At 71.9% G+C, this 57451-nt stretch carries 50 protein-coding genes, 2 tRNA genes and 3 pseudogenes (1 of these 55 cut by a window edge); 48 read left to right on the top strand and 7 right to left on the bottom strand.

The genetic code is table 11. From position 1 onward, the window contains the following. The 4 genes and pseudogenes from leuS to holA form a co-directional block, all read left to right on the top strand. Positions 1-872 carry the 3' end of a leucine--tRNA ligase gene (leuS, locus tag ITJ55_RS02825; RefSeq protein WP_194594718.1) on the top strand. Its footprint begins 1675 nt before the window's first position, so the window shows 872 of its 2547 coding nt (coding positions 1676-2547); the start codon falls outside the window, past its left edge; its stop codon occupies positions 870-872. A gap of 107 nt (positions 873-979) precedes the next feature. Further along, entirely contained in the window at positions 980-1681 is a 702-nt protein-coding gene (locus ITJ55_RS02820; protein WP_194593983.1) for a ComEA family DNA-binding protein, read from the top strand. Next, positions 1678-3477: pseudogene (locus ITJ55_RS16440) on the top strand (ComEC/Rec2 family competence protein); the annotation flags it as partial. The gene ITJ55_RS02820 and the pseudogene ITJ55_RS16440, both read left to right, overlap by 4 nt. A gap of 666 nt (positions 3478-4143) precedes the next feature. Next, complete coding sequence (gene holA / locus ITJ55_RS15865) at positions 4144-5178, top strand: DNA polymerase III subunit delta (protein WP_228497700.1); 1035 nt, start codon at positions 4144-4146, stop codon at positions 5176-5178. A 137-nt stretch (positions 5179-5315) separates the two neighbouring features. Here holA and rpsT read toward each other — a convergent pair whose 3' ends face one another. After that, positions 5316-5576 (bottom strand): 30S ribosomal protein S20, encoded by a 261-nt coding sequence (rpsT, locus tag ITJ55_RS02810; protein WP_043596189.1) that lies wholly within the window; start codon positions 5574-5576, stop codon positions 5316-5318. Between the two features lie 243 nt (positions 5577-5819). On the opposite strand from rpsT, the gene ITJ55_RS02805 reads away from it, so the two are divergent. The 5 genes from ITJ55_RS02805 to hemW all read left to right on the top strand — a co-directional run bounded on the left by ITJ55_RS02805 (position 5820) and on the right by hemW (position 11472). Beyond that, the gene (locus tag ITJ55_RS02805; RefSeq protein WP_194593981.1) at positions 5820-6971 is read left to right on the top strand and encodes a pyridoxal phosphate-dependent aminotransferase; all 1152 of its coding nucleotides are present in this window, start codon (positions 5820-5822) and stop codon (positions 6969-6971) included. A gap of 54 nt (positions 6972-7025) precedes the next feature. Continuing rightward, positions 7026-7334 (top strand): DUF4190 domain-containing protein, encoded by a 309-nt coding sequence (locus ITJ55_RS02800; RefSeq protein WP_194593980.1) that lies wholly within the window; start codon positions 7026-7028, stop codon positions 7332-7334. 280 nt (positions 7335-7614) lie between these two features. Next, complete coding sequence (gene lepA, locus ITJ55_RS02795; protein WP_056256824.1) at positions 7615-9465, top strand: translation elongation factor 4; 1851 nt, start codon at positions 7615-7617, stop codon at positions 9463-9465. Between the two features lie 4 nt (positions 9466-9469). After that, complete coding sequence (locus ITJ55_RS02790; RefSeq protein WP_194593979.1) at positions 9470-10243, top strand: DUF1990 family protein; 774 nt, start codon at positions 9470-9472, stop codon at positions 10241-10243. A 2-nt stretch (positions 10244-10245) separates the two neighbouring features. Further along, entirely contained in the window at positions 10246-11472 is a 1227-nt protein-coding gene (gene hemW, locus ITJ55_RS02785) for a radical SAM family heme chaperone HemW (RefSeq protein WP_194593978.1), read from the top strand. A 144-nt stretch (positions 11473-11616) separates the two neighbouring features. Here the strand turns inward: hemW and ITJ55_RS02780 are convergent, their stop codons facing one another. After that, positions 11617-12087, bottom strand: coding sequence for a DUF4870 domain-containing protein (locus tag ITJ55_RS02780; RefSeq protein ID WP_228497549.1), 471 nt, complete (start codon positions 12085-12087; stop codon positions 11617-11619). A 182-nt stretch (positions 12088-12269) separates the two neighbouring features. Here ITJ55_RS02780 and hrcA point away from each other — a divergent pair, with 182 nt between their 5' ends. The 13 genes from hrcA (at position 12270) to leuA (ending at position 27704) form a co-directional block, all read left to right on the top strand. Then, positions 12270-13292, top strand: coding sequence for a heat-inducible transcriptional repressor HrcA (gene hrcA / locus ITJ55_RS02775; RefSeq protein WP_194593977.1), 1023 nt, complete (start codon positions 12270-12272; stop codon positions 13290-13292). 106 nt (positions 13293-13398) lie between these two features. Then, positions 13399-14511: a molecular chaperone DnaJ gene (gene dnaJ / locus ITJ55_RS02770; protein ID WP_194593976.1), complete on the top strand. Its 1113-nt coding sequence runs from the start codon at positions 13399-13401 to the stop codon at positions 14509-14511. A gap of 2 nt (positions 14512-14513) precedes the next feature. Then, complete coding sequence (locus ITJ55_RS02765) at positions 14514-15257, top strand: 16S rRNA (uracil(1498)-N(3))-methyltransferase (RefSeq protein ID WP_194593975.1); 744 nt, start codon at positions 14514-14516, stop codon at positions 15255-15257. A 74-nt stretch (positions 15258-15331) separates the two neighbouring features. Continuing rightward, positions 15332-15709 (top strand): histidine triad nucleotide-binding protein, encoded by a 378-nt coding sequence (locus ITJ55_RS02760; RefSeq protein WP_194593974.1) that lies wholly within the window; start codon positions 15332-15334, stop codon positions 15707-15709. Further along, positions 15699-16817, top strand: a complete 1119-nt coding sequence (locus ITJ55_RS02755; RefSeq protein WP_370543983.1) for a PhoH family protein — start codon at positions 15699-15701, stop codon at positions 16815-16817. The genes ITJ55_RS02760 and ITJ55_RS02755 overlap by 11 nt, the downstream gene beginning before the upstream one ends. Then, entirely contained in the window at positions 16814-17275 is a 462-nt protein-coding gene (ybeY, locus tag ITJ55_RS02750) for an rRNA maturation RNase YbeY (protein WP_194593973.1), read from the top strand. Before ITJ55_RS02755 ends, ybeY begins: the two co-directional genes overlap by 4 nt. A 7-nt stretch (positions 17276-17282) precedes the next feature. Beyond that, positions 17283-18581, top strand: a complete 1299-nt coding sequence (locus ITJ55_RS02745; protein WP_194594715.1) for a hemolysin family protein — start codon at positions 17283-17285, stop codon at positions 18579-18581. Between the two features lie 57 nt (positions 18582-18638). Then, positions 18639-19577, top strand: a complete 939-nt coding sequence (era, locus tag ITJ55_RS02740) for a GTPase Era (protein WP_194593972.1) — start codon at positions 18639-18641, stop codon at positions 19575-19577. A gap of 127 nt (positions 19578-19704) precedes the next feature. Beyond that, entirely contained in the window at positions 19705-20967 is a 1263-nt protein-coding gene (locus tag ITJ55_RS02735) for a histidine kinase (RefSeq protein ID WP_194593971.1), read from the top strand. Continuing rightward, positions 20964-21656 (top strand): response regulator, encoded by a 693-nt coding sequence (locus tag ITJ55_RS02730; RefSeq protein ID WP_369814026.1) that lies wholly within the window; start codon positions 20964-20966, stop codon positions 21654-21656. Before ITJ55_RS02735 ends, ITJ55_RS02730 begins: the two co-directional genes overlap by 4 nt. A gap of 212 nt (positions 21657-21868) precedes the next feature. Beyond that, entirely contained in the window at positions 21869-23203 is a 1335-nt protein-coding gene (locus tag ITJ55_RS02725) for an esterase family protein (RefSeq protein WP_194593970.1), read from the top strand. Beyond that, a complete protein-coding gene (locus ITJ55_RS16435) occupies positions 23200-25737 on the top strand; it encodes a DUF2156 domain-containing protein (RefSeq protein ID WP_194593969.1) in 2538 nt (845 codons plus the stop codon). Before ITJ55_RS02725 ends, ITJ55_RS16435 begins: the two co-directional genes overlap by 4 nt. A gap of 206 nt (positions 25738-25943) precedes the next feature. Next, positions 25944-27704, top strand: coding sequence for a 2-isopropylmalate synthase (leuA, locus tag ITJ55_RS02715; protein WP_194593968.1), 1761 nt, complete (start codon positions 25944-25946; stop codon positions 27702-27704). 397 nt (positions 27705-28101) lie between these two features. On the opposite strand, the gene ITJ55_RS02710 is transcribed toward leuA, so the two are convergent. Next, complete coding sequence (locus ITJ55_RS02710; protein ID WP_370543982.1) at positions 28102-28764, bottom strand: trimeric intracellular cation channel family protein; 663 nt, start codon at positions 28762-28764, stop codon at positions 28102-28104. A gap of 34 nt (positions 28765-28798) precedes the next feature. On the opposite strand from ITJ55_RS02710, the gene recO reads away from it, so the two are divergent. Both recO and ITJ55_RS02700 read left to right on the top strand, forming a co-directional pair. Further along, positions 28799-29542, top strand: a complete 744-nt coding sequence (gene recO / locus ITJ55_RS02705; protein WP_194593967.1) for a DNA repair protein RecO — start codon at positions 28799-28801, stop codon at positions 29540-29542. After that, the gene (locus ITJ55_RS02700; RefSeq protein ID WP_370543981.1) at positions 29539-30336 is read left to right on the top strand and encodes an isoprenyl transferase; all 798 of its coding nucleotides are present in this window, start codon (positions 29539-29541) and stop codon (positions 30334-30336) included. Before recO ends, ITJ55_RS02700 begins: the two co-directional genes overlap by 4 nt. 96 nt (positions 30337-30432) lie before the next feature. On the opposite strand, the gene ITJ55_RS02695 is transcribed toward ITJ55_RS02700, so the two are convergent. Together ITJ55_RS02695 and ITJ55_RS02690 are read right to left on the bottom strand one after the other, a co-directional pair. Continuing rightward, positions 30433-31113 carry a hypothetical protein gene (locus tag ITJ55_RS02695; RefSeq protein ID WP_194593966.1) on the bottom strand — a complete coding sequence of 227 codons (681 nt, stop codon included), beginning with the start codon at positions 31111-31113 and terminating at the stop codon, positions 30433-30435. 32 nt (positions 31114-31145) lie between these two features. Then, complete coding sequence (locus ITJ55_RS02690) at positions 31146-32102, bottom strand: LysR family transcriptional regulator (RefSeq protein ID WP_194593965.1); 957 nt, start codon at positions 32100-32102, stop codon at positions 31146-31148. An 82-nt stretch (positions 32103-32184) separates the two neighbouring features. Here ITJ55_RS02690 and ITJ55_RS02685 point away from each other — a divergent pair, with 82 nt between their 5' ends. From ITJ55_RS02685 to ITJ55_RS15855, 5 genes are all read left to right on the top strand, one after another. Further along, positions 32185-33225: an aminotransferase class V-fold PLP-dependent enzyme gene (locus ITJ55_RS02685; protein WP_194593964.1), complete on the top strand. Its 1041-nt coding sequence runs from the start codon at positions 32185-32187 to the stop codon at positions 33223-33225. 78 nt (positions 33226-33303) lie between these two features. Next, positions 33304-34689 (top strand): glycine--tRNA ligase, encoded by a 1386-nt coding sequence (locus ITJ55_RS02680; protein WP_056256776.1) that lies wholly within the window; start codon positions 33304-33306, stop codon positions 34687-34689. A 363-nt stretch (positions 34690-35052) separates the two neighbouring features. Next, positions 35053-36069, top strand: coding sequence for a glycyl-tRNA synthetase (locus ITJ55_RS02675; RefSeq protein ID WP_194593963.1), 1017 nt, complete (start codon positions 35053-35055; stop codon positions 36067-36069). Positions 36070-36270: 201 nt separating this feature from the next. Continuing rightward, a complete protein-coding gene (locus ITJ55_RS02670; protein ID WP_194593962.1) occupies positions 36271-36939 on the top strand; it encodes a DsbA family oxidoreductase in 669 nt (222 codons plus the stop codon). Continuing rightward, positions 36936-37127, top strand: a complete 192-nt coding sequence (locus ITJ55_RS15855) for a hypothetical protein (RefSeq protein ID WP_228497547.1) — start codon at positions 36936-36938, stop codon at positions 37125-37127. The genes ITJ55_RS02670 and ITJ55_RS15855 overlap by 4 nt, the downstream gene beginning before the upstream one ends. Here ITJ55_RS15855 and ITJ55_RS02665 read toward each other — a convergent pair. Then, positions 37117-37665 carry an aminoacyl-tRNA deacylase gene (locus ITJ55_RS02665; protein ID WP_194593961.1) on the bottom strand — a complete coding sequence of 183 codons (549 nt, stop codon included), beginning with the start codon at positions 37663-37665 and terminating at the stop codon, positions 37117-37119. The two genes, ITJ55_RS15855 and ITJ55_RS02665, sit on opposite strands and share 11 nt — an antisense overlap. A 15-nt stretch (positions 37666-37680) precedes the next feature. On the opposite strand from ITJ55_RS02665, the gene dusB reads away from it, so the two are divergent. The 11 genes and pseudogenes from dusB (at position 37681) to ITJ55_RS02615 (ending at position 50243) form a co-directional block, all read left to right on the top strand. Further along, entirely contained in the window at positions 37681-38838 is a 1158-nt protein-coding gene (dusB, locus tag ITJ55_RS02660; protein WP_194593960.1) for a tRNA dihydrouridine synthase DusB, read from the top strand. 47 nt (positions 38839-38885) lie between these two features. Next, entirely contained in the window at positions 38886-40157 is a 1272-nt protein-coding gene (locus tag ITJ55_RS02655; RefSeq protein WP_194593959.1) for a deoxyguanosinetriphosphate triphosphohydrolase, read from the top strand. A 111-nt stretch (positions 40158-40268) separates the two neighbouring features. Then, a complete protein-coding gene (dnaG, locus tag ITJ55_RS02650) occupies positions 40269-42176 on the top strand; it encodes a DNA primase (RefSeq protein ID WP_194593958.1) in 1908 nt (635 codons plus the stop codon). Between the two features lie 274 nt (positions 42177-42450). Beyond that, positions 42451-44073 carry an ABC transporter substrate-binding protein gene (locus ITJ55_RS02645; protein WP_194593957.1) on the top strand — a complete coding sequence of 541 codons (1623 nt, stop codon included), beginning with the start codon at positions 42451-42453 and terminating at the stop codon, positions 44071-44073. A 158-nt stretch (positions 44074-44231) separates the two neighbouring features. Then, positions 44232-44525, top strand: a pseudogene (locus ITJ55_RS16430) (ABC transporter permease); the annotation flags it as partial. 114 nt (positions 44526-44639) lie between these two features. Continuing rightward, positions 44640-45326, top strand: coding sequence for an ABC transporter permease (locus tag ITJ55_RS16425; protein ID WP_370544063.1), 687 nt, complete (start codon positions 44640-44642; stop codon positions 45324-45326). A gap of 2 nt (positions 45327-45328) precedes the next feature. After that, positions 45329-46342, top strand: a complete 1014-nt coding sequence (locus ITJ55_RS02635) for an ABC transporter permease (RefSeq protein ID WP_194593955.1) — start codon at positions 45329-45331, stop codon at positions 46340-46342. Further along, the gene (locus ITJ55_RS02630; RefSeq protein ID WP_194593954.1) at positions 46339-48093 is read left to right on the top strand and encodes an ABC transporter ATP-binding protein; all 1755 of its coding nucleotides are present in this window, start codon (positions 46339-46341) and stop codon (positions 48091-48093) included. The genes ITJ55_RS02635 and ITJ55_RS02630 overlap by 4 nt, the downstream gene beginning before the upstream one ends. A gap of 2 nt (positions 48094-48095) precedes the next feature. Continuing rightward, a complete protein-coding gene (locus tag ITJ55_RS02625) occupies positions 48096-49004 on the top strand; it encodes a dipeptide/oligopeptide/nickel ABC transporter ATP-binding protein (protein ID WP_370543980.1) in 909 nt (302 codons plus the stop codon). Continuing rightward, complete coding sequence (locus ITJ55_RS16420) at positions 49001-50056, top strand: NAD(P)-dependent oxidoreductase (protein ID WP_370543979.1); 1056 nt, start codon at positions 49001-49003, stop codon at positions 50054-50056. Before ITJ55_RS02625 ends, ITJ55_RS16420 begins: the two co-directional genes overlap by 4 nt. A 114-nt stretch (positions 50057-50170) precedes the next feature. Beyond that, a tRNA-Asn gene (locus ITJ55_RS02615) sits at positions 50171-50243 on the top strand. 147 nt (positions 50244-50390) lie between these two features. On the opposite strand, the gene def is transcribed toward ITJ55_RS02615, so the two are convergent. Next, positions 50391-50957, bottom strand: coding sequence for a peptide deformylase (gene def / locus ITJ55_RS02610; protein ID WP_194593953.1), 567 nt, complete (start codon positions 50955-50957; stop codon positions 50391-50393). 41 nt (positions 50958-50998) lie between these two features. Between def and ITJ55_RS02605 the strand changes: the two genes are divergently transcribed. The 8 genes and pseudogenes from ITJ55_RS02605 to ITJ55_RS02570 form a co-directional block, all read left to right on the top strand. After that, positions 50999-51913 (top strand): DMT family transporter, encoded by a 915-nt coding sequence (locus ITJ55_RS02605; protein WP_194593952.1) that lies wholly within the window; start codon positions 50999-51001, stop codon positions 51911-51913. Between the two features lie 95 nt (positions 51914-52008). Beyond that, on the top strand, positions 52009-53292 hold the full coding sequence (locus tag ITJ55_RS02600) for a glycosyltransferase (RefSeq protein WP_370543978.1): 1284 nt from the start codon (positions 52009-52011) through the stop codon (positions 53290-53292). Positions 53293-53349: 57 nt separating this feature from the next. Then, a tRNA-Ile gene (locus ITJ55_RS02595) sits at positions 53350-53423 on the top strand. A gap of 196 nt (positions 53424-53619) precedes the next feature. Further along, complete coding sequence (locus tag ITJ55_RS02590) at positions 53620-53961, top strand: hypothetical protein (RefSeq protein WP_194593951.1); 342 nt, start codon at positions 53620-53622, stop codon at positions 53959-53961. Between the two features lie 315 nt (positions 53962-54276). After that, positions 54277-55410: an LLM class flavin-dependent oxidoreductase gene (locus ITJ55_RS02585; RefSeq protein WP_194593950.1), complete on the top strand. Its 1134-nt coding sequence runs from the start codon at positions 54277-54279 to the stop codon at positions 55408-55410. 19 nt (positions 55411-55429) lie between these two features. Next, on the top strand, positions 55430-56071 hold the full coding sequence (locus tag ITJ55_RS02580; protein ID WP_194593949.1) for an FMN reductase: 642 nt from the start codon (positions 55430-55432) through the stop codon (positions 56069-56071). 118 nt (positions 56072-56189) lie between these two features. Beyond that, positions 56190-57068: a DUF1684 domain-containing protein gene (locus ITJ55_RS02575; RefSeq protein WP_194593948.1), complete on the top strand. Its 879-nt coding sequence runs from the start codon at positions 56190-56192 to the stop codon at positions 57066-57068. A gap of 118 nt (positions 57069-57186) precedes the next feature. After that, a pseudogene (locus ITJ55_RS02570) lies at positions 57187-57451 on the top strand (bifunctional 3'-5' exonuclease/DNA polymerase); the annotation flags it as partial.

Genomic DNA, 57451 nt, shown 5'->3' with positions numbered 1-57451 from the left:
CGCCGGTCGACCAGTACGTCGGCGGCGTCGAGCACGCGATCCTGCACCTGCTCTACGCACGCTTCATCACGAAGGTGCTCTTCGACCTCGGCCACGTCGACTTCACCGAGCCGTTCAGCGCGCTGCTGAACCAGGGCATGGTGTTGCAGGACGGCGCGAAGATGAGCAAGAGCAAGGGCAACGTCGTCAGCCTCTCCGACGAGATCGACAAGCACGGCGTCGACGCCATCCGCCTGACGATGGCCTTCGCCGGCCCGCCCGAAGACGACATCGACTGGGCCGACGTCTCGCCGGCCGGTTCGGCCAAGTTCCTCGCCCGGGCGTTCCGTCTCGCGACCGACGTCGACAGCTCGCCCGACGTGGTCTGGGCCGACGGCGACCAGGCCCTGCGCCGGGTCACGCACCGGTTCCTGGCCGAGGCCCCGGGGCTCAGCGAGGCGTTCAAGTACAACGTCGTCGTCGCCCGCCTGATGGAGCTCACCAACGCCGTCCGCAAGGCCATCGACTCCGGGCCCGGTGCCTCCGACCCGGCCGTGCGCGAGGCGACCGAGACCGTCGCGCTGGGGCTCTCGCTCTTCGCTCCCTACACGGCGTCCGAGATGTGGGAGAAGCTCGGCTACGACGGCGGCGGCATCGCCACGTACGGCTGGCGGAAGGCCGACCCGACCCTGCTGGTCGAGACGAGCGTCACGGCCGTGGTGCAGGTCAACGGCAAGGTGCGCGACCGGCTCGAGGTCTCACCGAAGATCGGCTCGGACGAGCTCGAGGCCCTCGCTCGTGACTCGGCCGCCGTCCAGCGGGCGATCGGCGACAAGCAGATCGTCAACGTCATCGTGCGGGCTCCCCGTCTGGTGAACATCGCGGTGAAGTAGGCCACGCCGGGGGCGTCTCGTCCCCACCCGCCGACGGCCGTCCTGGTTCCCCCAGGGCGGCCGTCGTCGCGTGTGGGAGCGGACGCCCGCTCGTACCGTGACGGGTCATGACCGTCAGCTTCCGCACCGCCGTCGACCCGTCAGAGCCGGGTGGTCCGCGGTGGCGCGTCGGCCTGGGGGCGGTCGTCGTGCTCCTGCTGGTCGTCCTGGCCGTGAGCGTCGGCGTGTCGGCGTTCGCCACCCGAGGAGGCGCGGGTGACGACCTCGTGACCGTCGAGCCGGGCACCGGGGCGGGGCCGTCCGCAGGGCCCGGCACCGCGCCTCCCGGAGTTGCCTCGGTCGTCTTCGTCCACGTGCTCGGCCAGGTGGCGTCGCCCGGCCTCTTCGAGCTGCCCGAGGGCTCGCGCGTCGTGGACGTCGTGGCGGCCGCCGGCGGCTTCACCGCCGAGGCGGACCAGGCGGCCGTCAACCTGGCACGGCCGCTCGTCGACGGAGAACAGCTGCGGGTGCCGGCCGTGGGCGAGGTGGTCGACGGTTCGCCGGCGGGCGGCGGGCTCGGGGCCGGGGCCGGGGCCGGGGGCGTTGGCGGGGGTGCTGCCGGCGGGGCGGGCGTCGACGGCGTGGTCGACCTGAACCTTGCCGACGACGCCGCCCTGCAGACCCTGCCCGGGGTCGGTCCGGCGACGGCGGCGGCGATCCTGGCCTGGCGTGACGAGAACGGGCGCTTCCGCAGCGTCGACGACCTGCTCGGCGTGCCGGGCATCGGGCCGAAGACGCTCGAGAAGCTGCGCGACCGGGTGCGGGTGTGACGCCCGGGCGGGTGCTCGACCTGCGGCTCGGCGTGCCCGTGGGGGTGGCGTGGGCCGGGCTCGCGATCGGGGTGACCCGGCCGGGGCTGCTGGCGCTCGTCGCCACGGTCGCACTCGTCGTCGGGGTGGTCGCGCTGGGGGCGGCCGTGGTCACCCGACAGACGGCGGGGGCGTCGCGGGCGGCGGGGGCCGTGCTGCTGGTGGTGGCCCTGGGGGCCGGGCTCTGTGCCGGGCTGACGGGTCAGGCGGCGACGCGTGACGGGGTCCGTCACCCGGGGGTGCTCGTGGCGGCCACCGGCCATGCGGTGACGGTCGAGGGCCGGGCGCTCGACCGGGTCGAGGGACGGTCCGACGTGCTGACCCTGTCGGTCGACCGGGTCGACGTCGGACCGGGGGTGGTGTCGCTCCGGTCGGCCGTGGCCGTCCGGCTGTTCGGAGCGCGGGCCGGCGTCGCCCGCCCGGTCGAGATCGGCTCGCGCGTGTCGGCCCGACTCGTGCTGGGCCCCGTGAGGTACGGCGAGTCGGTCGCGTTCGAGGGTGGTGCGGTCGGGCCGCTCGGCGTCCTGGCCGCGCCCCGGGGGGCGTCGGCCTGGTCGAACGGGCTGCGCGCGTCCTTCCGCACCGTGGCCGCGCGCCTGCCGGGTGACGGCGGGGCCCTGCTGCCCGGTCTCGCGATCGGCGACACCGCAGGCGTGCCCGACGACCTCGACGCCGACATGAGAGCAGCGTCGCTCAGCCACCTCACGGCGGTGTCGGGCTCGAACTGCGCCGTGCTCGTCACACTCGTGATGCTCGGGGGAGCCCTGCTGCGGGTGCCCCGGCTCGTGCGGTCGGCGCTGGCCGCCGCCGTGCTCGCCGCCTTCGTCGTGCTCGTCACCCCCGAGCCGAGCATCGTCCGGGCCACCGTCATGGCCGTCCTGGTGCTCGTCCACCTCGCCGTCGCCCGGCCGATCGCGGGCGTGCCCGTCGTCGCCCTGGCCGTGGCCGTCCTGCTCGTCGTCGACCCGTGGCTGGCGCGCGACCTCGCCTTCGTCCTGTCGGTCCTCGCCACCGCCGGTCTGGTCGTGCTGGGTGGACCGCTGACCGCCCTGCTCGCCCGGCTCGTGCCCGAGCCCGTGGCGGCGGCCTTCGCCGTGCCGGCCGCGGCGCAACTCGCGTGTCAGCCGGTCCTGCTCGCCCTCGAACCGAGCATCGCGCTGCACGGCGTGCCCGCGAACGTGCTCGCCGGCCCCGCGGCCCCGGTGGCGACCGTCGGGGGCCTGGCGGTCTGCGTGCTGGCCCCGTGGGCTCCCGGGGTGGCCGACGTCGTCGCCGGGGTCTCGTGGCTGCCCGCGTCGTGGGTCGCCGCCGTGGCGCGCGCGGCGGCGACCTGGCCGGTGACCCGCGTCGACTGGAGCCCGTCGGGGCTCGGCGTGGCCGCGCTGGTCGGCCTGACCGCCCTGGTCGTCGTCGCCGTCGTGGCCCGGGCCGGGGGCCGCACGCGGGCCGTCACGACGGCGCTGCTCGTCGCCGTCGTGACCGTGACCGCAGGTGTCGTGACCGGGCGCACCCTCGTGACCCGCGCCTCCGTGCCCGACGACTGGGTGGTGGCCCAGTGCGACGTGGGGCAGGGCGACGCCGTGCTGGTGCGCAGCGGCCCGGCCGTCGCGCTGATCGACGTGGGCGACGACGAGGCCGCCCTCGACCGGTGCCTGTCGACCTTCGGCGTCGGGAGCGTCGACCTGCTCGTGCTGACCCACTTCGACCGTGACCACGTGGGGGCGGTCGACGCGGTCGCCGGTCGCGTCGGGACGGCGCTGGTCGGCCCGACCGGCCGGTCGGTCGACGCGGCCGTCGTGTCGGCGTTGGCCGACGCGGGTGCCGACGTGCAGGAGGCGCGGGCCGGCACCCGAGGGCGTCTCGGCGACCTCACGTGGCGGTTGCTCTGGCCGCCGCCCGAGGCCCCGGCGGGCAACGACGCCAGCCTGGTGCTGCGGGTCGACTCCGGCCCCGGGTGCACGACGGGGTGCCTGTCGCTGCTCGACCTGGGCGATCTCGGCGAGACCGCCCAGCGGCGCCTGGTCGCGTCGGCCGAGGCCGAGGACGCGGACGCGCTCGCCCGGGTGGACGTCGTCAAGGTGTCGCACCACGGTTCGGCCGACCAACTCGCCGAGCTCTACGAGCGGATGGCGGCTCGTGTCGGGCTCATCGGGGTCGGGGCGGACAACTCGTACGGGCACCCGACCGACACCGCCCTCGACGCGGTCCGCGCGGCCGGGGGAGTCGTCGTCCGCAGCGACCAGGCGGGCGAGGCCGCGGTCGTGACCGTCGTCGGGGCCGACGGCGTGGCCGGCCTCCGCGTGTGGAGCGAGCACGCGTCTCCTCGTGTCGACGACCCGTCGTCGGCGGCGTCGGTGGGGTCCTCTAGCATCGGAGGAGGCGCGGCGGGCCCCGCGCCCGTGGGACGACGTCCGAGAGGCAGCATGGCAGCGCGAGCGAGCGGCAAGACCGCCAAGAAGTCGACGGTCGCGATCGACCAGGTCGGGTGGGACCGCATCCGTCCCGCCGCGGTCGTGCTGGTCAGCGGGCCCGAGCAGTTCCTCGCCGACCGGGCCACGCGTCAACTACGCGACCAGCTCGCCGCCGAAGACCCGAGCCTCGAGGTGCACGACCTCGAGGCCGACCACTACCAGCCCGGCGAGCTCGTCACCCTGGCCAGCCCGTCGCTCTTCGCCGAGCCGCGCCTCATCCGGGTCTCGAACGTCGAGAAGTGCACCGACGCGTTCCTCACCGAGACGCTCCGTTACCTCGAGACCCCGGCCGACGACACCACCCTCGTGCTGCGCCACGGTGGGGGCGTCCGGGGCAAGAAGCTGCTGGACGCGATCCGCGGCGGCACGGGCGGCGGCCTCGAGGTCGTCTGCGCCGAACTGAAGAAAGACACCGACAAGCTCGAGTTCGCCGCCGCCGAGTTCTCCGCCGAACGACGGCGCATCTCGCAGGGTGCCCTGCGGGCGCTCGTCACGGCCTTCAACGACGACCTGGCCGAACTCGCCAGCGCCTGCCAACAGTTGATCAGCGACGCCGCGGCCGAGATCACCGAGGCCACCGTCGAGAAGTACTACTCGGGGAGGGTCGAGACGAACGCCTTCAAGGTGGCCGATGCGGCCATCGCCGGTCAGCAGGGCCAAGCGCTCGTCCTGTTGCGCCACGCGCTCTCGACCGGCGCGGACCCCGTGCCGGTCGTGGCGGCGTTCGCGATGAAGATCCGCACGATGGCGAAGCTCCAGGGGTCGCACGGCGGTTCGGGGCAGCTCGCGTCGCGCTTCGGGCTCGCCCCGTGGCAGGTCGAGCGGGCACAACGCGACCTGCGCGGCTGGTCCGAAGAAGGGCTGGGCCGGTGCATCGAGGTGCTCGCCGAGACCGACGCCGCGGTCAAGGGGGCCGAGCGCGACCCGGTCTACGCACTCGAGCGCATGGTGACCATGATCTCGACGCGGGGCTCCCTGCTGTCGTGAGCCGCGCCTCCTGACCCGCCGGACCGACGGGGCCACGGCCCCGGCTACCCGCGCTTCCGGCCTCGCGGGACGACGAAAGCCCCGTCTCGATCGAGACGGGGCTTTCGTCGTCGAGCCCGAGGGCTCGGGGGAGGGGCCTAGAGGGCGCCGACCTGCTTCGCGATGGACGACTTGCGGTTGGCGGCCTGGTTCTGGTGGATGACACCCTTGCTGGCAGCCTTGTCGAGCTTCTTCGAGGCGAGGAGCAGGGCCGAGGTGGCCTTGTCCTTATCGCCGGCGGCGATGGCCTCGCGGGTGGCGCGGACGGCGGTCTTGAGCTCGCTCTTGACGGCGCGGTTGCGGTCCTGGGCCTTCTTGTTGGTGCCGATGCGCTTGATCTGCGACTTGATGTTTGCCACGTGAACTACTTTCTGGATTCGTGTCTCGGACGGATGTGCGCCAGCCGAGCGTCCGACCGACGTGAATCGATCGACCCGGTGCTGCCGCCGGTGATGGCCACCGGAGCGGCTCTCGGCTGCGATCGCGTTCCGCCACTGCAGACGTAACGCGCAAGCCAGCAGGCAACGTTACCAGCAGCAGGCCGCACTCTCAACGAGCGGCGCTCCGACGGCGTGCCGTGTCGCCCGTAGTACCGTGCCGTCATGCCCCATCTCGCGCCCCACATGACCACCGTGCCCGCGTCGGGCATCCGTCGCGTCTTCGAGATCGCGGCCCAGCTGGACGACGTCGACATGCTCGTGGTGGGCGAGCCCGACGTCCCCGTCGCCCGTCACATCGCCGACGCCGCCCGTCGCGCCTGGGCCGACGACCGCACCGACTACACGCCGAACGGCGGCATCCCGGCGTTGCGCGAGGCGCTCGTGGCGAAGCTCGCCCGCGAGAACGACGTGCACGTCGACCTCGAACAGGTCTGGGTCACCGTGGGCGGCACCCAGGCCCTGCACCAGACCATGGGGCTGCTGCTCGCGTCGGGAGACGAGGTCCTCGTGCCCGACCCCGGCTACACGACGTTCACGATGAACGCTCACATGCTCGACGCGGTGCCCGTGCCCTACGCGTTGACGCCGGCCCAGGGGTTCCACCCCGACCTCGACGAGCTCGAGCGCCTCGTCGGTGATCGCACGCGCGCCCTCGTCGTCAACAGCCCGTCGAACCCGCTGGGCGTCGTCTACCCCGAAGAGACGTTGCGCCGGTTGCTCGACTTCGCGCGCCGCCACGACCTCTGGGTGATCAGCGACGAGGTCTACGAGTACTTCACCTACGGGCCGAAGCACGTCAGCCTCGCCTCGCTCGACGACGACGACCGGGTGTTCAGCGTCTTCTCGCTGAGCAAGACCTACGCCATGACCGGCGTGCGGGTCGGCTACCTCGTGACCCCGAAGGGGCTCTCCGAGACGATGCGCACCGTCCAGGAGGCCGCGATCAGCTGCGTCGCCGAGCCCGACCAGCACGCCGCCCTGGCTGCGATCGTCGGTGACCACCAGCCCGTGGCCGACGCCCGCGAGCACTATCGTCGCAACCTCGAGCTCGCCACGGCCCTGCTCGACGAGCGCGGCATCCGCTACCTCGAGCCCACGGGCGCCTTCTACCTCTGGATCGACATGGGCCACGCCACCCAGGGCGACGTCGCCGGGTGGGCCGAGCGGTTCCTGCTCTCGCAGCGGGTCGCGGTCGCACCGGGCAGCGCCTTCGGCCGCAGCGGCGAGGGGTGGATCCGGGTCTGCCTCGCCTCGTCGCCCGAGGTGATCACCCGGGGCCTCGGCAAGCTGCCGGCTCCGGGCGACCCCCGCTGAGATCCGGGGGTCAGCCCCCTGGGCCGCCCGTCGGGCCGTTCGTAGGCTCGACACATGACGAACCAGCCCGTACAGACCACCGCCCCGACCCCGACCAGTGGCGTCCGCTCGCCCCTCGCCGTCTGGAGCCTCGTGCTCGGCCTCGCCTCGATCGGCTTCGGCTTCACCTTCGTCGTGCCGATCGCCGGCCTCGTCCTCGGCATCCTGTCCCGACGTCGCGAGCCCGAGGGACGCACCATGGCCCTGGTCGGCATCATCTCGTCCGTCGTCATGCTCGCCGGCACGCTCATCGCCCTCGCGATCGGCGTCGCCGTCGTCGGTGGCGCAGGCCTGCTCGCGCTGATCCCCGGCACCGCCGGCTGACGCGCGACGCCGCGCCGCGCCTCCCACCCGCCCCGCGCCTCCCGCCCGCGCCGCGCCTCCCGCCTGCGCCGCGCCTCCCGACCTCGCCGATGCGGCACACGGTGCGTCGGCAATTCCCCCTCGGCGTCACGACGCGCGCGTGAGATCCAGGAGGCGCGGTGCCGGTGGTGACACCCGCCAGGAGTTGCCGATGCCCCACCCCGCGCGGCGCGACGTCCGATCCCGCGCCCCGGCGTGGGAGAATCGAGCGGTACCCCCGCCCACCACCCCAGAGGATCGTGTGAGTCCCCAAGCAACCCGCGCACTCGAGCCGGCGTCGACCGAGCCCGAGTCCCTCCGCAACTTCTGCATCATCGCGCACATCGACCACGGCAAGTCGACCCTCGCCGACCGCATGCTCGGCATCACCGGCGTCGTCGAGTCGCGGGCGATGCGGGCGCAGTACCTCGACCGCATGGACATCGAGCGCGAGCGCGGCATCACGATCAAGAGCCAGGCCGTCCGCATGCCGTGGGAGCGCAACGGCGAGACGTTCGCCCTCAACATGATCGACACCCCCGGTCACGTCGACTTCAGCTACGAGGTCTCCCGCTCGCTCGCCGCGTGCGAGGGGGCGATCCTCCTGGTCGACGCGGCCCAGGGCATCGAGGCCCAGACGCTCGCGAACCTCTACCTGGCGCTCGAGAACGACCTCGAGATCATCCCGGTGCTCAACAAGATCGACCTGCCCGCGGCCGACCCCGACAAGTACGCCGCCGAGCTGGCCGGCCTGATCGGCGGCGACCCCGCCGACGTGCTGCGGGTCAGCGGCAAGACCGGCATGGGCGTCGAAGAACTCCTCGACCGGGTGGTCGACCGCATCCCGTCGCCCGTCGGCGTCAAGGACGCTCCGCCCCGCGCGATGATCTTCGACTCGGTCTACGACAGCTACCGCGGCGTCGTGACGTACATCCGCATGATCGACGGCACCCTGCACCCCCGCGAGAAGGTGCAGATGATGTCGACCAAGTCGACGCACGACATCCTCGAGATCGGCGTCTCGTCGCCCGAGCCCGTCCCCAGCCAGGGCCTCTCGGTCGGTGAGGTCGGCTACCTGATCACCGGCGTCAAAGACGTGCGCCTGTCGAAGGTCGGCGACACCGTCACGACGTCGGCCAAGCCGGCGACCGAGGCCCTCAGCGGCTACACCGAGCCCCTGCCGATGGTCTTCTCGGGTCTGTACCCGATCGACGGCAGCGACTACCCCGACCTGCGAGAGGCCCTCGACAAGCTCAAGCTCTCCGACGCCGCGCTGGTCTACGAGCCCGAGACGTCGGTCGCCCTGGGCTTCGGGTTCCGTTGCGGGTTCCTCGGCCTGCTGCACCTCGAGATCGTCACCGAGCGACTCGAGCGCGAGTTCGGCCTCGACCTCATCACGACGGCGCCGAGCGTCATCTACGAGGTCACGACCGAAGACAAGAAGACCGTCACGGTCACCAACCCGAGCGAGTTCCCGGGCGGCAAGATCGCCAGCGTCAGCGAACCCATGGTCAAGGCGGGCATCCTCGCGCCGAAGGACTACGTCGGCGTGATCATGGAGCTCTGCCAGCAGCGCCGCGGCACCCTGCTCGGCATGGAGTACCTCGGCGAGGACCGGGTCGAGATCCGCTACGCCATGCCGCTCGGCGAGATCGTCTTCGACTTCTTCGACAGCCTCAAGTCGAAGACCGCGGGCTACGCCAGCCTCGACTACGAGCCCATCGGCGACCAGGAGGCCGACCTGGTGAAGGTCGACATCCTGTTGCAGGGCGAGCAGGTCGACGCGTTCAGTGCGATCGTGCACCGCGACAAGGCCTACGCCTACGGGGTCCTCATGACCGGCCGACTGCGCGAGCTCATCCCGAGGCAACAGTTCGAGGTGCCGATCCAGGCGGCCATCGGCGCGCGCATCATCGCCCGCGAGAGCATCCGCGCCATGCGGAAGGACGTCCTCGCGAAGTGCTACGGCGGCGACATCTCGCGCAAGCGCAAGCTGCTCGAGAAGCAGAAAGAGGGCAAGAAGCGCATGAAGACCATCGGCCGGGTCGACGTGCCCCAAGAGGCCTTCATCGCCGCGTTGAGCGGTGACGTCGAGAAGAAAGACAAGAAGTAGGGTCATGCGCCGAGCCACCCACACCGAGACCCGCACGACCTACGGCGAGGTCGGAGCCACCCAGGCCCCCGACCTCATGCAGTACCCGCCGAAGGGCTTCACGCCGGCCGAGTACCGGGCGCGCGTCGGGCACGGCGACGCCCGGTTCGCCGCGGCGTGGATCGCGACCATGACCTGGCAGATCCAGGAGCGCAGCGGCATCAGCGTGCGGGTCGACAGCGTGCCGCCGGCCGACGAGAGCGAGTACACGCCCGTCCAGTTCGACGAGCACGGCCAGCCGGTCGACGCGGCCGAGTGGGCGGCCGCCCGCGACGAGTCGCGCTACGCCCCGGACGGCACGGCCTTCCTCACGGCGGGCACGACGGCGACCCTCAGCATCGAGGCCTACGGGCGCACGGTCGAGGCCCCGGTGCGCGTCGTCTACGTGATCGACGAACCGAAGCGCAAGGGCTTCGCGTACGGCACGCTCGACGGCCACCCCGAGAGCGGCGAGGAGTCCTGGATCGTCGACCAGACCGACGACGGCTCGGTCTGGCTGTCGATCAGGTCGTTCTCCAAGCCGTCGAGCGCGAAGTGGCGGCTCGTCGCACCCCTCCTCCGTCGCACCCAGGCGCAGTACACCAAGCGGTACCTCCGGGCGCTCAGCTTGAACGAGAAGGGCGAGCAGACCGACGAGGTCGTCGTGGTCGAAGACACCGAGGCCGGCGTCGGCGACCCGCGCGGCGACGAGCGGCCCCCGACCGGGCCGCGCGGCGACGTCGCCGGGACCGGCGCCTGACGGTGCCCGGAGCCCTTCCCCTCGGCGACCCCGCGCCCGTCGACGGCCGCCTGCCCGAGAGCGTCGCCCTCGGTGCCGACTCCCGCCACTTCGGCGTGTACCTGCACGTCCCGTTCTGCCGCGTGCGGTGCGGCTACTGCGACTTCAACACCTACACCGGCGACGAGCTGCGGGGCGCCCGCCGTGACGACTACGCCGGGCAGGCCGTCGCCGAGATCGAACTCGGGGGCCGGGTGCTGCGCGAGGCGGGGCTGCCGCCTCGCCGCGCCTCCTCGGTGTTCTTCGGCGGGGGCACCCCGACGATGCTGCCCTCGGGCGACCTCACGTCGATGCTGCACGCGATGGTCGACACCTGGGGGCTCGAACCGGGCGCCGAGGTGACGACCGAGGCGAACCCCGACTCGGTCGACGCCGCGTACCTGCAGCAGCTCGCCGACGCCGGGTTCACGCGCGTCAGCTTCGGCATGCAGTCGGCGGTCCCGAGCGTGCTGGCGACCCTCGAGCGCACGCACGACCCCGAGCGCATCCCGTTCGTCGTCCGCTGGGCGCGGGACGCCGGGCTCGACGTGAGCCTCGACCTCATCTACGGCACGCCGGGCGAGACCCTCGACGACTGGCGCCGCTCGCTCGACGTCGCCCTCGAGCAGCAGCCCGACCACCTGTCCGCCTACTCGCTGATCGTCGAGGAGGGCACCAAGCTCGCCCGCCAGATCAAGCGCGGCGAGGTGGCGACGCCCGACGACGACACCGCGGCCGACATGTACGAGGTGGCCGACGCCCGCCTCGCCGAGGCAGGGTACGACTGGTACGAGGTGAGCAACTGGTCGCGGGGTGCCGAACACCGGTCCCGCCACAACCTGGCCTACTGGCAGGGGCACGACTGGTGGGGCGTCGGCCCGGGGGCGCACAGCCACGTCGGCGGCGTGCGGTGGTGGAACGTCAAGCACCCGGCCGCCTACCAGCAGCGCATGGCCGCGGGCGAGTCGCCGGCCGCGGGACGCGAGACCCTCGACGACGAGACCCGCCGGGTCGAGCGCGTCCTGCTCGGGGTGCGCATCCGCGAGGGGCTGCCGACCGCCGAGCTCGACGACGAGGGTCGTCGGGCCGTCGCGGGTCTCATCGCCGACGGCTGGGTCGAGGGCCGGCCGGCCCTGCAGGGTCGCGTGGTGCTGACCCGCGAGGGTCGTCTCATGGCCGACGCCGTCGTGCGGCGGTTGCTGCCCGACTGACGGCACGCCGCGTCGGGACGCCGCCTGCCCCGAGGCGCACGCAGGGGGAGTCGCGAGCCCAGGAGGCGCGGGCCCAGGACGCAGGAGGCGCGGCTCCCGGGGGAGTCGCGCCTCGCGTCGTGCCCGTCCGGGCCGATCGACCGGCTACTTGACGAACTCGATGGTCAGCGGGTACTTGTACCACTGGCCCTTGTTCGCGGCGACGGCCGCGATGATCGAGAAGACGATGATCAGGACGTAGATGATCGCGCCGAGCAAGCCCCCGATGACGATCACGGTCAGGATCGCCGACACGACGTAGCCGATCGCCATCGTGATCTGGAAGTTCAGCGCCGTCCTGGTGTGCTCACGGATGAAGGGTCCGCGGTCCTTCAGGACGAGGTAGCCGACGAGCGCCGGGACGAAGACGAAGAGGATGCCGCCGAGGTGGATGAGGGTCGCCCAGAGCTTCTCGTCCTCAGGGCGCATCGGCTGGACGGGCTGCGGCTGCTGGCCGTGGCCCGGCTGCTGGCCGCCCTGCTGGCCGTAGCCGCCCTGCTGGCCGTAGCCGCCCTGTCGGCCGTAGCCCTGACCGGGCTGCGGGCCGTTCGGCTGGGCGGGAGGGGTGTCGGTCATGGCTGCACCTGTTCCGTGAGTGTCGTGCGGATCGTCCCCGCCACCCTAGGGCAGCGGCGTGGGACGCGAGTAGGCCGGGCGACGGAGGTGTCGTACGATTGGCAGTCCGGCACGACGAGTGCCAGGCCCGGTCGCCCGGAGGCGGACGACCAGGGGGGGCGTCGAGCGAAGAGAGGTGCGGCATGGTCTCCGAACGTGGTCTCGAAGTGCTGCGCGTCATCGTGCACGACTACGTCGCCTCTCGTGAGCCGGTGGGGTCGAAGTCGATCGTCGAGCGTCACCAGTTCGGCGTCTCGGCCGCGACCATCCGCAACGACATGGCGCTGCTCGAAGAAGAAGAGCTCATCGCGGCACCGCACACCTCGTCGGGGCGCGTGCCGACCGACAAGGGCTACCGACTCTTCGTCAACCAGCTCGCCGACCTGCGGCCGCTGAGCTCGGCCCAACGTCAGGCCATCGAGACCTTCCTCGGCGACTCGACCGACCTCGACGAGGTGCTCGGTCGGACGGTCCGGCTGCTGTCACAGCTGACCAACCAGGTGGCGCTCGTGCAGTACCCCACCTTCTCCCGCGCCCGCGTGCGCCACGTCGAGCTGGTCAGCCTCGGTGACGGCCGCGTCATGACCGTGCTGATCACCGACAGCGGTCAGGTCGAGCAGCGGGTGGTCGACATCCGCTCCACCGTCGACGAGTCGTTCCTGTCCGAGCTGCGGGCGGCGATCAACGCCGCGATCGGCGGTCGTCCCCTCGGCGAGGCGTCCGCGGCCCTGGTCGACCTGCCCGCCCGGTTCCGGCCGGACCTCGCCGCGATCGTCGGCGTGGTGGTCGCCAGCCTGACCGAACAGATCGCCGCCGGGCGCCAGGACCGTCTCGTCATGGCCGGCGCCGCGAACCTCGTGCGCACGGGCGACGACTTCAGCGGTGACCTCTACCCGGTGCTCGAGGCGATCGAAGAGCAGGTGGCGCTGCTGCGGCTCTTCGGCGAGATGCAGCTCGACGCGGTCGACGTGGCGGCGAGCATCGGCCGCGAGAACGCCTCGTTCGGGCTGTCGCAGGCCTCCGTGCTGGCCAGCGGCTACTCGACGCAGGGCAGCGAGGTCGCCAGGCTCGGCGTCCTCGGCCCCATGCGCATGGACTACTCGACCAACATGGCGGCCGTCCGGGCCGTCGCCCGCTACCTGTCGTCGCTGCTCGCCGAGCGGTAGACCACGATGGCGGCCCCGGCCGCTCCACGACCCCACCCCGTCCCGGTCCGCCGGGCCCGGCCCCGCCGGGACACCACCACACCACACCAGAGGCAGACGAGAACCAGTGGCAGATCATTACGACGTCCTCGGAGTCGACCGTCAGGCGACCCCGGAAGAGATCAAGAAGGCTTACCGCAAGCTCGCCCGCGAGCTGCACCCCGACGTCAACCCGAGCCCCGAGGCGTCCGAGCGGTTCAAGGACGTCACGCACGCCTACGACGTCCTCAGCGACCCCCAGCAGCGTGAGCGGTACGACCTCGGCCCCCAGCCCGGCTTCGGGGGCGGCGGCGGAGGCGCGGCAGGCTTCGGCGACATCTTCGACGCGTTCTTCGGCGGCGGTGGCCAGGGGCAGCGCCAGGGGCCCCGGTCGCGCCGCGAACGAGGTCAGGACGCCCTGCTGCGACTCGAGGTCGACCTCGACGACATCGTCTTCGGCACGCAGCGCGACATCGAGGTCGACACGGCCGTCCTCTGCGACACCTGCAGCGGCTCGTGCTGCGCGCCGGGAACGTCGCCCCAGACCTGCGACATCTGCGGCGGATCGGGCCAGATCCAGCGCACCGTGCGATCGCTGCTCGGCAACGTCATGACCTCGAGCCCCTGCGGCACCTGCCGCGGCTACGGCACGGTCATCCCGAACCCGTGCCCGACCTGCCAGGGCCAGGGTCGCGTCCGCGCCCGTCGGTCCATCCCCATCGACATCCCCGCGGGCGTCGACACCGGCCTGCGGCTGCAACTGCCCGGTCAGGGCGAGGTCGGTCAGGCCGGCGGCCCGAACGGCGACCTGTACCTCGAGGTCAAGGTGCGCCACCACGACACCTACAGCCGCAACGGCGACGACCTGCTGGCGACGCTCGAGGTGCAGATGGCCGACGCCATCCTCGGCACGTCGACCACGCTCACCGGGCTGGACGGCGAGATCGAGGTCGAGATCAAGCCCGGCACGCAGAGCGCCGACGTCATCACCGTGAAAGATCGGGGCATCACGCGGCTGCGCGGCACCGGGCGCGGCGACCTCAAGATCGGCGTGCAGGTCGTCACCCCGACGAAGCTCAGCCACAAAGAGCGCGAGCTGATCGAGAAGTTCGCCTCGGGCCGACGCTCGCCGGCACCCGAGCTCTCGCACTTCCAGCAGGGGCTGTTCGGCAAGCTGCGCGATCGATTCCTGAACTTCTGACCGTGGCGCACTTCTACCTGGTCGACGAGCTGACAGACGCCGAGGCGGGGTCCACCGTCGAGGTGACCGGTTCCGAGGCACGGCACGCGGTCACGGTCAGCCGCGTCCGGGTCGGTGAGACACTCACGCTCGGCAACGCCCGGGGGCTGGTGGTGCACGGCGAGGTGACCGAGGCGGCCCCCGACCGACTCGTGCTGCTCGCCACGCGCGTGCTCCGGCACGAGCGCCCGTCGACCCGGCTCGTCCTCGCCCAGGCCCTGGCCAAGGGCGACCGCGACGAGCTCGCCGTGCAGGCGGCCACCGAGCTCGGCGTGGACGAGATCGTCCCGTGGGCGGCCGCGCGCAGCGTCTCCCGGTGGGAGGGGCCGAAGGTCGCCAAGGGGCTCACCCGGTGGTCGTCGATCGTCCGCGAGGCGACGAAGCAGTCCATCCGCCCGTGGGCCCCCGAGGTGACCGGGCTCGCGACGACGAAGACCCTGGCCGCGCGCGCCTCCCGCGATCTCGTGCTCGTGCTCGAGCCCTCGGCCGAGGTGGCGCTGACGGCCGTCGACCTGACCGCAGGAGGCGCGGTGCCCGACCGCGTCGTCGTGGTCGTCGGCCCCGAGGGCGGCGTGTCGCCGGCCGAACTGCTGCTGCTCGCCGAGGCGGGCGCTCGCGCCGTGCGTCTCGGGGACGCCGTGCTGCGCACCTCCACGGCCGGCCCGGCCGCCCTGTCGGTGCTGAGCGCGCGTCTGGGCCGATGGTGATCCACGACCCGACCGCCCCTCGGCCCGAGGTGGCCCCCGGGTCGCTGTCGGAGGTCGTCGCTACGATGGGCCGCATGCCCGAGACACCCGACGAGCCCACCGTCTTCAGCCGCATCGTCGCGCATGAGATCCCCGCCGACATCGTGTTCGAGAGCGACACGGTCGTGGCGTTCCGCGACATCGCGCCGCAGGCGCCCGTGCACCTGCTCGTGGTGCCCACGACCCAGGCGTACCGCGACGTCGTCGAACTGGCCGCGGGCGACCCCGCCCTGCTGGCCGAGATGGTCGACGTCGCCTCACGGCTCGCCGCCGACCCCTCGGTCTTCGGGGAACACTCCGGGGCCGAGTTCCGTTTGATCTTCAACACCGGCGCGAGCGCCGGACAGACCGTGTTCCACGTGCACGCCCACGTGCTCGGCGGACCCCTCCAGGAAGGCACCCTTGCCCACTAGCGACACGAACGCCACCAGCCCCTCGACGACGTCGTCGGGCGACGACGTCCGACGCGTCGACGTCACCGTCGACGGCGTCGCCATGGTCCAGCTGTTGGGCCCGCAAGACCGGCTGCTGCGCGCGGTCGAGAAGCAGTACCCCGGGGTGCGCGTCCTCGTCCGGGGCAACGAGGTCACGCTCGAGGGTCCCTCGAGCGAGGTCGATCGCGCCGAGGGGCTCGTCGCCGAACTCGTCTCGATGGTCCGTGGCGGCCACGACCTGGGTCCGGCCGAGGTCGCGACGTCGGCCCGCCTGCTCGACTCCGGCCAGGGCAGTCCGTCCGAGGTCTTCGGCCAGCCCATCGTCACGAGCCGGGGCAAGGGCGTCCGTGCGAAGACGGCGGGCCAGAAGCAGTACGTCGACGCCATCGACCAGCACACCATCACCTTCGGCATCGGCCCGGCCGGCACGGGCAAGACCTACCTGGCCATGGCCAAGGCGGTCCAGGCCCTCCAGCGGCGTGAGGTCCAACGCATCATCCTGACCCGGCCCGCGGTCGAGGCCGGCGAGCGGCTCGGGTTCCTGCCGGGCACGCTGACCGACAAGATCGATCCCTACCTCCGCCCGCTGTACGACGCGCTCAACGAGATGATGGACCCCGAGATCGTCCCGAAGCTGCTCGCGGCGGGCACGGTCGAGGTCGCTCCGCTGGCGTACATGCGCGGTCGCACGCTCAACGACGCCTTCGTCGTCCTCGACGAGGCGCAGAACACGACGCCCGAGCAGATGAAGATGTTCCTCACCCGTCTCGGGTTCGGTTCGCGCATGGTCGTCACCGGTGACGTCACCCAGGTCGACCTGCCCACCGGCGCGAGCGGCCTCCAGCTCGTCACGACGGTCCTCGGCGACATCGACGACATCCACTTCGCCCGACTGACCAGCGACGACGTGGTGCGACACACGCTCGTCGGTCGCATCGTCGACGCCTACACGACCTACGACGCCGAGCGTCAGGCCCAGCAGCACCGGCGCCACGAGGCGGCGCAGTCCCCGTCCGACGGCACCGACCGTGCCGACAGTCGGGCCGCCGCGCCCCGCGACCGCCTGCCCGAGAGAGGAACCCGGTGAGCATCGAGGTCGCCAACGAATCCGCCGTCGAGGTCGACGAGGCCACGATCCAGCGTCTGGCCACGTTCGCCCTCGACCAGATGCACGTGCACCCCGAGGCCGAGTTGGCCGTGGTCTTCGTCGACGAAGCGGCGATGGAGCAACTCCACGTGCAGTGGATGGACGAGCCCGGCCCGACCGACGTCCTGAGCTTCCCGATGGACGAGTTGCGTCCGGGCACCGAAGACGAACCGACGCCCGCCGGGTTGCTCGGCGACATCGTGGTCTGCCCGCAGGTCGCCGTGACGCAGGCCGCCACCGCGGGCCACAGCCCCCTCGACGAGATGCTGTTGCTCACCTGCCACGGCATCCTGCACCTCCTCGGGTTCGACCACGCCGAGCCCGACGACGAACGCGAGATGTTCGGTCTGCAGCGTGAGATCCTCGCGGCCTTCGCCGCGGCCGACACGAGCCGGTGACGACGTGATGGTCACGGTCTTCGTCGTCGTGGCGGTGTTCCTGGTCGTGTTCGGCGGGCTGCTGGCCGCCGCCGACTCGGCGTTGGGCGTCCTCAGCCGTCAAGACCTGCTCGACGAGGCCGACGACGACCCGCGTCACGCCGCGGCGTTGACTGCGATCGCGGCCGACGTCGGAGCACACGTCAACGCCGTCAACTTCGTCCGCATCCTCGCCGAGACCTCGGCGGCGGTCCTGGTGTCGCTGTCGTTCGCCTTCTCGGTCGAGCCGTGGTGGCTGGCCCTGCTGCTCTCCGCCCTCATCATGACCGTCGTGTCCTTCGTGTTGGTGGGTTCCAGTCCGCGCAGCGTCGGCCGGGCGCACGCCCGGGGGCTCGCACGCCTGACCTCGGGCCTCGTGCGGTTCGTCCGCGTCGTCCTGGGCCCGCTGGCCGACGCCCTCGTGGCGATCGGCAACCGGGTCACCCCGGGTCGACCGCGCAGCGCGTCGTTCTCGTCCGAAGAGCAGCTGCTCAGCATGGTCGACGAGGCGACCGAACTCGACGTCCTCGAAGAGGACGACCGCGAGCTGATCCACTCGATCTTCGAGTTCAGCGACACCGTGGTCCGAGAGGTCATGGTGCCGCGCACCGACATGGTGACCCTCGACGCGACCGCGTCGGTCGGGTCGGCGATGAGTCTCTTCCTCGGGCGGGGCGTGTCGCGCGTGCCGGTCGTCGGGCGGGACTCCGACGACGTCGTCGGCATCGTGTACCTGCGCGACCTCGCCCGCCGGCTGCACGAGCACAGCGGCGACGACTCGGCTCCCGTCACGACCCTCGCCCGCCCGGCCGTCTTCGTGCCCGAGTCGAAGAAGGCCGACGACGCGCTGCGTCAGATGCAACTCGACAAGAACCACCTGGCCATGGTCGTCGACGAGTACGGCGGCATCGCCGGGCTCGTGACCCTCGAAGACCTCATCGAAGAGCTCGTCGGCGACATCAGCGACGAGTACGACCGCGAGGTCGCCCCGCACCGTGAGGTCTCGGCCGGGGTCTTCCGGGTGAGCGCCCGCCTGCCCGTCGACGAGCTCGGCGACCTCTTCGGCCTCGAACTCGACGACGACGACGTCGACTCGGTCGGGGGACTGCTGACCAAGGCTCTCGGGCGACTGCCCGAGCAGGGGTCCGTCGCCCGCGTCTCGGGTCTCGTCCTCACCGCCGACCGCACCGAGGGTCGTCGTCACGACCTGCAGACCGTGCTGGTCGAACGCGACGCCGACCTCGCCGACGCGCAGGCCGCGTTCGTCGAGGGCTCGCGCGACAGCTGACCCCGGGTCGCACGCCTCGTCCTCCCGCCCGCCCCACCCCGTCAACGAAAGGCCCCCATGTCGACCACCGGAGACGACCCCACCCCCTCGGCCGCGCCTCCTCGGGGCTCGACCTACCGCGCGGGCTTCGTCTCGTTCGTGGGCCGGCCCAACGTCGGCAAGTCGACGCTGACGAACGCGCTCGTCGGCCAGAAGGTCGCCATCACGTCGTCGAAGCCCCAGACGACGCGCCGGGCGATCCGCGGCATCGTGCACCAGGCGACGGGGCAGCTCGTGCTCGTCGACACCCCGGGCATGCACCGACCGCGCACGCTGCTCGGCGAGCGGCTCAACGACATCGTCCAGACCACGCTCGGCGACGTCGACGTGATCGGGTTCTGCGTACCCGCCGACGAGAAGATCGGCCCGGGCGACAAGTTCATCAACGAGCAGCTCGACGCCTACCCGCGGGCCAAGAAGGTCGCGATCGTCACCAAGACCGACGCGACGTCGCGGCCGGCCGTCGCCGAGCAGCTGCTGGCGGTCAGCCGCCTGCGCGACTGGGAGGCCATCATCCCGTTGTCCGCCGTCAGCGACGTGCAGCTCGACGTGCTCACGGCCGAGCTGATCAAGCTCATGCCGGTGTCGCAGCCGCTCTACCCGTCCGACGCGGTGACCGAAGAGGGCCTGACCGACCGGGTGGCCGAGTACGTGCGCGAGGCGGCGCTCGAGGGCGTGCAAGACGAGCTGCCGCACTCGCTCGCGGTGACGATCGACGACATGGTCGAACGAGACGACAAAGACCTCCTCGAGATCTACGCCAACCTCTTCGTCGAACGTGACAGCCAGAAGGCGATCGTCATCGGCAAGGGCGGCCAGCGCCTCCGCGAGGTGGGCGAGCGCGCCCGGGCACAGATCGAGCCCCTCGTCGGCAAGCAGGTCTTCCTGTCGATCCGGGTGAAGGTGGCGAAGGACTGGCAGCGCGACCCCAAGCAACTCGGGCGCCTCGGTTTCTGACCCTCGGCGGCGGCGGGCGGGTCGGCTCGGGCCGGCCGTCGTCCCTCCGGATGATCGTGCTCGTCCCCAGGTCGCGCGCCCGCCACGACCTGCCCCGGCCGGCCGCGGCAGGTCGTACGGTTGTCGGGTGATCTTCCGCCGTCTCGCCCCGTACCAGGTCGCCGTCGACCTGTCGGCGGCGTTCGCGCTCGGGGTGGTCGGGCTGCTCCTGTCCGACGGAGTCGTCACGACTCCCTTCGTCGTCCTGGGGATGACGGTCACCTTCGCGTTGCGACGCCTGTCGCCGGGGTCGGCACTGACCCTCGCCTGGCTCGTCGCGGCGTCGCAGATGGCGACCGGTGCCGCGCCCGGCGTCACCAACCTCGCGATCTGCGCCGTGCTCTACTCGACCGCCGCCTACGGCAGCGACCGGGTGAAGTGGACGGGGCTCGTCTCCGTCGGTGCGGGTGCCCTGCTGGGCACGTTCTACCTGTCGTACGTGCAGCAGAGCCTCTTCGGGGTCGACTACGACATCTACGCGGTGACCGACGTGGTCCGCCTCCTGCTGCAGGTGGGCATCACGTTGCTGGGGTTCCTCGCCCTGCTCGGGCTGCCCTGGGCGGGCGGGCTGCTCGCCCGCCAGCGGTGGTCGGAGCGGCTCAGCCGCGAGGCGCGCCTCATCGCCGAGCGCGAGACCGCGCGGGCCGAGAACGACGCCGCCCGGGCCGAGCGCGAGGCGGCCCGGGCCGAGCGTGACATCGCGGTCGAACAAGAGCGCAACCGCATCGCCCGCGACATGCACGACGTCGTCGCGCACTCGCTGGCCGTCGTCATCGCGCAGGCCGACGGGGCGCGGTACGCCGCGCGGGTCGATCCGACCTCCGTCGACGGGGCGCTGACCACCATCGCCACGACGGCCCGTGAGGCCCTCGGCGACGTCCGCGTGCTGCTCGGTCAGTTGCGGCACAGCCAGGGCGAGGCGCCCCAGCCCGCCCTCGGCGACCTCGACCGCCTGCTCGAGCAGATGCGCGGCTCGGGGTTGCACGTCGACCTCCGCGTGTCGGGCGAACCGCAGGTGCTCGGGACGAACCGCCAGCTCGCGGTGTTCCGCATCGTGCAAGAGAGCCTGACGAACGTCCTCCGCCACGGAGCCGTCGACCAGCCCGTCGACCTGCACTTCGACTGGCGGTACGAGGCCCTGCACCTGCTGATCTCGAACGTCGTCCGACCGCCCACGCGTCCCGTCGACACGAGCGGTGACGAACGCCGCGGGGGCCACGGCCTCGACGGCATGCGCGAACGGGCGACCCTGGCGGGCGGCTCGCTCACCACCCAGAACGCCGACGGGCGCTTCGTCGTCCACGCCATCGTGCCGACCCTGGCACTGACCCAAGAGGTACGCATCCGATGATCGACATGCCCGGCCGCTCCGCGGCGCCCATCCGAGTCGCGCTGGTCGACGACCAGGCCCTGTTCCGGGCCGGCATCAAGATGCTCGTCGGGTCGCAGGCCGACCTCCAGTTCGTGGGCGAGGCCAGCAACGGCGACGAGGGCGTCGCGATGGTCGCGCGCACCGCCCCCGACGTCGTCCTGATGGACATCCGCATGCCGGTCATGGACGGCATCGCCGCGACGACCGCCGTCCTGGCCCAGGCCGAGGCGGCCTCCCGCCGGCCACCCCGCATCATCGTGCTCACCACGTTCGACCTCGACGAGGCCGCCACGAGGGCGATCCGAGGAGGCGCGAGCGGTTTCGTCCTGAAGGACGCCGACCCCGAGTTCCTGCTCGCCGCGATCCGCACGGTGCACTCGGGCAACGCCGTGATCGCCGCGTCGGCGACTCGGGAGTTGTTCGAGCACTTCGACGGCCGGGCCTCGCGCGCCCGGGCCGTGCCCGAGTCGTTCGGCACCCTCACCACGCGGGAGCGCGACATCTTCGACCTCGCGGCCCGCGGGCTGAGCAACGCCGAGATCGCGTCGAGGGAGTTCCTCAGCGAGGCGACGGTCAAGACCCACATCAGCCGCGTGCTCTCGAAGCTCTCGCTCCGTGACCGTGTGCAGTTGGTCGTGTACGCGTACGAGCACGGTCTGACCGACTAGCCCCGCGCGCCGGTCCGCCGTCCGCGGCGGTCGGTAGCCGACGACGTCGGCACCTGACGACCCCGCAGCCGGCCGTGGTCGCCCGTCCGCTGGACGTCGATGATGAGCCTGCTGAGAGCAACCTGTCGACCGGGTGTCCGCGCGGTCGGCGCATGCAGAGTGTCGTCCGGGCGGTCGCCGTCGAGCCACCGCCGCCGGAACGGAGTGCCCCCATGATCGACCCGCTGTCGCTTCCCCTGCTGTCCCCGGCCGTGCTGGTGCCCGTCGACGTGACGGCGGGTCTCGCCGTCGCGTGGCTGCTCGTCCGGCCGCGGACGCGTCGGACGTGGTGGCGCTGGGTCGGGCTCGGAGTCGTCGTCGGCGGGGGAGCGGCGCTGCTCGCCACCTGGTGGTTCGGCGACGTCCACGACGTGGTCGGGGTCGCGCCCACGCTCGTCGACCGGGTCTGGATCGCCGCCCTGGGGGCAGGCCTGGGCCTCGTCGTGGTCGGCCTGATCCACACGCGGTGGTGGCGCAAGGCGGTGGCCCTGGTCGCCGCGGTCGTCTTCGTCCTGGCCACGGGCCTGGCGGTCAACCGGGACGGCGGCGTCTACCAGGACCTCGCCCAGGCCCTCGGCCGCGAGACCGTGCCGGCCTTGGCGGATGCCGGCACCGCGCCTCCTGCGCCCTCGGCCTCGGCCTCGACGGCGTTCGACCCGACGCTCTGGTCGACCTGGCACGCGCCGGCCGACATGCCGACCACGGGTCGGTACGGCACCGTGCACATCCCGGGCACGGTCTCGCACTTCGCGGCCCGTGACGCGATCGTCTACCTTCCCCCGGCGGCGCTGGTGGCCGATGCCCCGGCCCTGCCCGTCATGGTGATGATGTCGGGGCAGCCGGCCAGCCCCGAGTCGGTCGTGGGCCCAGGCCACCTCGTCCAGACCCTCGACGCGTTCGCCGCCCGCAACCACGGCCTGGCCCCGATCGTCGTCGTGCCCGACCAACTCGGTGCCGACGCCGACAACCCGATGTGCGTCGACGGCCCGCTCGGCGACAGCGCCACCTACATCACGACCGACGTGGTCGGCTACGTGACCAGCCACTTCCACGTCGCGACCGGCCCCCGGGCCTGGACCGTCGGCGGGTTCTCGCAGGGCGGCACCTGCTCGATCCAGTTCGCCTCGGCGCGCCCGGACCTGTTCGGCTCGTTCATCGACGTCTCGGGCGAGCTCGGCCCCTCGATCGGCACCCGTCAGGCGACCGTCGACGGGGGTTTCGCGGGCAGCGACGCCGCCTACGAGGCCGCCCAGCCGCAGGCGATCATGGCCGTGAAGGCGCCCTACGCCGACACCACGGCGTTCTTCGCCGTGGGTCAGAACGACACCCGTTATGGTCGGATCATGACCGAGAACTCCGCCGCCGCCGAGCGGGCCGGCATGTCCGTGACCCGTTACGTCTCGCCCGGCAGCGCCCACGACTGGACGACGGCGACCAACGGCTTCGCGCACGGCATCGGTGCGCTCTACCCACGCCTCGGGCTCGCCGACTCGGTGCAGCAGCCGTGACCGCCGTGGACGCTCCCGGCGCCCGCGGTCGTCTCGGCGTGGTCGTCCGCTCGACGGTCGCGTTCGTCAGGGCCCAGCCGGTCAGCGTCGTCCTCGCCGCCCTGCTCGTCGTGCTGGCGGTCGTCTCGGGCAGCCTCGTGCACGGGCCCGGCGAACGCCTGCGCGAGGCCGTGGGCGCGGGGCTCGACCCCTTCGACGACCGCGGCTTCTGGCCCCTGACCCTCGGCTCGGTGCTCTTCGCCTCGGGTCCTCGTGAGCTCGTCCTGGCCGTCGTCGCCGTCCTCGTGCTCGTGGGCGTCGCCGAGCGCCGCATCGGCAGCCGCCGGGCCCTCGCGGCCTACGTCGTGACGGCGGTCGCGGCCACCGGGGTCGGGGTGGCCGTGCAGGCCGTCGGGCGCGCCGTCGGCCAGCCCTGGGCCCTCGAGGTCGCGGCCGAGTCGACGCTGCACCCGTTCACCCCGGCGCTCGGCACGATCATGACCGTCAGCGGCTTCGTCGGTCCGCTCTGGCGTCGTCGCATCCGGCTGCTCGGCTTCTCGGCCCTGCTCGCGTTCGTGCTCTACGACGGTCATCCGTCGGGTCTCTACGCCCTCGTCGGTGCCGTGGTCGGGGTCGGCTTCGGTCGCGTCCTGGCCGGACCGCCCGCTCGTCGCGGCTGGTTGCGCAGTTCGCACCACGAGGTGCGTCGACTCGCCTCGACGGTCGTGGCCGTCACGGCGGCGGGGCCGATCCTGACCCTGCTGGCCCACAGCCCCGTGGGGCCCCTGTCACCCTTCGGCCTGCTGTTCGGCGACGTCCTGTCGGGGCGGTCATCGGCCGACCTCTGCGCCATGGCCGTCCGCACGCCGCTCGACCGGCAGCTCGAGCGAGCCGACGTCTGTGCCCGGGCCGCCGTGCTCGGCAGCATCGACGCCGTCCCGACCGTCGCGCTCAGCCTGCTGCCGCTCGTGGTCCTGCTCGTCGCCGCGTGGTTCCTGCGACGGGGGCGCCGGGTCGCCCTCGACGTGGCGGTCGCCGTCAACGGCCTGCTGGCCCTCTTCGCCGTCCTCTACTACGTGGTCATGCCCGCCACGGGCACGTCGGACGGCGACCCCCGTCGCCACCTCGTCGCGCACGTCCTGCTGACCGTCGTGGCGGTCGCGGTGCCGGCGGGCACGGCCGTCTCGTTGTTCGTCCTCCGGCACCACTTCGGCGTGGGGGCGGGCGTGCGGCGGCGTCTCGTCGCCACGGTCGTGCTGGGGTCGGGAGCCGTGCTCGCGGCGGCGTTCGCCGTCGTCGGGTGGGTGGGTCGCGCCTCCTTCGTGCCGTCGATCGACGCGGCGGCCCTCGCGGCCGACGTCCCCGAACGCTTCGTGCCCGTCGGCTTCGTCGGCCTCGCCGGGCTGGGGCCCGTCCCGGTCGGCGGCGTCGTGCGCGTGGCGTTCGAGTGGACGGGGCCGCTCTGGTGGCTCGTCGTCCTGGTGGCTCTCGTGGCCGGGGCGGTGCGGCCGGGGGATCTCCGGCCCGACGCCGAGCGGGCCCGCGTCCGAGAGCTCGTGCACCGCGGGGCGCCCGGCACGCTGTCGCACATGGCGCTGTGGTCGGGCAACAGCTGGTGGTTCACCGCCGACGGCCGGTCGGCCGTGGCCTACCGCGTCGTCTCGGGCATCGCGTTGACGACCGCCGAACCGCTCTGCCCGCCCGAGCGGTTGCGCGACGTCACCCTCGAGTTCGCCCGCTGGTGCGACGACCAGGGCCTCACCCCCGTCTTCTACAGCGTGCGGGGCGAGCTCTCGCCGTTCTTCGCCGATCTGGGCTGGACGACCCTCCCCGTCGGCGAAGAGACGGTGCTGCACCCGGCGACCTTCAGCATGACCGGCAAGAAGTGGCAGGACGTCCGGTCGAGCCTCAACCGCGCGACCAAGAACGGCGTGCGCGCCGAATGGACCCGCCACGCCGACCTGCGCCCGGCGGTCGCCCGGCAGATCACCGAGATCAGCGAGCTCTGGGTCGCCGAGAAGAACCTGCCCGAGATGGGCTTCACGCTCGGCGGTCTCGACGAGCTGCGCGACCCCGACGTCGCGTTGATGCTCGCGCTCGACGACGACGACACCGTCCTCGCCGTGACCAGCTGGCTGCCGACCTGGCGTGACGGCGAGGTCGTCGGGTGGACGCTCGACTTCATGCGCCGACGACCCGACAGCATGAACGGCGTCATGGAGTTCGTGATCGCCTCGTCCGCGCTGGCCATGAAAGAGCAGGGCGTCGAGTTCCTCAGCCTGTCGGCGGCGCCACTCGCCACCACCGGCCCGGCGGACGGCCCGGCGACGCAGACCGAGCGCGTCCTGACCTTCCTCGGGCGGGTGCTCGAACCCGCCTACGGGTTCCAGACGTTGCTGACCTTCAAGAAGAAGTTCCAGCCCGAGTTCGTGCCGCTCGTCATGGCCTTCCCCGACCCGGTCCAGCTGCCTGCCATCGGCACGGCCCTCGGCCGTGCCTACCTGCCCGACCTCTCGGTCGGTGCCGTCGTGCGGCTCGTCCGCACCGTCGTCTGACGACGGGATGAGCAGAGGAGGCGCGGTGCCGGCGGGCGACGACCCGCGCCTCCTCGGTCGGTGCTAGCCTCGTCTCGTGTTCACCGGCCTGCTCCTCCTTAGCTGCCGCGGCGAGTCCTGACCCAGGCCCCACTCGTCGCGGAGTCCGTCGTCGGCCGACACCCCCGCGAAGAGCAGCCCCTCGAGGGCGAGAGAGACCACAGGACATGAAGAACGCACAGCAGCCGTCGGCCATGCCGATCCACAAGTACCGGCCGTTCCACGAGCAGATCGTCGTCGACCTGCCCGATCGCACCTGGCCGTCGAAGCGCATCACCGAGGCGCCCCGCTGGTGTGCCGTCGACCTGCGCGACGGCAACCAGGCGCTGATCGACCCGATGAGCCCCGAGCGCAAGCGCATCATGTTCGACCTGCTGGTCGGCATGGGCTACAAAGAGATCGAGGTCGGGTTCCCGAGCGCGTCGCAGACCGACTTCGACTTCGTGCGCAGCCTGATCGACGAAGGGGCCATCCCCGACGACGTGACGATCCAGGTGTTGACCCAGGCCCGCGAGCACCTCATCGCTCGCACGTACGAGTCGATCGCCGGTGCCAAGCAGGCCATCGTCCACCTGTACAACTCGACCAGCGTCCTGCAGCGCAACGTGGTGTTCCGCACCGACCGCCAGGGCATCGTCGACATCGCGCTCGAGGGCGTGCGCCTGTGCCTCCAGGCCGAGAAGACCATCCCCGAGACGGCCGTCTACTACGAGTACTCGCCCGAGAGCTACACGGGCACCGAGCTCGACTTCGCCCTCGACATCTGCAACCAGGTGATCGAGGCCTTCGACGCGACCCCCGAGCGCCCCGTCATCATCAACCTGCCGGCCACCGTCGAGATGGCGACCCCCAACGTCTACGCCGACTCGATCGAGTGGATGCACCGCCGCCTGGCCCGTCGCGACAGCGTCATCCTCTCGCTGCACCCGCACAACGACCGCGGCACCGGCATCGCCGCAGCAGAGCTCGGCTACCTGGCGGGTGCCGACCGCATCGAGGGCTGCCTCTTCGGCAACGGTGAGCGCACCGGCAACGTCGACCTGGTCGCGCTGGGCATCAACCTGTTCACTCAGGGCATCGACCCGCAGATCGACTTCAGCGACCTCGACATGGTGAAGCGCACTGCCGAGCACTGCAACCAGCTGCCCGTCCACGAGCGCAGCCCGTGGGCCGGCGACCTCGTCTACACGGCCTTCTCGGGCTCGCACCAGGACGCCATCAAGAAGGGCTTCGAGGCCATGGCGGCCACCGCGGCGTCCCGCGGCGTCGACGTCGACGAACTCGAGTGGGCCGTGCCCTACCTGCCGGTCGACCCGAAAGACCTGGGTCGCAGCTACGAGGCCGTGATCCGGGTCAACTCGCAGTCGGGCAAGGGCGGCGTCGCCTACCTGCTGAAGGCCGACCACGCCATCGACCTGCCCCGCAAGCTGCAGATCGAGTTCAGCGGCGTCGTCCAGTCGCGCACCGACAGCGAGGGCGGCGAGATGACGAGCGCCCACATCTGGTCGATCTTCCAGGACGAGTACCTGCCCGCGGACGACGCCGACGACAAGTGGGGCCGCTTCGAACTGACGCGCACGAGCACGTCGAGCGACATGAGCGGCGAGACCACGCTCGACGTCGACCTGCGGGTGGGCGACACCGTCGAGTCGACCTCGGCCCGTGGCACCGGGCCGATCGCCGCGTTCATCGCGGTGTTGGCCGACCAGGGCGTCCAGGTCAAGCTCTACGACTACGTCGAGCACACGCTGAGCGCCTCGGGCGACGCCCAGGCCGCGGCCTACGTCGAGCTCGACGTCGACGGCACCCGGCTCTGGGGCGTCGGCATCGACGCCGACATCTCGACGGCGTCGCTCAAGGCCATCGTCTCGGCGGTCAACCGGGCGATCCGCACGGCGAGCGACGTCCGCGAGCTCGCCTCGGTCTGATCCCGACCCATCCGCCCCCGGTGCCGTCGGTGCCGGGGGCGTCGTCGTGCGGTCGGACGTGCGGTCGTCCGGCGGCGGTCGCCTGCGCCCGTGCCCGGGCCAGCGGGGGCGGGTAAGTCCTTGCTGCTGCCGCGGGCGGGCCCGGCGGGGCGGCGTGGCGCGGTGTGCGGGCGCACCAGGGGGGAGTTGCCGACGGCTCGCCGGGTGGCGCGCGGGTACCGGCAACTCCTGGCTGCTGTCGCGGGCGGGCCCGGCCATGCGGCGTGGCATGGTGTGCAGGCGCACCAAGGGGGAGTTGCCGACCGACTGCGCGAGCGTGGCGCCTCACCCCGGCTCGAGCCCGTGCGCCCTGAGCGACCGGGCGTCCCGAGCGGCGGCAGCGGTCGTGCCCTCGGGGTCAGCGGGGACGACGCCAGCGCGGCAGTCGGCTGAGGGCGCGCTGTTCGGGCAGGGTCCAGCCGAAGCGCACGGCCAGCATGCGGATCGCGAAGGTGATCGACGTCCCCGCCACCGCCGCCACGGCGACCGGGGCGCCGAGCGAGACGGCGACCACGAGCACGACGGTCCCACCCGCGGCGGCCACGGCGTAGAGCGATCCGACGTGCATCATCGCGATCGTCAGGTTCATCAGCAGGTCGCGCAGCACCGATCCGCCGACGGCTGCGATGACCCCGACGAACACCGCGGGGATCTCGGGCAGTCCGAGCGAGAGCGCCTTGGTCGACCCGATCGCCCCGAGCAGTCCGATCGTCAGGGCGTCGAGCACGGTGATCACCCCGGCCAGCCGTGTGAAGACCCGTTGCAGGGCCATGCCCACGATGGCGGCCGTCACGGCGACGAGCAGGTACCAGTTGCTCGTCATGGCGCGGGGGACCTCGCCGAGCAGCACGTCGCGCAGGACCCCGCCGCCGAGGCCGGTGGCGGTGCCGATGATGGCGATGCCGAGCAGGTCGAGCCGCCGGTCCTTGTACTCGGAGGCGAACATGGCCCCCTGCAGGCTGCCGATGCCGACGGCCAGGAGGTCCACCCACAGGGGTACGGCGAAGGCTGTGGCGTGCACCTGACGTTTGTACCACGCGTGCGATGCTTGGTCGGTGCCCGTCTACCGTGATGAATGCGTCGTGCTGCGCACCCACAAGCTGGGTGAGGCCGACCGCATCCTCACGATGCTGAGCCGCAACCACGGCAAGATCCGGGCCGTGGCGAAGGGCGTCCGGCGGACGGCGTCGAAGTTCGGGGCGCGACTCGAGCCGATGATGGTCGCCGACCTGCAGCTCTACGAGGGCCGGTCGCTCGACATCGTGCAGCAGGCCGAGTCGCTCGGCTCGTACGGTGCGGTGATCGCCGCCGACTACGAGAGCTACACGGCGGGCAGCGTCATGGTCGAGACGGCCGACAAGCTCACCGAGGCCGAGGCGGGTCTGCAGCAGTACCTGTTGCTCGTCGGGGCCCTCCGCTCGCTCGCGCGTCACGAGCACGCCCCCCAGCTCACCCTCGACTCGTACCTGCTGCGGGCCCTCAGCATCGCGGGCTGGTCGCCCAGCTTCGGCGACTGCGCCGTGACGGGTGCACCCGGGCCGCACTCGGCCTTCGTCGTCCAGCTGGGTGGCGTGGTGGCCGACTCGCACGCGCCTCCCGGCGCTCCGCGGTTGACGCAGGAGGCGCTGGCCCTCTTGGGCGCGCTGCTCACGGGGGACTGGGGCCACGCCGAGGACGCCCCGGACGCGACCCGCAACCAGGCCAGCGGCGTCGTCGCCGCGTACACCCAGTGGCACCTCGAACGGGGACTGCGATCGCTGCAGCACGTCGACCGGGTGCCCGGAAGAGAGAGACCGTGAAGAAGACCCACCGCGACGCCGCCGACTTCCGCCCGCTCGACTGGACGGGAGTGCACCCTCCGGCGATGCCCCGGGGTGCCGTGCCCGAGCACGTGGCGATCGTCATGGACGGCAACGGCCGGTGGGCCAACGGTCGCGGCCTCACCCGCGTCGAGGGCCACAAGGCAGGCGAGATGTCGCTGCTCGACGTGGTGGCCGGGGCGATCCAGATCGGCGTGAAGCACCTCAGCGTCTACGCGTTCTCGACCGAGAACTGGAAGCGCTCACCCGACGAGGTGCGCTTCTTGATGGGCTTCAACCGCGACGTGCTGCACCGCCGACGCGACCAGCTGAACGCCTGGGGCGTGCGGGTCCGCTGGGCCGGACGGAAGCCGCGGCTGTGGGGGTCGGTCATCAACGAGCTGCAGTTCGCCGAAGAGCTGACGAAGGGCAACGACGTCCTGACGCTGACGATGTGCGTCAACTACGGCGGACGGACCGAGATCGCCGACGCCGTGCGCTCGATCGCGGACGACGTCGCCAGCGGACGGCTCAAGCCGTCGGCCGTCAGCGAGAAGCTGATCCAGAAGCGCCTGTACGCACCCGAGCTGCCCGACGTCGACCTGTTCGTCCGCAGCTCGGGTGAGCAGAGGACGAGCAACTTCATGCTCTGGCAGTCCGCCTACGCCGAGATGGTCTTCCTCGACCGGCTGTGGCCCGATTTCACCCGCACCGACCTGTGGCAGGCGGTCGAGACGTACGCTTCTCGCACCCGCCGGTTCGGGGGAGCGGTGGACGCCCCGACCCCGGCCTGACCGGGCCAGGGCGAGGGCCCGAGTCGCGGCCAGGGTGTCGGCGTTGTCAGTGCCCGTACCCCGAGGCCTCAGTCCGTACCCCGAGGCCTCGGCCCGTCAGAACTGGATGTTCGCGCCCAAGAAGATCCGCTCAGCCGGCCACAAGAACTGCAGGGTCAGCGGCCCGTCGCTCGCGCGGTGGAACCAGGCGTTGGCGAACACGGTCGACTCGCCGGGCAGCAGGTACCAGGTCGCGCTGTCGGCCGGGAACTTCGACTCGAGCGACGTCTCGTAGCCCAGCCGGGTCAAGAGGTCCTGCCCGGCGAAGACGTCCTGGGTGGCGAGGTCGTTGCCGTACGACGAGTAGTCCGCGCTGAGGTCGGTGAGGTCGAGCCGGCGCTGCGAGTTGTTGGTCAGCACGTAGGCGGTGACCTCGACGTCGGTGCCCGCCGGGTAGGGGTCGGTGCCGTCGGGGCGGGCGTAGATCGAGGGGGCCGTGGTGGTCAGTTCGCCGACGCCGTAGACGTAGATGGTGAGGTCTTTGTAGTTGACCTGGCCGAGCAGGGTGCCGCCGGGGGCGAGGGCGTCCGGCTGCGACCCCGTGCCGCCGCCGGTGCCGGGGGCGCCGGTGACCTGGGGCTGGGGCACGCCGCTGGCCCCGGTGCCGGGCGTGGCGGCCGAGCCGCCGGACCCGCCCGCGCCGACCGGCGTCAAGTCGTCGAGGCTCGGGAAGCACCCGGTCAGCCCGACCAGGGCCAACACCGAGACGGCGATGCCGACGGACAGTCTTCTGCGCACGACCTGCACCTCTCCTGGTTCGTCGGGCCAGCCTAACCCGGCGTCCCGGTCGGCACCTCCGGCCCGGCGGGCACGAGTCCCAGCGAGCCGCCGTCGACGTGCCCGAGGGCGTCGAGCACGGCCCGCACGCTCGGCACCCGGTCACCCCCGCGCCCGTGGACGACGTGGACGATCCGGGCGAGCCCGTCGTCGAGCTCGACGACCCGCACCCCGGGTGGCACGGCCGCCGACACGAGCGACAGGCCCGGCAGCAGGGCGACGCCGAGTCCGGCCGCGACGAGCCCGAGCACGGCGAGCGCGTTGTCGGTCTCGAGGACGATCTCGGGCTCGAAGCCCGCCGCCGCGCAGGTCGCGAGCAGATGCCCGCGGCACCGGGGGCAGCCGCCGATCCATCGTTCGTGCGCGAGGCTCGCGAAGGCGTCGCCGCGGGCGAACGGGTGTGCGGCCGGCACGGCGAGCACCGTGCGGTCGAAGAAGGAGGCGCGGTGCAGCAGCCCGTCGAGGTCGCGTTCCGCCGCGGGGGCGTCCCCATGGCTGAAGGTGACCGCGACGTCCGCCGAGCCGTCCCGCAGTCGTGCCAGCGCCTCCGGGGGTTCGGCCTCGACGTAGTCGACCGTCAGGCCGGGGTGCCGGTCGCGGAGTCGCGAGAGCACGTCGGGCACGATCGTCGAGGACGCGCTCGGGAACCCGGCGAGGGTGACGCGCCCCGTGGCGACCCCGCCGAGGTCGTCGAGGTCTTGACGTGCGGCGTCGAGGGCGGCCTGCACGTGGACGGCGTGGGCGGCGAGCCGCTGCCCGGCCTCGGTCAGGGCCACGCCGCGTCCGGCCCGCAGCACGAGTGGCTGGCCCACCTGACGCTCGGCTCGACGGAGTTGTTGGCTGACGGCGGGCTGGCTGTAGCCGAGCAAGGCGGCCGCGGCCGTGATGGTGCCCGTGTCGGCCAGAGCGCGGACGACGCGCAGCGAGGCCAGGTCGAGGTCGTCGGTCATGCCCGAAGCATAAGGCGGCGTGATGAATGACCTCAGACACTGGTGGTTGTCCTGCAGCATCACAGCCTCGACCCTTGGGTGCATGACCTCGCCGTACGCCGACCTCTTCGCCCCCGCGCCGGGCTACCTCGCGGCCTGCACCATGGGCCTGCCGATGCGGGCCACGGTCGCGGCCCTGCGTTCGGACCTCGACGACTGGGCGTCGGGGCAGGCCGGGCCGGCGGCCTACGGCGCCGTCGTCGAGGAGGCGCGCGCGGCCTTCGCCCGGCTCGTCCTGGTCGACGTCGGTCGCGTCGCCATCGCGTCCCAGACCTCGTCGATGGTGGCCGTGGTCGCGGCGTCGGTGCCGGACGGCGCCGAGGTGCTCGTGCCGACGGGCGACTTCAGCTCGATCGTCTACCCCTTCGTGGTCCAGGAGGCGCGGGGCGTCCGGGTGCGGAGCGTGCCCCTCGACGAGCTGGCCGCGTCGATCGGACCCGACACGCACCTCGTGGCGTGGTCGGCGGTCCAGTCGGCGACGGGCCAGGTGGCCGACGACGCGGCCGTCGTCGAGGCCGCGGCCCGGCACGGGGCGGTGACGTTGTGCGACCTGACGCAGGCCGCCGGGGTGCGACCCGTCCACGCCTCCCGGTACGACGCCACCGTGACGCACGCCTACAAGTGGCTGTGCTGCCCGCGGGGGGTGGCGTTCCTCACCGTGGGGGAGCGCCTCCGAGAGGCCATGCTGCCCGCCCAGGCCGGCTGGTACGCCGGGGACGACGTGTGGGGCTCGTGCTACGGCCCCGAGATGCGACTCGCGCGCGACGCCCGGGCGTTCGACGTCTCGCCCGCCTGGCAGGCCTGGGCGGGAGCGCTCCCCGCGCTGGACGCGTTCGCCGGGCTCGACGCCGACGAGACCTGGGCACACGCCGCCGGGACGGGCGACGCGCTCTGCTCGCGGCTCGGGATCGAGGCACAGGGCCGCGCGATCGTGACCTGGGCCGACCCCGACGGACGCGACCAGCGCCTCCTCGGCGACGCCGGACTGGTCGTCTCGGGGCGTGCCGGTCGGGTGCGCGTGGCCTTCCACCTCTGGAACGACGAGGACGACGTCGAGGCGGTCACCGCCGCGCTCGGCCGGTGACGCACCGCCGCTAGAGTTGCCGGGTACCTCGACCGACCGGGCACCCAGCTCGGGCCTCAACTCATCGGAGCATCACACGTGGCAGCACCCAACCGTCTCGATTCCGTCATCGCCCTGGCCAAGCGCCGAGGCTTCGTCTTCCAGTCGGGAGAGATCTACGGCGGTTCGCGCTCGGCCTGGGACTACGGGCCCCTCGGCGTGGCTCTCAAGGAGAACATCAAGCGCCAGTGGTGGCAGACCATGGTCCAGGGTCGCGACGACGTCGTCGGCCTCGACTCCGCGGTCATCCTGCCCCGCCAGGTGTGGGAGGCCTCCGGCCACGTCGAGGTCTTCAGCGACCCTCTCGTCGAGTCGCTGCACACCCACAAGCGCTACCGGGCCGACCACCTGATCGAGGCGTACGAGGCCAAGCACGGTCACCCGCCCGAGAACGGCCTGGCCGACGTCCGCGACCCCGACACGGGCCAGCCCGGCTCGTGGACCGAGCCGCAGAACTTCTCGGGCCTGCTCAAGACGTTCCTCGGCCCGGTCGACAACGAGCAGGGCATGGCCTACCTGCGTCCCGAGACCGCCCAGGGCATCTTCACCAACTTCGACAACATCCTGCAGTCGTCGCGCATCAAGCCGCCGTTCGGCATCGGCCAGATCGGCAAGAGCTTCCGCAACGAGATCACGCCCGGCAACTTCATCTTCCGCACCCGCGAGTTCGAGCAGATGGAGATGGAGTTCTTCGTCGAACCCGGCACCGACGAAGAGTGGCACCAGTACTGGATCGACCAGCGGTTCCAGTGGTATGTCGACCTCGGCATCGACCCCGAGAACCTCCGCCTGTACGAACACGCCGCCGAGAAGCTCTCGCACTACTCGAAGCGCACCGTCGACATCGAGTACCGCTTCCGGTTCGCCGGCGGCGAGTTCGGCGAGCTCGAGGGCGTGGCGAACCGCACGGACTACGACCTCAAGACCCACGCGGCCGCCTCGGGCAAAGACCTCACCTACTTCGACCAGGCCAAGAACGAGCGCTGGACCCCGTACGTCATCGAGCCCGCGGCCGGTCTGACCCGCTCGCTGATGGCGTTCCTGGTCGACGCCTACACCGAGGACGAGGCGCCCAACGCCAAGGGCGGCGTCGACAAGCGCACCGTGCTCAAGCTCGACCGCCGCCTCGCCCCGATCAAGGTCGCCGTGCTGCCGCTGAGCCGCAACGAACAGCTGTCGCCCATGGCGCGCGGGCTCGCGGCCGACCTCCGCAAGTACTGGAACATCGACTTCGACGACGCCGGGGCCATCGGTCGGCGCTACCGCCGCCAGGACGAGATCGGCACGCCGTTCTGCGTCACCGTCGACTTCGACTCGCTCGACGACGACGCCGTGACCGTGCGCGAGCGCGACACCATGGCCCAGCAGCGCATCCCGCTCGCCGGGTTGCGGGCGTACCTGGCCGAGCAGCTGCTCGGCGCGTAGCCGCGGTCGGGGCGGCCCGGCCGGGCCGCCCCCGCGCCCGCGCTCCCGGCGTTCCCATCCGGCCGGGTCCTCCCGTGGCTCCGGGACGCCGCGGCGCCTCAGGCCCTGTCCCATGTCGCCGGCCTCGCATCCGTCCTCGCGCCTCCGGCCCTTCTCCGCGTCGGCAACTCCTGCCTCCTGTAGCGACGCACGTCGATCTCTCGGCGTGTCGGTCGCAAGTGCGGCACGCGGCAGGAGTTGCTGGCAGCGTCCGTCGTGACCTGACGTGCGAGTGCTCGTCCCCAGGCTGCGTGGGCGTGTGACCGTCCCCAGGCGGGTCGAGGTAAGCCGCGACGGCCCGGCCGACCTCGGCAGCCTGTCGACATGACCACGATCGCCGAACTCGTCTCGCACGCCGGGGGACTGCTGCACAAGCACGACCTGGTGGCGCAGGGCGCCACCGACCGCCAGCTCACCGTCGCCGTCCGTTCACGGTCGGTGAGCCGACCCCGCCGTGGCTGGTACTCGACCTGGCCGCGACACGACCCCCGGTTCGTGGCCGTGGCGGTGGGTGGCCGCCTCACCGGGGCCGCTGCCCTGCACCAGCTCGGTGCGTGGTCGTGGCGCCGTCCGCCGATCACGGTGTCCGTGCCGGCGACCGCGTCCCGTCTCAGACGTCGTCGCGGGGTCCGGGTCGTCTGGGACCCGGTCGAGCTCGGCGCGCGCGGGACGACCTGGTCGGTCGACCCCCGAGACGCCCTCGCTCGAGCTGTCGTCGACTCCCGGTCCCTCGAGGACGCCGTGATCTTGGTGGACTGGGCTCGCCGCGTCGGCATCGTGACGGACGACGACGACGCCGCCGAGGTCCTGGGTCGGAGACGAGCCGATGCCGCCGGGCTGGTGGCCTGGAGCGACGGGGGAGCCGAGAGCATCCTCGAGTCGGCAGCCGGGACGCGGCTGCGGCGAGCAGGCCATGACGTCGAGCGGCAGGTGCCGGTGGGTGGCACCGGCAAGATCCTCGACATGCTCGTCGACGGGATCGTGGGCTTCGAGACCGACGGTCGCGAACACCACGAGAACCGGTTCGACCAGGACCGTGCGAAGGACGCCGACATCGCCCTCGACGGGCGGGTGCCGTTCCGGGCCGGGACGACGATGGTCCGCGACCGGTGGGCCCGGACCTCTGCCGCGATCGACGCGCTCGTCACGACGGCAGGAGGCGCGAGGCCGGAGTCGCGTGTCGGCAACTCCGGACTCCCGCGCGTGCTCGGGCCGCGGGGTCGCAGGGCCTGGCGGCTGGCCGTGCCGAGGCGCCGCAGGGGGCAGGAGTTGCCGACGGGGGCGGCGAGTGAGGGCGGGTGCGGCCCAGGGGCGGTGGCGGCGACGCGGGGCAGTGGGTGAGGGAGCGCGTGGCACGGGGACGGAGCGGAGCAGCGCTGCCGGGGCGGAGCAGCGCTGCCGGGGCGGAGCAGCGCTGCCGGGTACGAGCAGCGCTGCCGGGGCGGAGCAGGGCTGCCGGGCAGGCGCTGCCGGGCCCTCGGCGGTCGGCGCACCGGGACGGCGAACGGGAATGGCCGCGCCCGGGGCCGAGTTGGGCCTGCCGTGACCTCAGATCCCACCACCCCGTCCGCGACCGTGAAGGTCGACATCTGGTCCGACATCGCCTGCCCGTGGTGCTTCATCGGCAAGCGGAAGTTCGAGGAGGCCGTGCGTCGCTTCGGCGGCCCCGTCGAGGTCGAGTACCACTCGTTCCAGCTGTCGCCCGACACCCCGGTCGACTTCGAGGGCGACGAGGTGGACTTCCTCTCGAGGCACAAGGGCATGCCGGCCGAGCAGGTCCGCGGCATGCTCGACACCGTGGCGGGCATCGCCTCCGAGGTCGGTCTCGCGTACGACTTCGAGCACCTCCAGCACACGAACACCGTGAAGGCGCACGAGCTGCTGCACTTCGCGAAGGCGAACGGCCGTCAGGTCGAGTTGAAGGAGCGCCTGCTCCACGCCTACTTCGAAGAGGGCCGCCACGTGGGTCGCGTCGACGACCTCGTGCAGCTCGCCGGCGACGTCGGCCTCGACGAGTCGGCCGCCCGTGAGGCGCTCGAGTCGGGTCGTCACCTCGACGACGTCCGTGCCGACCAGGCCCAGGCGCAGGCCTTCGGCATCTCGGGCGTCCCGTTCTTCGTCCTCGACGGCACGTACGGCATCTCGGGTGCCCAGGCACCCGAGGCGTTCGTCCAGGCCCTCGAGCAGGTCGCCTCCGAGGCGACTCGATGAGCGGGTCGGCCGACTCGCGAGCCGCCCTGCCGTCCAGCCCGTTCACCATGCTCGGTGCGATCGACGCCACGGTCTGCGAAGGGGACGCCTGCCTCATCGTCCCGGGGAGCGTTCCGCCGAGCGCCCCGGTCGCCTCCGACGCCGCGACAGCGGCCGACGAGCCCGGGAGGCGCGGCGTCAGTCGCTGATGTCGGCCACCGTCGCGTCGTACGCCGCGACCAACTCGTCCGCCTCGACGAAGGCGCTGAAGCCGTGTGCGCCCGCGCCGAGGGCGACGCGTCGACCGGTGACGCGGGAGTCCGCGACGACCGGCCACGCCGTCGAGCTGCCCATCGGGGTGATGGTGCCCCGCTCGTACCCCGTGGCCTCGAGGGCGACGTCCGCGCTCGGCATCGAGAGCTTGTTGACGCCGACGACGGACCGCAGCTTGGCCCACGAGATCTGGCGGTCTCCCGGGACGAGCGCGAACACGAACGACCCGTCGTGGCGCTTGACCACGAGGCTCTTCACGATGTCGGAGGGTTCGAGCCCCAGCAGGGCGGCCGCGGCCTCGAGCGAGTCGGCCGCGGGCCGGGCCACGATCTCGACCGCGAGGCCGCGCCGGGCGGCGTCGGCGCGGACCCGGTCGGTGCCCTCGGGCCGGTCGGCGTCGCGCCGGGCGTCGCCCCCACCGTCGCCCCCGGCGACCGCGTCGTCCAAACCACTCGTCAGCCCGCCGTCGCTCATGGGAGAATCGTAACGATGTCCACCACCACCCTGCCCTCGCGCGGCCTCTCGATCGGTCCGATCGACGTGGCCTCGCCGGTCGTGCTCGCCCCCATGGCGGGCATCACCAACACGGCCTACCGCCGTCTGTGCCGCGAGTACGGCGCCGGCCTCTACGTCAGCGAGATGATCACGAGCCGGGCGCTGGTCGAGCGGACGCCCGAGTCGATGCGCTTGATCCAGCACCACGAGTCCGAGACCCCGCGCAGCATCCAGCTCTACGGCGTCGAGCCCAACACGGTGGCCGAGGCGGTCACCATGCTCGTGGCCGAAGACCGCGCCGACCACATCGACCTGAACTTCGGTTGCCCGGTACCCAAGGTGACGCGCAAGGGCGGCGGTTCGGCCCTGCCCTGGAAGATCGGCCTGTTCCGCGAGATCGTCGAGGGGGCCGTCAAGGCCGCCGGCGACATCCCGCTGACGGTCAAGATGCGCAAGGGCATCGACTCCGACCACCTCACGTACCTCGAGGCCGGCCGTGCCGCCCAGGGCGCCGGCGTCGCGAGCATCGCCCTGCACGCCCGGACGGCCGCCGACTTCTACTCGGGCACGGCCGACTGGTCCGCCATCGCGACGCTGAAAGAGACCATCACCGACGTGCCCGTCCTCGGCAACGGCGACATCTGGTCGGCGGCCGACGCGTTGCGCATGGTCGACGAGACCGGCTGCGACGGCGTCGTCGTCGGTCGGGGCTGCCTCGGTCGACCGTGGTTGTTCGGAGACCTGGCCGCGGCCTTCCGCGGCGAAGACCTCAAGGCCGAGCCCACCCTCGGCGAGGTGGGCCGGGCCTTCCGCCGTCACGCCGAGTTGATGGTCGAGTTCTGGTCGGGCGACGAGGGGCGGGCCTGCCGAGACATGCGCAAGCACGTCGCCTGGTACTTCAAGGGCTACCCCGTGGGCGGCGAGGTGCGTGCCGCCCTGGCCCTCGCCGACTCGCTGCAGCAGATCGACGACCTCCTGGCCACGATGGACCCCGACGAGCAGTACCCCGGCGAGGCCGCCGAGGGCCCGCGGGGTCGTGCCGGCAGCCCCAAGCGGCCCGCGCTGCCCGACCGCTGGCTCGAGAGCCGCGACCTCGACGAGGCGTTCAAGGCCGAGCTCGCCGCGGCCGAGCTGCACCACAGCGGCGGCTAGGCACGACCGTCCGCTCGATCCCGTCCGTTCTTGACCGAGAGGCCCCGGTGTCCACCGAAGCCCTACCGAGTGCCGCCCCCGGGTACGACCCCGCCGACTCCGAACGCTGGCTGCCCGAGCAGCACTCGAACCGCCGCAGCGACTTCGCCCGCGACCGGGCCCGTCTGTTGCACTCGAGCGCGCTGCGTCGCCTCGCGGCGAAGACGCAGGTGCTCAGCCCGACGGCGGGTCTCGACTTCGCGCGCAACCGCCTGACGCACTCGCTCGAGGTCGCCCAGGTCGGGCGCGAGCTGGCGACCAGCCTCGGCCTCGACCCCGACGTGGTCGACACGGCCTGCCTCGCGCACGACCTCGGCCACCCGCCCTTCGGGCACAACGGCGAGCGGGCGCTGAACGAGTGGTCGGCGGACATCGGCGGCTTCGAGGGCAACGCGCAGACCCTGCGGCTGTTGACCCGCATCGAGCCCAAGGTCGTCGACGCCACCGGTCGCAGCTTCGGCCTGAACCTGACCCGAGCCAGCCTCGACGCGAGCTGCAAGTACCCGTGGCCTGCCGCCCAGGGCATCCCCGACCCCGGCGGACGCATGAAGTTCGGCTTCTACGACGACGACACGGCCGCCTTCGACTGGCTCCGGCGGGGCGCCCCCCGACGTCGGCGCTGCGTCGAGGCCCAGGTGATGGACCTCAGCGACGACATCGCGTACTCGGTCCACGACTTCGAGGACGCCGTGGTCAACGGCTACGTCGACGTCGCGAGCCTCGGCGCGCGGGTCGACCACGACGCGCTCGTCACGGCCATGCACGAGTGGGTCGGTGGCGAACTCAGCCGCGACGAGCTGACCGAGGCCTTCGACCGGTTGCAGGCGTCGCCGTTCTGGCTCGAGTCGTACGACGGCAGCCGCTTCGCCCAGGCACGCCTGAAGAACCTCACGAGCCAGCTGATCGGTCGCTTCGCGGGGTCCGCGACGCAGGCCACGCGCGAGTCGTACCCGGGCGACGCCCTGATGCGCTTCGGGGCCTCGGTCGTCGTCTCGCCCGACGTGATCGGCGAGATCGCCGTGCTCAAGGGCATCGTCGCCGCGTTCGTCATGACCCGCGACAACCGGCAGCCCATCTACCTGAGGCAGCGCGAGGTGTTGACCAGCCTGGCCGACGCCCTCTGGCAGGCGGGGCCGTCCGAGCTCGACCGTGGCTTCGCCGCCGACTGGGGCTCGGCCGACGACGACGCCGCGAGGCGACGCGTGGTCGTCGACCAGGTCGCGTCGCTGACCGACCAGAGCGCCATGGCCTGGCACGACCGGCTGACCGCCGGTCGCTAGGGCGAGCCGCCGAGGAGGCGCGGGTCCCCACCAGCCCCTCCGCGCCTCCTCGTCCTCCCGCGGTGGGCTCCTCGGGTCGGCGTCGTCGGTGGCGCGACCTACAATCGACACGTGCCCGGCCTGATCAAACGCAACGACATCGACGAGGTCCGGTCGCGCACCAACATCGCCGACATCGTCGGCGACCACGTCACGCTGAAGGGTGCGGGCGTCGGGTCGCTGAAGGGCCTGTGCCCCTTCCACGACGAGCGCAGCCCGAGCTTCCACGTGCGGCCCCAGGTGGGCCGGTACCACTGCTTCGGCTGCGGTGAAGACGGCGACGTCTTCAGCTTCGTCATGAAGACCGACCACACGACCTTCCAAGAGGCCGTCGAGCGCATGGCGGCGCGCATCGGCTTCGAGCTGCACTACGAAGACGGCGGGCAGGCCAGCGACCACGGCAACCGGGCGCGGCTCATCTCGGCGAACGAGGCGGCGCGCGAGTTCTTCGTGGGTCGGCTGACCGCCGCCGACGCCGAGCCGGCGCGGCGGTTCCTCGGCGAGCGGGGCTTCGACCCGGCGGCGGCCGAGCGGTTCGGCGTCGGCTTCGCGCCGAAGTCGTTCGACGCGCTCCGCTCGCACCTCACGGGCCTCGGCTACCGCGACGACGAGCTCGTCACGGCGGGGCTGCTCAGCCAGGGCGACCGCAGCCCGTACGACCGGTTCCGTGGTCGGCTGGTCTGGCCGATCCGAGACGTCACCGGGTCGACCATCGGCTTCGGTGCTCGACGCCTGCTCGACGACGACAAGGGCCCCAAGTACCTCAACACCCCCGAGACGCCGATCTACCACAAGTCGCAGGTGCTCTACGGGCTCGACCTGGCCCGACGCGACATCTCGAAGGGCAAGCAGGTCGTCATCGTCGAGGGCTACACCGACGTCATGGCCTGCCACCTCGCCGGGGTCACGACGGCCGTGGCGACCTGCGGCACGTCGTTCGGCGTCGACCACATCAAGGTGCTGCGCCCCATGCTCGGCGACGTCGGCGGGGCCGACACGTCGACCGGCGGCGAGGTCGTGTTCACCTTCGACCCCGACGAGGCGGGGCAGCGGGCCGCGTCGCGCGCCTTCGCCGAAGAGCAGCGCTTCGCCGCCCAGACCTTCGTCGCGGTGGCCCCCGACGGCCTCGACCCGTGCGACCTGCGGCTGAACCGGGGTGACGACGCCGTGCGGCGACTCATCTCGACCAAGCGTCCGATGTTCGAGTTCATGATCCGGCGGCTGATCGACGGGCACGACCTCGAGACGGTCGAGGGGCGCGTGTCCGCGCTCCGGGCGGCCGCTCCCGTCGTCGCGGGCATCCGCGACCGCTCGATGACCCAGGGCTACGTGCGGTCGTTGGCGGGCTGGTTGGGGCTCGACCCGGCCGACGTCGCGACGAGCGTCGACGACGCCCGCCGCGCCTCCTCGGCCCAGCACGCGCTCGAGCGGTCGCAGCCGAAGAGCGTGTCCGACGGCCGGCAGTCCATCACCAGCCTGCCGCCCGTGCCCGACGAACCGGCGGGCCCGAGCCTGCTGACGTTGCCGGGCGACCTCACCACCCGCACCGAACGCGACGCCCTCATGGCGATGCTGCAGCACCCCGCGACGGTGGGCTTCGACCTCATGCAGCGCGCGGCCCGGGCTCGCATCGAGAACAGCGCGCTGGCGGTCGTGCGCGACGCCATCGGGGCCAGCCTCGACCGGTTCGACTCGTCGGACTGGCTCGACGTGGTGCTCGGTCAGACGCCGTCGCCGTTCGACTCGTTGGCGAAAGAACTGGCGATCGCCCCGATCCCCGAGCGCGAGGGGCGAGAGATCACGACGTACTGCCGCGGCATCGTGGTGTCGATCGTCGAACGCGACCTGATCCGCGAGAAGTCCGAGCTGCTGGGCCAGTCGTTCCGCACCGACGTCAAGGCCGAGCCCGAGCGGTGGCGCGAGATCCAGGTCCGCATCGCGGCGGTCGAGGCCGACCGGCGGGCGATCCGACAAGAGTAAGGCGTGAGCCCCGGCCCGAGGCCCGGGCTTCCGACGTCTGCGCCGCGGGGCGCGCCGCGACGACCAGGCCTGCGTCTGAACGCGCATACATCGGTGGCGAGCGGCCTCGTCGTCGGTCCGACCAGTTGGCAAGGGTTCGTTGCGGGCCTGTAAACAGTTGCGCGATGAGCCGGTTGCACGCTCACGGGTGTGTTACCAATGAACGTTCCCCGAAACGGCCGCGTCCACAGCACGGCCCGGGACCCCTTGCACACAGAGAAAGAGGTAACCGGATATGACATCCGACTCCACGCTCGCCCGACGCGCCCTGGCCGTCGTCGGTGGCGCCGCTGCCACCGCGCTCGTCCTCTCGGGCTGCGCCTCCGGTGGTGACGCGACCGACGCCCTCGACGGTCTCAGCATCGGCACGACCGACGTCATCACGTCGCTCGACCCGGCCGGCTCGTACGACAACGGCTCGTTCGCCGTCCAGAACCAGGTGTTCGGCTTCTTGACGAACGCCCCGTACGGCAGCCCCGACGTCGAGCCCGACCTGGCCGAGTCCGCCGAGTTCACGAGCCCGACCGAGTACACGGTCAAGCTCAAGGACGGCCTGACCTTCTCGAACGGCAACGCGCTGACCTCGAGCGACGTCAAGTTCAGCTTCGACCGCCAGCTCGCGATCGCCGACCCCAACGGCCCCTCGTCGCTGCTCGGCAACCTGGCCAGCACCGACGCGCCCGATGACACCACCGTCGTCTTCACGCTGAAGTCGGCCGACCAGACCTGGCCGCAGGTGCTCTCGAGCCCCGCCGGCCCGATCGTCGACGAGGACGTCTTCTCGGCGACCGCGCTGACCGACGCCGACGACATCGTCTCGGGCGACGCGTTCTCGGGTCAGTACAAGATCACCGACTACTCGCAGAACGAGACCATCGCCTACGAGGCCAACGACGCCTACGACGGCGTCCTCGGCGCCCCGAAGACCGACTCGGTCACGGCGACGTACTACACCGAAGAGACCGACCTGAAGCTCGCCGTCCAGAACGGCGACGTCGACGTCGCGAACCGCAGCCTCAGCCCCACCGACCTGGCCGACCTGGCCAAGGACGACTCGCTGACGGTGCACAACGGCCCCGGTGGCGAGATCCGTTACCTGGTGTTCAACCTCGACACCATGCCCTTCGGTGCCACGCAGCCCGACGCCGACGCAATGAAGGCGCTGGCCGTCCGTCAGTCGGTCGCCGACACGGTCGACCGCGAGGCCCTCGCGAAGGACGTCTACAACGACACCTACACGCCGCTCTACTCGGTCGTCCCCGACGGCCTGACCGGTGCGACCAAGCCCCTCGAGGGCCTCTACGGCGACGGTCAGGGCGGCCCCGACGTCGACAAGGCCGCCGCGGCCCTGTCGGCTGCCGGCGTCAGCACCCCGGTGTCGATCGACCTGCAGTACAGCCCCGACCACTACGGTGCGTCGAGCGACGAAGAGTACGCGCTGATCAAGTCGCAGCTCGAGGCCAGCGGCCTCTTCACCGTCAACCTGCAGTCGACCCTGTGGGACACCTACAGCACCGAGCGCCGCGAGGACGCCTACCCCGTGTACCAGCTGGGTTGGTTCCCCGACTTCTCGGACGCCGACAACTACCTGACGCCGTTCTTCAGCGCGGACAACTTCGTCGGCAACCACTACGACAGCCCGACCGTCCAGGGTCTGCTGACGCAGGAGATCGGCGAGCAGGACGCCTCGGCACGTGAGGCCGTCATCGGTCAGATCCAGGACGCCGTCGCGGCCGACCTGCCCACGCTGCCGCTGCTGCAGGGCACGCAGGTCGTCGTCTCGCAGTCCGACGTCAAGGGCGTGGACGACACGCTCGACGCGTCGTTCAAGTTCCGTTACGGTGCGCTGAGCCGCTGACGCGCCTCCTCGTCCCCTGAGCCCCGCCGGTCCGCCGGCCGGGCTCGGGGGCCGGGGGACTCCGCACCACGGCCGTACGCCGAGGGGGCGACCCGCGACACCGCGGGGCGCCCCCTCCGGCCTGCGACCGGCACCACACCATCGAAAGGCCCAACGACGTGACCCTGATCACCGACGGCTCCCTCACGGCGCCGCCCACCTCGACCCCCGGGAAGTCCCGGGGTTCCGGCGGCGGCGGCCTCGGACGCTACATCGTGGTCCGCGCGATCCTCATCGTGCCGACCGTGTTCATCCTCGTCACGCTCGTGTTCTTCCTGATGCGCGTGGTCGGCAACCCGATCACCGCGTCCGTCGGTGGCCGGCTCACCGAGGCGCAGCTGCAAGAGCGCCTCGCCGCGGCCGGTTACGACCGACCGGTCATCGTGCAGTACCTCGAGTACCTCGGCCAGATCGTCCGCGGCGACTTCGGCACGACCGCGACCGACAACCGCGCCATCAGCGACATCCTGCTGCAGTACGGCAGCGCCACCATCGAGCTGGTCTTCTACGCGCTGATCGTCGCGCTCGTGCTGGGCATCCCGCTCGGCATGCTCGCCGCCTACGTGCGCGACCGTTGGCCCGACGCCATCCTGCGCGTCCTGGCGATCCTCGCCTACGCGACCCCGGTCTTCTTCGCCGGCCTGCTGCTCAAGCTGACCTTCTCGGTCTGGCTCGGCTGGCTGCCCCTCGGCGGTCGCGCCAGCACGCGCGTGGCCATCGCCCTCGGTCGGATCGACAACCCGACGGGCATCTACATCGTCGATGCCCTGCGGACGGGCAACGCGACGATCATCACCGACGTCCTGTCGCACGCGGTCCTGCCGGCCCTGGCGCTCGGCGTCCTGACCGCCGGCATCTTCTTGCGCCTGGTGCGCACCAACGTGATCGGCACCCTCGGCTCCGAGTACGTCGACGCGGCGCGCTCGCGTGGCGTCAGCGAGTTCCGCCTCGTGCGGGCCCACGCGCTCAAGCCGGCGCTCATCCCGATCATCACCGTGATGGGCCTGCAGATCGCGATGCTGCTGGGCGGCTCGGTGCTGACCGAGACGACCTTCGGCTGGCGGGGGCTGGGCTTCCAGCTGCAGCAGTACCTGTCGGCCCGCGACTTCGTCGCCGTGCAGGGCATCGTCGCCGTGCTGGCCGTCATCGTCGCCGTGACCAACTTCGTGGTCGACGTGATCGCCGCGCTGATCGACCCCCGGGTGAGGTACTGACCATGACCGACGAAACCGTCGCGGCCGACCGCCGCGAACCCTTCTTCCGGCGCCTCCCCGTCGTGGCCCAGATCCGCCGCTCGGTCGGGCTGCAGCGCGGCATGCTGCTCACCGGCGTCGTCATCGTCGCGGTCTTCGTGCTGCTGGCGGTGTTCGCCCCGCTCATCGCCCCGTACGGCTTCGGCCAGCTGCGCGGTGCCACCGAGGCGTTCCCGCGCCAGGCGCCCCCGTCGGCCGAGCACCTGTGGGGCACCACGGTCGGCGGCTACGACGTGTTCAGTCGCGTCATGTGGGGCACCCGCACCGCGGTGGCCGTCGTCATCGTGGCCGTCGTGCTCTCGATCACCATCGGCGTCACCCTCGGCCTGATCTCGGGCTATCTCGGCGGCTGGCTCGACCGCGTGCTGGTCGTCATCGCCGACGCCGTCTACGCGTTCCCGTCGCTGCTGCTCGCCATCGTCGTCTCGATCGTCATCAGCGGCGGCCAGTCGAGCCTCTGGGGCGGCATCGTCTCGGCCGGCATCTCGATCACCGTGGTCTACGTGCCGCAGTACTTCCGGGTCGTCCGGGCCGAGGCCACCCGGCTGAAGGCCGAGGCGTTCGTCGAGTCGGCGAAGGTCAACGGCAGCAGCACCGGTCGCATCATGTTCAAGCACGTCCTGCGCAACGCGACCCGCAGCCTGCCGCTCATCCTGACGTTGAACGCGTCCGAGGCGATCCTGACCCTGGCGGCCCTCGGGTTCCTCGGTTTCGGCATCGGCCCGACCGCGGCGGCCGAGTGGGGCTACGACCTGAACCGCGCCCTCTCCGACACGGCGAGCGGCATCTGGTGGACCGGCGTCTTCCCGGGTGCGGCGATCGTGCTGATGGTGCTCGGCATCACGCTGATGGGCGAGAGCATGAACGACCTGGCCGACCCGCGCCTCCGGACCCGCCGTCGCGCGAAGCGCAAGACGGGGCCCACCCGTGCGGTCGAGCAGGCACCGACCACGACGAACGACGAGGTGACCGCATGAGCGCCGACACGACCACGACGGGCCGAGCGGCCACCCCCCGCGACGAGCGCCCCGTCGCCGTCGGCATCACCGACCTCGAGGTGACCTTCGCGACCGACGGCGGTGACGTGGCCGCCGTCCAGGGCGTGACCCTCGACGTGCGTGCCGGCGAGGTGCTCGCGATCGTCGGCGAGTCCGGCAGCGGCAAGACGGTGACGGCGAAGACGATCCTCGGCCTGCTGCCCGAGACCGCCGTCGCGACGGGAGCCGTGCTGCTCTCGGGGCAGAACGTGCTCGAGGTCGGTGCGAAGAAGGTGCGTGAGCTGCGCGGCACCGACGTCGCCATGGTGTTCCAAGAGCCTTCGACCGCGCTCAACCCCGTCTACACGGTGGGCTGGCAGATCGCCGAGGGCCTGCGGGCCCACGGCAAGGTCGGACGCAAGGAGGCGCGGGTCAAGGCGATCGACATCCTGCGTCGCGTGGGCATCCCCGACCCCGAGACCCGCGTCGACTACTACCCGCACCAGTTCTCGGGCGGGCAGAAGCAGCGCGTGGTGATCGCCATGGCGCTCGTGCTCGACCCGTCGGTGATCGTGGCCGACGAACCGACCACGGCCCTCGACGTGACGGTGCAGGCCGAGATCCTCGACCTGCTGCGCCGCTGCCGAGACGAGTTCGGCACGGCCATCGTGCTGATCACGCACAACATGGGCGTCGTCGCCGACCTCGCCGACCGGGTCGCCGTGATGTACCTCGGCAAGGTGGTCGAGCAGGCCCCGGCCGTCGAGCTCTTCGCGAACCCGCAGGACGACTACACGAAGCGGCTGCTCGGTTCGGTGCCGAAGCTCGAGGCCCGCGGTCACACCCAGCAGGCACAACCGGCCGACAGCGAGGTCGTCGTGCGCGCGCGCGGTCTCGAGATCGAGTACCCGGGGCGCCTCGGTCGCGGTGGGTTCCGGGCCGTCAAGGGCGTCGACTTCACGATCGCCCGCGGCGAGGTGCTCGGGTTGGTCGGCGAGAGCGGTTCGGGCAAGACCACGATCGGGCGGGCCATCGCCGGCCTGACCAAGGTCACGGGCGGTTCGCTCGAGGTGCTCGGCGTCGAGATGAACGGCGTGCACGAGCGGGACTTCAAGCCGAAGCGCGCCGACATCGGCTTCGTGTTCCAAGACCCCGCATCGAGCTTCAACCCGCTGCTCACGATCGCCGAGTGCGTCGCCGAGCCGCTCATCGTGCACGGCCGGGCGAAGGACGCCCGGGCCGCCCGCCCCCGCGTCGACGAGCTGCTCGAGGCGGTCCAGCTGCCGAAGTCGTTCGCCGACCGGTACCCGCACGAGCTCAGCGGCGGCCAGCGTCAGCGGGCGAGCCTCGCCCGTTCGCTCGCCCTCGACCCGACGCTCCTCATCGCCGACGAGCCCACCAGCGCGCTCGACGTGTCGGTCCAGGCCCGCGTGCTCGAGCTGTTCACCGAACTGCAGTCGCAGCTGGGCTTCGCGGCCCTGTTCATCAGCCACGACCTCGCGGTCGTCAACATGCTGGCCGACCGCATCGGCGTGCTGTTCCACGGTGACCTGATCGAGAGCGGTCCGAACGACCAGGTGCTCGGTGCTCCCGAGCACCCGTACACCCAACGCTTGCTGGCCTCCCTGCCGGTGCCCGACCCGATCGAGCAGGCGTCGCGGCGCGAGCAGCTCGCCCGGCTGGACCGCGAGGCGGCGGCGGACGACGCCCGCTCGGCCACCGGCGGCCCGCACGTCGGCGGGGTGGTCTGAGGGTGGCGACCCGCGAGCTCGACCTCGACCGGCCGATCGCCACCGACGACCTGTCGCTGCTGTACCCCGCACGGGCGGGGCATCCGTCCGTGCGTGCCGTCGACGGTGTGACCTTGCGGGTCGAGCCGGGCGAGATCGTCGCCGTCCTCGGCGAGAGCGGGTCGGGCAAGTCCACGCTCGCGATGGCCCTGGCCGGGCTCACCGGCACCGGGCGCGTCGACGAGGGGCGGCCCCGCCTGGTCGGCGGCACCGCCCGCGTGTTCGGGCAGGACGTCGGCAAGATGTCGGGTCGACGACGCGACCGGCTCTCGACCATGGTCGGCTACCTGGCGCAGGACGACGGCGAACGCCTCAGCCCCGACCTCACCGTCGGCGAGGCCATCGCCGAGCCGATCTACCTGCGCGACCGGAAGTTCGACCGCACCGAGGCCGGGCGCATCGTCGCGACGCTGGTCGACGGCGTCCACCTGCCGCTCGGCACCATGCTCAAGCACACCTGGGAGCTCAGCTCGGGCCAACGCCAGCGCGTCGCGCTCGCCCGCAGCCTCGTCCTCGAGCCCCCGCTGCTCATCGCCGACGAGCCCGCGCGAGGGGTCGACGTGCTGGTGCGCCAGGCCGTGCTCGACGTGATCAAGAACCTGCACGAGGGGCGTCAGTTCTCCGCACTCGTCGTGACGTCGTCCGTCGCCGAGGCGCGCGCCATCACCGACCGCGTCGCCGTCATGCGCGGTGGTCGCCTGGTGGGTCTCGGCGACATCGACGACGTGCTGCGCACCGGCATCGACCCCTACGTCAAGGTGCTGTCGCAGACCACGCCGATCGACATCATCCGGCCCGAGGAGCGCGAGGCGTCCCGCCGGGCCGCCGACGCCGACGGCCGCACCGACCGCACGGGCCCCGAGGCGCCGTGACCGCCGGGTCGACCGACGCCGGCTCCGGGCAGGACGCGCTCCGGGCGACGAGCCCGGGAGGCGCGCGCGGCCACCGCGCGGTCGTCACCGCGGGCCCCGTCCTCACGCCCGGGCGACGCCCGACCCCGGGCCCCGTCTCGGTGGCCCCCCGCGAGACCCCGGTCTTCGTCGAGGCCGTCCGTGCCGGGGGAGCCGAGGTCGTGCCGCTCGGCCCCGACACCCGGGGCCTCGTCTGGCTCTCGTACCGTGACCCCGCGGGCCTCGCCCGTGCCCTGGACGACCACCCCGGCATCGAGTGGGTGCAGTTGCCCTACGCCGGAGTCGACGCCTTCGCCGAGGTGATCGCCGCACGGGCCGATCGCGCCCTGCCGCTCTGGACCAGTGCCAAGGGGGCGTTCGCCGAGCCCGTCGCCGAACACGCCCTGATGCTCGTGCTCTCGCTGCTGCGGGTCGTGCCGCAGCGCGTCCGGGCGACGTCGTGGGCGACCGAGCAGCAGGGCCGCTCGCTCTACGGGGCCCACGTCGTCATCGTCGGCGCCGGGGGCATCGCGGTCGAGCTGATGCGCCTGCTGGCACCGTTCGACGTGCGGGTCACGGTCGTCCGACGATCGGCCGACCCCGTCGCGGGTGCCGACCGGACGGTCGCCGTCGACCACCTCGACGAGGTGCTGCCCGGCGCCGACGTCGTCGTGCTCGCCGCCGCGGCGACGCCCGGCACCGCCCGTCTCCTCGACGCGCGGCGGCTCGCGCTGCTGCCGCCGACGGGCGTGCTGGTCAACGTCGCCCGCGGCAGCCTGGTCGACACCGACGCCCTCGTCGACGCCGTCCGGGCCGAACGGCTCTGGGGTGCCGGCGTCGACGTCACGACGCCCGAGCCGCTGCCCGACGGCCACCCGCTGTTCGACGAACCGCGCGTCATCGTGACACCCCATCAGGCGGACACCCCCGAGATGACGGCGCCCCTGCTCGCCGAACGCATCCGCCACAACGTGCGCGCGTTCGTCGGCGGAGGCGAGTTCGTCGGCGTCGTCGACCCGCACTTCGGGTACTGAGGCCTGTCCCATGACGGCCCGACGCGCCGGGTCGCCACCGTGGTCCGTCGGGCCCTCAGATCTTTGCTAGAGTTGTCTCCGCTGTCACGGACGAAGGTCTGAGGCGGCTGCCATTCCTCGATAGCTCAATTGGCAGAGCAGCCGGCTGTTAACCGGCAGGTTGTTGGTTCGAGTCCAACTCGGGGAGCGAAGGCCCAGAGGCTCCACCCTCTGGGCCTTTTCTCTTTCCTGCCGTCGGTGCCCTGCGGCCCGCAGCGGGGTCGAGAACGACGGAGGCGCGTCCTGCGGTTCGCAGGACGCGCCTCCGTGGTCTCGGGGTCGGCTCGGGCGGCGGTCAGTCCTCGAGGTGGTCGACGCCCGGCAGCCAGGTGCCGCCCGGCTGACCCCAGCCCTTCTTGCGGACGGCCTTGGCCGCCGCCTTGTGGAAGGGGTGCTCGAGCCGGTCGGCGTACAGCACGCCGTCGAGGTGGTCGTACTCGTGCTGGAAGACGCGGGCGAGCCAGCCCCACGCCTCGATCTCGACCTCGTGGCCGTCGAGGTCGGTGGCGCGCAGCACCACGCCGTCGGCCCGTCGCAGCGGAAACCTCTCGCCGGGCACCGAGAGGCACCCCTCGGACTCGGACTCGTCGTCGAGGGGCTCGATCGACAGGGGGCTCTGCCAGAGCGTCGGGTTGATGGCCACGCCCCGCCAGAGCTCGCCGTCGTCGTCGGTCCACGAGTAGACGAAGAGGCGCTTGCCGACGCCCACCTGCGGGCCCGCGAGGCCGACGCCGGGCGCGGCGTCCATCGTCTCGAACATGTCGGCGACGAGGGTGCGCAGGTCGTCGTCGACGACCGTCACCTCGGAGGCGGGGGAGTGGAGCACGGGGTCACCCGTGATGGAAATCGGTCGAACGGCCATTCGTCCAGACTATCCAGCGCCACGGCGCTAGCGTGGACGCCGTGACGACGGACATCGGGGATCTCACCCAGCAGGTATCGCTGACCCCCTACCAGGCCCTCGGCATCCCCATCGCCCTGGTCGGCGCGGTGTTCCTCTCGATCGGTGCGCAGTTGCAGCACCGCGGGGTCGCCAAGGTCGAACGTCGCATCGGAGCGGCGAAGAGCGGCATGAACGTCCGGCAGGTGCTCGCGCTCGTGGGCCGACCGTCGTGGGTCATGGGCACCCTGCTGCTCGGGCTCGCCATCCTCTTCCAGCTCACCAGCCTGCGCATCGCCCCGCTGCTCGTGGTGCAGCCCCTCGGCGCCGTCGCGCTGGTCATCACGGCGGTCCTCAACTCGCGATCCACCGGTCGAAAGCTCGACCGTCGTGCCAAGCGCGCCATCCTGTTCTGCGTCGGAGGGGTCGGCCTGTTCGTCACGGTTGCGGCGTTCACGGCGATCGAACCCGAGATCACCACGCGGCAGCTCGTCACCGTGCTCGTGATCCTCGCCGTCGTGGGGGCCGCGCTGGGCATCGCGTTCGCCCTGCTGCGACGTCGCCGCAGCGCGCTCTTCTACATCATCGCCGCCGGGGTGCTCTACGGCTTCGTCGCGACCCTGGCCAAGGTCGTGCTCAACCGCGTCTTCGCGGGCAACTTCGACTGGCTCACGATCGTCTGCATCGTGTTCCTGCTCGCGGCGGGCCTGCTCGGCGGGTACTTCGTGCAGAACGCCTACTCGTCCGGCCCGCCCGACCTCGTCATCGCCGGCCTCACGGTCGTCGACCCCCTCATCGCGGTCGGCATCGGCATCGTCGTGCTGGGCGAGGCGCAGAACGCGCCGCCCGTCGCCGGGGTCTTCTTCGTCATCGCCGCGGCGGTGGCCGTCTACGGCGTGTTCCAGCTCGCCAAATACCATCCGCAGACCCGAGCCTGAGCTAGCGTGGGGTCGTCGCGACCGACGGCTCCACCACCCGTCGACCGCGTGACGCGCCACACCGGCCACCGAGCACGAGAAAGACGCCACGAACCGTGACCACCGCCCCGACGCCCTCGGAACCCGGCCGCCCCGTCGACGCGGCGTCGGCAGACGACGCCAGCCGCGCCTTGTCGGGCTCGTCCGACCGCCTGACCGTGCTGATCGCCGGCGACACGTTCCCGCCCGACGTCAACGGCGCGGCCAACTTCACCGAGCGACTCGCCGTCGGGCTCGCGCAGCGCGGCCACGACGTGCACCTCATGGTGCCGGCGGCCAGCCGACACCACGGCACGTTCTTCGAGCAGCACGGCGGCGTCACCCTGACCGTGCACCGGCTCTACTCGACGCGCTGGCCGCTGCACGACTGGCTGCGCTTCGCGACGCCGTGGCGGGTGCAAGAGCACGCCGATAAGATCTTCGACGAGATCCACCCCGACGTCGTGCACATCCAGTCGCACATCGTGATGGGCCGCGGGGTCGCGCAGGTCGCCGAGCGCCGCGGCGTGCGCGTCGTCGCGACGAACCACTTCATGCCCGAGAACCTGCTCGAGCACACCGGCCTGCCGAAGGGGTTGCGCGCGAAGGCCACCCAGATCGCGTGGAACGACGCCAGCAAGACGTTCCACAAGGCCGCCGCGATCACGACGCCCACGCAGAAGGCCGCGACGTTCCTCGAGAAGTCCGTGGCCGTCACCGGCGTGCTGGCCGTCTCGTGCGGCATCGACGCGAGCCACTACACCGCACTCGCCACCCGCCCCGAGGCGAACAGGATCGTGTTCGTCGGCCGGGTCACCGCCGAGAAGCAGATCGACGTGCTGCTCCGCGCCATGACGCTGCTCGACCCCGCGCTCGAAGCCACCCTGACCATCGTCGGCGGCGGCGACCTGTTCAAGCAGTTGCAGGCGACCAGCCGTGACCTGGGGCTCGCCGACGTCGTCACGTTCGCCGGCTACCTCTCCGACGACGAGCTGCGTCGCACGCTGACCGAGTCGACGGTGTTCGCGATGCCGTCGATCGCCGAGCTGCAGAGCATCGCCAGCCTCGAGGCGATGGCGTCGGGCCTGCCCATCGTGGTGGCCGACGCCATGGCCCTGCCGCACCTGGTCGACGAGGGCGAGAACGGCTACCTGTTCCGGCCGGGCGACAGCAGTGACCTCGCCGACAAGCTCACGACGGTGCTGACGAAGAGCGACGACGACTACCTCGCCATGCGACGGGCGAGCCTGAAGATGATCGAGGGGCACGACATCGAGCGCACCTTGAGCGTGTTCGAGAGCCTGTATCGTGGTCAGCCGGTGGTCCCCTCCACCGACGCGGCGTCCGACCGCGCGCACTGACGGTCGACCGCGGCACCGCCCCGGCCGACCCCGGCTCGCACCGGTGGGTCGACGCGAGGGGCGGTAGCTCAGCCGGTTAGAGCAGTCGACTCATAATCGATCGGTCACGGGTTCAAGTCCCGTCCGCCCTACCCGTCGTGCCGCGGCGGCCTGCCGCCGGTGCCGTGGCGATGTGCCACCGGTGCCGTGGCGATGCGCCACCGGTGCCGTGGCGGCATCCGCGCCGGTACGGATGCCGGCCGATGCCCGGGGTCCACGGCCTGTGGCCTGCCGAGAGCCCGGCCACGTCGTCGCACGGTTCGCCGCGTGCGTGGCACGATGTCGACCATGTTCACGAAGCGGCCCCGACAGCCGGAGCCCGACCCCGACGCCTGGGGCGGCGACTCCTCCGACGACGACAGGCGATCCGGCCCGGCCCGCATGGGCGTCGGGGCGCAGGTGTACGTGCTCGACTCCGACGAAGACCCCGCCACGCCGTTCCCGTACGGTCCGACCGGCATCGTCGTCCGGGCCGGTGGCAGCGCCTGGCAGGGCGTCTCGGCCATCGGCGGCTCGGCCCGCACCTGGTGGGTCGAGTTCGACTCGCCCCAGATCGACCGCGACGGTGACGGGCCCGTGTCACAGGCCCAGGTCGCCGAGCGGTGGCTGCGCCTGGCGCCCCTCGCCTGAACGGTCGCCCCCCACCCGCTCGTCCCGCTCGTCCCGCCCCGTCCCGTTCCTCCCGTTCCGTCGCACCCCGTTCCGTAGCACCCCGTCCGTTCCGCCGCGAACTCCCCGTCGCCGTGCGGGCAACTCCTTCTTCCTGCTGCGCCCTTCCGGGCGGGCCCCGAGTTTCCGGGCCCGGGCGGCCGGGGTGCGACACCAGCCCTGCATTGCCGACGCGGTGCGTTCCCGTCGGCAGTCGCGCGCCCCGGGAATGCCGAGCCCCACCACGCGGTTCACCGAAGTACATGCAAACGCATGCAGATGTTCTAAGGTGGAGCAATGCAGTTCGGAATCTTCAGCGTCGGCGACATCACGACCGACCCGACCACCGGTGTCACCCCGACCGAGGGCGAGCGCCTCAAGGCGATGGTCACGATCGCCAAGAAGGCCGAAGAGGTCGGTCTCGACGTCTACGCGGCCGGCGAGCACCACAACCCGCCCTTCGTGAACTCGAGTCCGACGACGCTGCTGGCCTACATCGCCGCGCAGACCGAGCGCATCGTGCTGAGCACCGCCACCACCCTCATCACGACGAACGATCCGGTGAAGATCGCCGAGGACTTCGCGCTGTTGCAGCACCTCGCGGGCGGCCGCGTCGACCTCACGCTCGGCCGGGGCAACACGGGGCCGGTCTACCCGTGGTTCGGCAAGGACATCCGCCAGGGCATCAACCTGGCCATCGAGAACTACGCCCTGCTGCACCGTCTCTGGCGTGAGGACGTCGTGGACTGGAAGGGCCACTTCCGCACCCCGTTGCAGGGCTTCACGGCGACCCCCCGCCCCCTCGACGGTGTCGCCCCCTTCGTCTGGCACGGCTCGATCCGCAGCCCCGAGATCGCCGAGCAGGCCGCCTACTACGGCGACGGGTTCTTCGCGAACCACATCTTCTGGCCCGCCTCGCACACGAAGCAGATGGTCGAGCTCTACCGCACCCGTTTCGAGCACCACGGCCACGGCCGCGCCGACCAGGCGATCGTCGGCCTCGGCGGCCAGGTCTTCCTGGCCAAGAACTCGCAGGACGCCAAGCGGAACTTCCGTCCGTACTTCGACAACGCTCCGGTCTACGGCCACGGCCCGAGCATGGAGGACTTCACGAGCCAGACCCCGCTCACGGTCGGCAGCCCGCAGGAGGTCATCGACCGCACCCTCGGCTTCCGTGACTACGTCGGCGACTACCAGCGCCAGCTCTTCCTGATGGACCACGCCGGACTGCCGCTCAAGACGGTCCTCGAGCAGCTCGACATCCTCGGCAGCGAGGTCGTGCCCGTCCTGCGTCGCGAGTTCGCGGCGAACCGTCCGGCCGGCGTGCCCGACGCGCCCACGCACGCCTCGCTGGTCGAGGCAGCGGCCCGCACGGCGGAGTCCGCCGCACCCACCGCGCACGACGCCCTCGTCGCGTCGTCCGCCCGCTGAGGACCGCAGGAGGCGCGCCATGAGCACCAAGAAGATCGTCGCCCTGTCCGCCGGGCTGAGCCAGCCGTCGTCCACCCGCCTGCTCGCCGACCGCCTCGTCGAGGCCACGACGCGTGACCTCGTCGGTCGCGGGTCGTTCGTCGAGGTCGAGGTGGTCGACCTGCGCGACCTCGCGCACGAGGTGACCGACGCGATGCTGACCGGCTTCGCGCCTCCCGCCCTCGCGGAGGCACTCGAGAAGGTGGCGACCGCCGACGGCGTCATCGCGGTCACGCCGGTGTTCTCGTCGTCGTACAGCGGGCTGTTCAAGTCGTTCGTCGACGTGCTCGACCGCACGGCGCTGACCGGCACGCCCGTGCTGATCGCGGCGACCGGGGGCACGGCCCGGCACTCGCTCGCCCTCGAGTACGCGGTGCGGCCGCTCTTCGCCTACCTGCAGGCCGTCGTCGTGCCGACCTCGGTCTTCGCGGCGTCCGAGGACTGGGGCGAGGGCGACGGCACCTCGACGACGCTGCCCGAGCGCGTCACGCGTGCCGCGGGGGAGTTCGCCGAGCTGGTCGACCGGCACCAGGGCGGCGCGGACGACCCGTTCGCGGCCGTCGTGCCGTTCGACGAGCAGCTCCGTCGCCTCGCCGTGGGCGGCGACGACCCGCAGTCCTGAACCGCCGTCCTGACCCGCCGGACGAGGAGGCGCGGTGCCGGCCTCGAGCCCGTGCCGTGCGTCGGGGCATGAACCGCGCCTCCTCGGCGTTCACCCCTGTCAGACCCCAGGAGGAACGATGACCGACGTCACGCCCGAGAACCACGGCACGAGCCGAGCCGACGACGCGTCCGGCACGGCGGTCGGCCAGGCCGAACTCGACCGCTTCCACGCCCTGCGCCGCACCCGCGCCGTCTCGGCGCAGGGCCCCTTGGCTCTGACCGGCACGCAGTGGGTCGACCACGAGCAGACGGTCTGGGGCGTGCCGGGTCGCTGGGCTCCGACGCCGCAGGGCGTGTCGGGGCTGGCCCTCACGGCGACCGCGGCGGACGGCATCCACGTCGACGGGGACCTCGTCGACGGCACCGTGATCGTGGCCGGCGACGACGCGATGACGCCGAGTGCCCTGAGGTTCTCGGCGACGACCACCGGCACGGTGATCGCGAACGACGACCACACGGGCTACGCGCTGCGCGTCTGGGACTCGGCCTCGGACGCCGTCACGGGGTTCGGGTCGATCGACGCGTTCCCGTTCGACCCCGACTGGGTGGTCACGGCCGACTTCGTGCCGACCGCGCCCGACGCGCAGATCGACATCCGCCACCAGAAGGACCTCGAGCTGAGCCGACCCAAGCCGCTGCCCGGGCTCATCCGGTTCACGCGTGACGGGGTCGACCACGAGCTCGCGGCCTTCCCGTCGGGCGACGGCGACCGGTTGCAGCTCGTCTTCGGCGACGCGACCAACGGTGACAGCACGTACTCGGTGGGGCGCTTCCTCTTCCCGACCCCGAACGGCGACGGCACCATCACGCTCGACTTCAACCGGGCCGTCCTGCCGCCCTGCGCCTTCTCGTACGCCTTCAACTGTCCGATCCCGCCGGCCCAGAATCGGTTCACCGTGCCGATCGAGGCGGGCGAGAAGAACGTCCTGGACTCGGCCGGGCAGCCCCTGCACTAGCTGCGACCGACGAGATCGGCCTGCGTCGTCGGTCCGCGGTGTCGGTCCGCGGTGTCATCTATGGTGTCGGCTCGCGGTGTCATCCCATGCTGTCGGCCCGCGGTGGGATGATCGGACGGTGTTCTTCCTGCTGCGTCGCCTGCCCGACGGCGACGCCGAGCTGACGCGCTTCGAGCGCGGACCGTCGGGCCGGCTCGAGGTGGCGGGCGTCGAGACGATCGCGGCAGCCGACCTGGCGCCCCGGGTCGCCCGGCTCGAGCACGACCACTCGCCCCGCTGGGTCTGGGACGACACCCCGCGGTGGTACCCGCGCCTCCTCGACGCCGGGGTGACGGTGGCCCGCTGCGTCGACCTGCGGCTCGTGCACGCCGTCCTGAGGGCGT

It is taken from the genome of Frigoribacterium sp. VKM Ac-1396 (assembly GCF_015350895.1).
GTDB lineage: Bacteria > Actinomycetota > Actinomycetes > Actinomycetales > Microbacteriaceae > Frigoribacterium.
The sequence above is the reverse complement of the archived record's forward strand: the minus strand, read 5'-3'. Positions and strand labels throughout refer to the sequence as shown.

Excerpts from the sequence above, each read along its gene's own strand:
- ITJ55_RS02820 (WP_194593983.1), top strand. The coding sequence starts at position 980 with ATGACCGTCAGCTTCCGCACCGCCGTCGACCCGTCAGAGCCGGGTGGT.
- holA (WP_228497700.1), top strand. The coding sequence starts at position 4,144 with ATGGCAGCGCGAGCGAGCGGCAAGACCGCCAAGAAGTCGACGGTCGCG.
- ITJ55_RS02805 (WP_194593981.1), top strand. The coding sequence starts at position 5,820 with ATGCCCCATCTCGCGCCCCACATGACCACCGTGCCCGCGTCGGGCATC.
- ITJ55_RS02800 (WP_194593980.1), top strand. The coding sequence starts at position 7,026 with ATGACGAACCAGCCCGTACAGACCACCGCCCCGACCCCGACCAGTGGC.
- ITJ55_RS02790 (WP_194593979.1), top strand. The coding sequence starts at position 9,470 with ATGCGCCGAGCCACCCACACCGAGACCCGCACGACCTACGGCGAGGTC.
- ITJ55_RS02780 (WP_228497549.1), bottom strand. The coding sequence starts at position 12,087 with ATGACCGACACCCCTCCCGCCCAGCCGAACGGCCCGCAGCCCGGTCAG.
- hrcA (WP_194593977.1), top strand. The coding sequence starts at position 12,270 with ATGGTCTCCGAACGTGGTCTCGAAGTGCTGCGCGTCATCGTGCACGAC.
- ITJ55_RS02760 (WP_194593974.1), top strand. The coding sequence starts at position 15,332 with ATGCCCGAGACACCCGACGAGCCCACCGTCTTCAGCCGCATCGTCGCG.
- ITJ55_RS02745 (WP_194594715.1), top strand. The coding sequence starts at position 17,283 with ATGGTCACGGTCTTCGTCGTCGTGGCGGTGTTCCTGGTCGTGTTCGGC.
- era (WP_194593972.1), top strand. The coding sequence starts at position 18,639 with ATGTCGACCACCGGAGACGACCCCACCCCCTCGGCCGCGCCTCCTCGG.
- ITJ55_RS02730 (WP_369814026.1), top strand. The coding sequence starts at position 20,964 with ATGATCGACATGCCCGGCCGCTCCGCGGCGCCCATCCGAGTCGCGCTG.
- ITJ55_RS02725 (WP_194593970.1), top strand. The coding sequence starts at position 21,869 with ATGATCGACCCGCTGTCGCTTCCCCTGCTGTCCCCGGCCGTGCTGGTG.
- leuA (WP_194593968.1), top strand. The coding sequence starts at position 25,944 with ATGAAGAACGCACAGCAGCCGTCGGCCATGCCGATCCACAAGTACCGG.
- ITJ55_RS02690 (WP_194593965.1), bottom strand. The coding sequence starts at position 32,102 with ATGACCGACGACCTCGACCTGGCCTCGCTGCGCGTCGTCCGCGCTCTG.
- ITJ55_RS02685 (WP_194593964.1), top strand. The coding sequence starts at position 32,185 with ATGACCTCGCCGTACGCCGACCTCTTCGCCCCCGCGCCGGGCTACCTC.
- ITJ55_RS02675 (WP_194593963.1), top strand. The coding sequence starts at position 35,053 with ATGACCACGATCGCCGAACTCGTCTCGCACGCCGGGGGACTGCTGCAC.
- ITJ55_RS15855 (WP_228497547.1), top strand. The coding sequence starts at position 36,936 with ATGAGCGGGTCGGCCGACTCGCGAGCCGCCCTGCCGTCCAGCCCGTTC.
- ITJ55_RS02665 (WP_194593961.1), bottom strand. The coding sequence starts at position 37,665 with ATGAGCGACGGCGGGCTGACGAGTGGTTTGGACGACGCGGTCGCCGGG.
- dusB (WP_194593960.1), top strand. The coding sequence starts at position 37,681 with ATGTCCACCACCACCCTGCCCTCGCGCGGCCTCTCGATCGGTCCGATC.
- ITJ55_RS02645 (WP_194593957.1), top strand. The coding sequence starts at position 42,451 with ATGACATCCGACTCCACGCTCGCCCGACGCGCCCTGGCCGTCGTCGGT.
- ITJ55_RS02635 (WP_194593955.1), top strand. The coding sequence starts at position 45,329 with ATGACCGACGAAACCGTCGCGGCCGACCGCCGCGAACCCTTCTTCCGG.
- ITJ55_RS02630 (WP_194593954.1), top strand. The coding sequence starts at position 46,339 with ATGAGCGCCGACACGACCACGACGGGCCGAGCGGCCACCCCCCGCGAC.
- def (WP_194593953.1), bottom strand. The coding sequence starts at position 50,957 with ATGGCCGTTCGACCGATTTCCATCACGGGTGACCCCGTGCTCCACTCC.
- ITJ55_RS02590 (WP_194593951.1), top strand. The coding sequence starts at position 53,620 with ATGTTCACGAAGCGGCCCCGACAGCCGGAGCCCGACCCCGACGCCTGG.
- ITJ55_RS02585 (WP_194593950.1), top strand. The coding sequence starts at position 54,277 with ATGCAGTTCGGAATCTTCAGCGTCGGCGACATCACGACCGACCCGACC.
- ITJ55_RS02580 (WP_194593949.1), top strand. The coding sequence starts at position 55,430 with ATGAGCACCAAGAAGATCGTCGCCCTGTCCGCCGGGCTGAGCCAGCCG.
- ITJ55_RS02575 (WP_194593948.1), top strand. The coding sequence starts at position 56,190 with ATGACCGACGTCACGCCCGAGAACCACGGCACGAGCCGAGCCGACGAC.